The 57,671-nt window shown below is 46.0% G+C and carries 46 protein-coding genes and 1 pseudogene (1 of these 47 running past the window's edge); 29 read left to right on the top strand and 18 right to left on the bottom strand.

What is annotated here, in order from left to right:
* Positions 1–86, bottom strand: the beginning of a protein-coding gene (gene ppiC / locus QME20_RS01695) for a peptidylprolyl isomerase PpiC (protein ID WP_012520075.1). It extends 196 nt beyond the left edge of the window; 86 of the gene's 282 nt are visible here — the first part of the coding sequence; it begins with the start codon at positions 84–86; its stop codon lies off the left edge, out of view.
* A gap of 186 nt (positions 87–272) precedes the next feature.
* Between ppiC and QME20_RS01690 the strand changes: the two genes are divergently transcribed.
* Positions 273–785, top strand: coding sequence for a YgjV family protein (locus tag QME20_RS01690; protein ID WP_071960224.1), 513 nt, complete (start codon positions 273–275; stop codon positions 783–785).
* A 128-nt stretch (positions 786–913) separates the two neighbouring features.
* Here QME20_RS01690 and cyoE read toward each other — a convergent pair whose 3' ends face one another.
* The 6 genes from cyoE to QME20_RS01660 all read right to left on the bottom strand — a co-directional run bounded on the left by cyoE (position 914) and on the right by QME20_RS01660 (position 6,483).
* On the bottom strand, positions 914–1,810 hold the full coding sequence (gene cyoE / locus QME20_RS01685) for a heme o synthase (RefSeq protein ID WP_281715319.1): 897 nt from the start codon (positions 1,808–1,810) through the stop codon (positions 914–916).
* A 197-nt stretch (positions 1,811–2,007) separates the two neighbouring features.
* Positions 2,008–2,379: a cytochrome o ubiquinol oxidase subunit IV gene (gene cyoD / locus QME20_RS01680; RefSeq protein ID WP_014999970.1), complete on the bottom strand. Its 372-nt coding sequence runs from the start codon at positions 2,377–2,379 to the stop codon at positions 2,008–2,010.
* On the bottom strand, positions 2,379–2,996 hold the full coding sequence (cyoC, locus tag QME20_RS01675; RefSeq protein WP_014977735.1) for a cytochrome o ubiquinol oxidase subunit III: 618 nt from the start codon (positions 2,994–2,996) through the stop codon (positions 2,379–2,381). The genes cyoD and cyoC overlap by 1 nt, the downstream gene beginning before the upstream one ends.
* Positions 2,993–4,981: a cytochrome o ubiquinol oxidase subunit I gene (gene cyoB / locus QME20_RS01670; RefSeq protein ID WP_014999972.1), complete on the bottom strand. Its 1,989-nt coding sequence runs from the start codon at positions 4,979–4,981 to the stop codon at positions 2,993–2,995. Before cyoB ends, cyoC begins: the two co-directional genes overlap by 4 nt.
* Before the next feature lie 2 nt (positions 4,982–4,983).
* Entirely contained in the window at positions 4,984–5,925 is a 942-nt protein-coding gene (gene cyoA, locus QME20_RS01665; RefSeq protein ID WP_014951264.1) for a ubiquinol oxidase subunit II, read from the bottom strand.
* Positions 5,926–6,075: 150 nt separating this feature from the next.
* Complete coding sequence (locus QME20_RS01660; protein WP_014951265.1) at positions 6,076–6,483, bottom strand: hypothetical protein; 408 nt, start codon at positions 6,481–6,483, stop codon at positions 6,076–6,078.
* A gap of 517 nt (positions 6,484–7,000) precedes the next feature.
* Between QME20_RS01660 and QME20_RS01655 the strand changes: the two genes are divergently transcribed.
* From QME20_RS01655 to QME20_RS01635, 5 genes are all read left to right on the top strand, one after another.
* The gene (locus tag QME20_RS01655) at positions 7,001–7,744 is read left to right on the top strand and encodes a helix-turn-helix domain-containing protein (protein ID WP_230598821.1); all 744 of its coding nucleotides are present in this window, start codon (positions 7,001–7,003) and stop codon (positions 7,742–7,744) included.
* On the top strand, positions 7,744–9,066 hold the full coding sequence (locus QME20_RS01650) for a pectate lyase C (protein WP_187446348.1): 1,323 nt from the start codon (positions 7,744–7,746) through the stop codon (positions 9,064–9,066). The genes QME20_RS01655 and QME20_RS01650 overlap by 1 nt, the downstream gene beginning before the upstream one ends.
* Positions 9,067–9,213: 147 nt before the next feature.
* Positions 9,214–12,147: a TonB-dependent receptor gene (locus tag QME20_RS01645; RefSeq protein WP_281715318.1), complete on the top strand. Its 2,934-nt coding sequence runs from the start codon at positions 9,214–9,216 to the stop codon at positions 12,145–12,147.
* 98 nt (positions 12,148–12,245) lie between these two features.
* Positions 12,246–18,383, top strand: a complete 6,138-nt coding sequence (locus QME20_RS01640) for a pectinesterase family protein (RefSeq protein WP_281715317.1) — start codon at positions 12,246–12,248, stop codon at positions 18,381–18,383.
* Between the two features lie 143 nt (positions 18,384–18,526).
* A complete protein-coding gene (locus tag QME20_RS01635) occupies positions 18,527–20,350 on the top strand; it encodes a DUF885 domain-containing protein (protein WP_281715316.1) in 1,824 nt (607 codons plus the stop codon).
* A gap of 89 nt (positions 20,351–20,439) precedes the next feature.
* Here QME20_RS01635 and groL read toward each other — a convergent pair whose 3' ends face one another.
* From groL to QME20_RS01620, 3 genes are all read right to left on the bottom strand, one after another.
* Positions 20,440–22,077, bottom strand: coding sequence for a chaperonin GroEL (gene groL / locus QME20_RS01630; RefSeq protein ID WP_014951270.1), 1,638 nt, complete (start codon positions 22,075–22,077; stop codon positions 20,440–20,442).
* A gap of 40 nt (positions 22,078–22,117) precedes the next feature.
* A complete protein-coding gene (locus QME20_RS01625) occupies positions 22,118–22,408 on the bottom strand; it encodes a co-chaperone GroES (protein ID WP_012520088.1) in 291 nt (96 codons plus the stop codon).
* Positions 22,409–22,685: 277 nt separating this feature from the next.
* On the bottom strand, positions 22,686–23,210 hold the full coding sequence (locus QME20_RS01620; RefSeq protein ID WP_049585508.1) for an FxsA family protein: 525 nt from the start codon (positions 23,208–23,210) through the stop codon (positions 22,686–22,688).
* A gap of 214 nt (positions 23,211–23,424) precedes the next feature.
* Here QME20_RS01620 and cutA point away from each other — a divergent pair, with 214 nt between their 5' ends.
* The 8 genes from cutA (at position 23,425) to QME20_RS01580 (ending at position 31,214) form a co-directional block, all read left to right on the top strand.
* On the top strand, positions 23,425–23,739 hold the full coding sequence (cutA, locus tag QME20_RS01615) for a divalent-cation tolerance protein CutA (RefSeq protein ID WP_039228986.1): 315 nt from the start codon (positions 23,425–23,427) through the stop codon (positions 23,737–23,739).
* A gap of 63 nt (positions 23,740–23,802) precedes the next feature.
* A complete protein-coding gene (locus tag QME20_RS01610) occupies positions 23,803–25,689 on the top strand; it encodes a protein-disulfide reductase DsbD (RefSeq protein WP_281715315.1) in 1,887 nt (628 codons plus the stop codon).
* A gap of 106 nt (positions 25,690–25,795) precedes the next feature.
* Entirely contained in the window at positions 25,796–26,605 is an 810-nt protein-coding gene (locus tag QME20_RS01605; RefSeq protein WP_281715314.1) for a M23 family metallopeptidase, read from the top strand.
* 303 nt (positions 26,606–26,908) lie between these two features.
* Complete coding sequence (aroQ, locus tag QME20_RS01600; protein ID WP_014951275.1) at positions 26,909–27,349, top strand: type II 3-dehydroquinate dehydratase; 441 nt, start codon at positions 26,909–26,911, stop codon at positions 27,347–27,349.
* Positions 27,350–27,363: 14 nt separating this feature from the next.
* Positions 27,364–27,828, top strand: a complete 465-nt coding sequence (gene accB, locus QME20_RS01595) for an acetyl-CoA carboxylase biotin carboxyl carrier protein (RefSeq protein WP_014951276.1) — start codon at positions 27,364–27,366, stop codon at positions 27,826–27,828.
* 14 nt (positions 27,829–27,842) lie between these two features.
* The gene (gene accC / locus QME20_RS01590) at positions 27,843–29,186 is read left to right on the top strand and encodes an acetyl-CoA carboxylase biotin carboxylase subunit (protein ID WP_039228980.1); all 1,344 of its coding nucleotides are present in this window, start codon (positions 27,843–27,845) and stop codon (positions 29,184–29,186) included.
* 390 nt (positions 29,187–29,576) lie between these two features.
* Positions 29,577–30,521 carry a hypothetical protein gene (locus tag QME20_RS01585; protein ID WP_281715313.1) on the top strand — a complete coding sequence of 315 codons (945 nt, stop codon included), beginning with the start codon at positions 29,577–29,579 and terminating at the stop codon, positions 30,519–30,521.
* 252 nt (positions 30,522–30,773) lie between these two features.
* Positions 30,774–31,214 carry a hypothetical protein gene (locus QME20_RS01580; protein WP_076011918.1) on the top strand — a complete coding sequence of 147 codons (441 nt, stop codon included), beginning with the start codon at positions 30,774–30,776 and terminating at the stop codon, positions 31,212–31,214.
* 56 nt (positions 31,215–31,270) lie between these two features.
* Here the strand turns inward: QME20_RS01580 and QME20_RS01575 are convergent, their stop codons facing one another.
* The 3 genes from QME20_RS01575 to QME20_RS01565 all read right to left on the bottom strand — a co-directional run bounded on the left by QME20_RS01575 (position 31,271) and on the right by QME20_RS01565 (position 34,181).
* Positions 31,271–31,534 (bottom strand): TIGR03643 family protein, encoded by a 264-nt coding sequence (locus tag QME20_RS01575; RefSeq protein ID WP_015000000.1) that lies wholly within the window; start codon positions 31,532–31,534, stop codon positions 31,271–31,273.
* A gap of 92 nt (positions 31,535–31,626) precedes the next feature.
* Complete coding sequence (locus QME20_RS01570; RefSeq protein WP_281715312.1) at positions 31,627–33,774, bottom strand: exonuclease domain-containing protein; 2,148 nt, start codon at positions 33,772–33,774, stop codon at positions 31,627–31,629.
* Between the two features lie 119 nt (positions 33,775–33,893).
* Positions 33,894–34,181 carry a hypothetical protein gene (locus QME20_RS01565; RefSeq protein ID WP_230598863.1) on the bottom strand — a complete coding sequence of 96 codons (288 nt, stop codon included), beginning with the start codon at positions 34,179–34,181 and terminating at the stop codon, positions 33,894–33,896.
* Between the two features lie 186 nt (positions 34,182–34,367).
* On the opposite strand from QME20_RS01565, the gene QME20_RS01560 reads away from it, so the two are divergent.
* The 3 genes from QME20_RS01560 to QME20_RS01550 all read left to right on the top strand — a co-directional run bounded on the left by QME20_RS01560 (position 34,368) and on the right by QME20_RS01550 (position 35,697).
* Complete coding sequence (locus QME20_RS01560; RefSeq protein WP_014980678.1) at positions 34,368–34,559, top strand: CPXCG motif-containing cysteine-rich protein; 192 nt, start codon at positions 34,368–34,370, stop codon at positions 34,557–34,559.
* A complete protein-coding gene (locus tag QME20_RS01555; protein ID WP_049585497.1) occupies positions 34,552–35,181 on the top strand; it encodes a flavin reductase in 630 nt (209 codons plus the stop codon). The genes QME20_RS01560 and QME20_RS01555 overlap by 8 nt, the downstream gene beginning before the upstream one ends.
* A gap of 222 nt (positions 35,182–35,403) precedes the next feature.
* Complete coding sequence (locus QME20_RS01550; protein WP_014951285.1) at positions 35,404–35,697, top strand: high-potential iron-sulfur protein; 294 nt, start codon at positions 35,404–35,406, stop codon at positions 35,695–35,697.
* Positions 35,698–35,795: 98 nt separating this feature from the next.
* Here the strand turns inward: QME20_RS01550 and QME20_RS01545 are convergent, their stop codons facing one another.
* Both QME20_RS01545 and QME20_RS01540 read right to left on the bottom strand, forming a co-directional pair.
* Positions 35,796–37,415, bottom strand: a complete 1,620-nt coding sequence (locus QME20_RS01545) for an amidase (RefSeq protein ID WP_281715311.1) — start codon at positions 37,413–37,415, stop codon at positions 35,796–35,798.
* Positions 37,416–37,544: 129 nt separating this feature from the next.
* Positions 37,545–38,306, bottom strand: a complete 762-nt coding sequence (locus tag QME20_RS01540; protein ID WP_281715310.1) for a transporter substrate-binding domain-containing protein — start codon at positions 38,304–38,306, stop codon at positions 37,545–37,547.
* A gap of 291 nt (positions 38,307–38,597) precedes the next feature.
* Here QME20_RS01540 and prmA point away from each other — a divergent pair, with 291 nt between their 5' ends.
* The 7 genes from prmA (at position 38,598) to QME20_RS01505 (ending at position 46,508) form a co-directional block, all read left to right on the top strand.
* Positions 38,598–39,476, top strand: coding sequence for a 50S ribosomal protein L11 methyltransferase (gene prmA / locus QME20_RS01535; RefSeq protein WP_281715309.1), 879 nt, complete (start codon positions 38,598–38,600; stop codon positions 39,474–39,476).
* 370 nt (positions 39,477–39,846) lie between these two features.
* Positions 39,847–40,845, top strand: a complete 999-nt coding sequence (gene dusB, locus QME20_RS01530; protein ID WP_014951289.1) for a tRNA dihydrouridine synthase DusB — start codon at positions 39,847–39,849, stop codon at positions 40,843–40,845.
* 30 nt (positions 40,846–40,875) lie between these two features.
* Positions 40,876–41,169, top strand: coding sequence for a DNA-binding transcriptional regulator Fis (fis, locus tag QME20_RS01525; RefSeq protein ID WP_012520109.1), 294 nt, complete (start codon positions 40,876–40,878; stop codon positions 41,167–41,169).
* An 82-nt stretch (positions 41,170–41,251) separates the two neighbouring features.
* A complete protein-coding gene (gene purH, locus QME20_RS01520; protein ID WP_014977764.1) occupies positions 41,252–42,850 on the top strand; it encodes a bifunctional phosphoribosylaminoimidazolecarboxamide formyltransferase/IMP cyclohydrolase in 1,599 nt (532 codons plus the stop codon).
* A gap of 311 nt (positions 42,851–43,161) precedes the next feature.
* On the top strand, positions 43,162–43,977 hold the full coding sequence (locus tag QME20_RS01515; RefSeq protein ID WP_281715308.1) for a methyltransferase: 816 nt from the start codon (positions 43,162–43,164) through the stop codon (positions 43,975–43,977).
* Positions 43,978–44,004: 27 nt separating this feature from the next.
* On the top strand, positions 44,005–45,297 hold the full coding sequence (gene purD, locus QME20_RS01510; RefSeq protein WP_281715307.1) for a phosphoribosylamine--glycine ligase: 1,293 nt from the start codon (positions 44,005–44,007) through the stop codon (positions 45,295–45,297).
* Between the two features lie 458 nt (positions 45,298–45,755).
* On the top strand, positions 45,756–46,508 hold the full coding sequence (locus tag QME20_RS01505; RefSeq protein WP_281715306.1) for a glucosaminidase domain-containing protein: 753 nt from the start codon (positions 45,756–45,758) through the stop codon (positions 46,506–46,508).
* Positions 46,509–46,675: 167 nt separating this feature from the next.
* Here the strand turns inward: QME20_RS01505 and QME20_RS01500 are convergent, their stop codons facing one another.
* Positions 46,676–47,440 carry a sugar-binding protein gene (locus QME20_RS01500; protein ID WP_281715305.1) on the bottom strand — a complete coding sequence of 255 codons (765 nt, stop codon included), beginning with the start codon at positions 47,438–47,440 and terminating at the stop codon, positions 46,676–46,678.
* Between the two features lie 157 nt (positions 47,441–47,597).
* Between QME20_RS01500 and QME20_RS01495 the strand changes: the two genes are divergently transcribed.
* From QME20_RS01495 to envZ, 5 genes and pseudogenes are all read left to right on the top strand, one after another.
* The gene (locus tag QME20_RS01495) at positions 47,598–48,533 is read left to right on the top strand and encodes an ion transporter (protein WP_281715304.1); all 936 of its coding nucleotides are present in this window, start codon (positions 47,598–47,600) and stop codon (positions 48,531–48,533) included.
* A gap of 122 nt (positions 48,534–48,655) precedes the next feature.
* The gene (locus QME20_RS01490) at positions 48,656–49,561 is read left to right on the top strand and encodes a phosphoribulokinase (RefSeq protein WP_014951296.1); all 906 of its coding nucleotides are present in this window, start codon (positions 48,656–48,658) and stop codon (positions 49,559–49,561) included.
* A 154-nt stretch (positions 49,562–49,715) separates the two neighbouring features.
* A pseudogene (locus tag QME20_RS01485) lies at positions 49,716–50,860 on the top strand (DUF2855 family protein).
* A gap of 311 nt (positions 50,861–51,171) precedes the next feature.
* A complete protein-coding gene (gene ompR / locus QME20_RS01480) occupies positions 51,172–51,894 on the top strand; it encodes a two-component system response regulator OmpR (RefSeq protein ID WP_014951298.1) in 723 nt (240 codons plus the stop codon).
* A 135-nt stretch (positions 51,895–52,029) separates the two neighbouring features.
* Positions 52,030–53,349, top strand: coding sequence for a two-component system sensor histidine kinase EnvZ (gene envZ, locus QME20_RS01475; protein ID WP_014951299.1), 1,320 nt, complete (start codon positions 52,030–52,032; stop codon positions 53,347–53,349).
* A gap of 26 nt (positions 53,350–53,375) precedes the next feature.
* On the opposite strand, the gene QME20_RS01470 is transcribed toward envZ, so the two are convergent.
* Together QME20_RS01470 and QME20_RS01465 are read right to left on the bottom strand one after the other, a co-directional pair.
* Positions 53,376–54,548, bottom strand: a complete 1,173-nt coding sequence (locus QME20_RS01470; RefSeq protein WP_239257754.1) for an MFS transporter — start codon at positions 54,546–54,548, stop codon at positions 53,376–53,378.
* A 140-nt stretch (positions 54,549–54,688) separates the two neighbouring features.
* A complete protein-coding gene (locus QME20_RS01465; RefSeq protein ID WP_281715302.1) occupies positions 54,689–57,112 on the bottom strand; it encodes a TIM-barrel domain-containing protein in 2,424 nt (807 codons plus the stop codon).
* Positions 57,113–57,671 lie beyond the last annotated feature (559 nt).

Raw genomic sequence — 57,671 nt, 5'->3', positions numbered from 1 at the left:
TCCTTACCCTTTTTAAGCTGCTCTAAAATAGAAAGCGCTTCTTTCTCTGTTTTAACCAAAATGTGAAGTGCGGATGCCGTTGCCATGGAAAGGACCTAATTTGTATCGGGGGTTTAAGAATAATATCGTGCACGCTAAGTATACCCTAGTGAACAACCCGCCTGCCATTAGTCAATGTGATGTGTTGGGTTAAAAAAGCGATGTAAAGGCTACTCTGCTGTTTAAAAACTGCGTATCGTTAACCTTCATCAATCATTGACGAGCCTTCCCTTTTGTTACCAGAATTCGACTTGGCCCAAGCGATAGGAATGCTGAGTTTTGCGCTTGGCATTTTGTGCTTTTATCAGCGTGATGATCAGCACCTGCGAATAATGATGGTGGTGATGAATTTAAATCACGCACTGCATTTTGCGCTACTTGGTGCCGTAACCGCATGCTTAAGTGCCTTGCTTTCAGTGGTAAGAACAGGCATTTCAATTAAAACCCGCTCCCGTAGTGTCGCCTACCTGTTTATATTAATATCGCTAGCAGCCGGGCTGTATTTGGCCGAAGTTTGGTACGACTTATTCCCTATTTTGGGCACGTGTATAGGCACTTATGCCTTGTTTTGTTTGTCGGGAATACGCATGCGTTTAGCGTTTTTGTGCGGCGCTATATGTTGGCTAACCAACAATATTATTGTCGGTTCTATTGGCGGCACCTTGCTTGAAGCTACGTTACTGGCAGTTAATAGCTTCACCATTATTCGCTTGTACAGAGGGCAAAAAGCACTCGGTCAGGCCTGATTGCTAATTTATGCCAGACTATGCTCCCAATCTACACGCCTTGATTGCCCAAAGTGAATGAATTGCTATACGCACACTGTATTGGAAGCTTTCAAGCAAATATTACCGAATGACTAGAAACGCCTTATTCAAAACGAAAGTGCAAACAGACTCGTTACTGACGTGTGATAGTCCAGTGACATAGCGATAGATAACAGCGTTATATTCACAATGGAAAAACCAAATACTCGCTTTGCCCAGCCTTCCACATTGATGTCGGGTCTGTATCCGCGCAGTGCCATCAACAACCACCAAAGGCTTGTTGCAAAAGCTACTGTTAAAAAGCCAATACCTGTATAACCGCTAAGTGGAAGCAGCATTACTACTAAAGCAAATAACGCAATATGAAGGACGATATGACGTTTTGCTTTCGCAATACCTTGCGATACAGGTAATACGGGAATGCCAGCCGCCTTATAGTCGTTATATCTGAAGATAGCGATGGCATAAGAATGGGGCATTTGCCAAATGCTGAACATACCCAGCAAAATAGCCGCAGCCATATCAAACTGACCGCTCGCCGCGCAATAACCGACTACGGGCGGAACGGCCCCCGACAAACTGCCAACGAAGGTGCCATACACCGAATTTCGCTTCATATACAGGCTGTAAACCCCCACATAAATGACGTAGCCAAAAGCGGCAAAAAATACCGAGGTAAGGTTGGTGTAAGCTACTAACAAGCCGAACCCCGAAATGCCTAGCACAGCACCATGCAACATCGCAGTAAGTAATGGCAACTCGCCTGTTACCGTAACCCGGCTAGCCGTGCGCTGCATTTTGCCGTCGATATCTCGGTCAATGCAGTTATTAATGACACAACCTGAAGCCACCACCAGCGATAAACCGATGAGCGTTGCGAGCAATAGCCAGTAATCTATATGGCCACGGGACGCGAGCAAGAAACCGCCCGTTACCGAAATAGCATTGCCCATAATAATGCCGGGCTTGGTGACTGACAGGTAACGTTTATAAGTAGAGGTCATGGGTAAAATCCAAATTTAAAACGCGCCCATTTAGACGCGTATCAAGGTGTACTGAGAAGCCCCAATGTTGCCCCCCAAATAGGTTGCCCCAATAGAAGGGCAATACATGAGGGCTTATCGTACTGACCGCGATGAAGTAAACACATTGAAAAGCCTGACATGATCGTCAGGCTAGACCACGCATGTACAGAGACTTGCTAATACATCATCATGGCGTTTGATTCGTAGATGATCCAAACGGATAACCCAACCACCATGAAAATAATAAGCGCACTGAATAAGAATGAAAACGTATTGGCTCTGCCTTCTTCGGTAACAAAGTTAAGGTGCAAAAAGTATTTAAGGTGCACCCAAATTTGAACCAAGCCCAAAGTTACCACGCTCCAAATTGTGGTAACTTTAGATAGGTCGCCATTCATCACTAGAGTGAACGGAATAGCGGTGAGCACCACAGATAGAATGAAACCAATAACATAAGACTTCACATCGCCATGTACGTCATCACTATTGTGGGTCGATGAAGCGTGACCGTCCGTATTTGAAGCTAATTTTGCATCGTGTAACGCCATTACATTGCCCCCATTAAGTACACTACGGTAAATACACATATCCATACGATATCGAGGAAGTGCCAAAACAAGCTTAAGCAGCTAAGTCGGGTAACGGTTTGCTCACCTAGACCTCGGCGGGTTACTTCGATAAACATGATCGTCATCCAAATAAGACCCGCTGTAACGTGCAGGCCGTGCAGCCCTACTAGCGAGAAAAACGCCGTTAAAAACGCACTTTGCTGCGGCCCGTTACCATGCTCAATAAGGTGGTGGAATTCGTACACTTCCATACCAATAAAACACGCTCCCAGTGCCCATGTCACCGCCAGCCAAGCAAGGGCGCCAGACTTATTTTGTCGGTGAGCGCATATCATGGCAAAGCCAAAGGTAATGCTGCTTAAAAGCAGAGCGGCGGTTTCAACTGCAACAAAGTTGAGCTCGAAAATGTCTTTGCCAGACACACCGCCTGCCGTATTCATAAACAGCACGGCATAGGTGGCAAAGAAAGAAGCAAACAACAAACAGTCGGTCATTAAATACAACCAGAAACCAAACACGGTGTTGTTTTCATGATGTTCTTCGTGTGCGTGTTCATGCGGCATTGATGCGGCGCTTGATGTTGCAATAGTACTCATGAGCGACCTCCCACTGTATTGGCACTTAAGTGCGTAGCTTCAACTCGTTCAACCTCATCTACCTGCACGTAGTAATCAACATCCGAGGTATAGCAACGCTTAATAAATACTCCTATTCCTGCCACTAAACCGACAACAGCAAGCCACCAAATATGCCAGATAAGGGCAAAGCCCATTAGAGTAAAGCTCATGCTCATGAAAACTCCGGCTGAAGTATTTTTTGGCATATGAATAGGCGCGTAATTTTCAGGGCGTTGATACGACTCGCCGCGTTCCTTCATATCCGTCCATGCATCAATGTCTTTGATGTGAGGAATCTTGGCAAAATTGTAAAATTGAGGCGGTGACGCCGTTGACCACTCTAGCGTGTGACCATTCCACGGGTCGCCCGTTGTATCGTTAAGCTTCTCTTTGTTTTTGAAGCTTACAAACAGCTGAAGTAGCTGGAAGAAAATACCAATTGCTATAACAAACGCACCAAATGCAGCAATGTACAACCAGATATTCCAGTCAGGGTTGTCGGTGTGATTTAAGCGGCGTGTCATACCCAAAAAGCCAAGCACATATAGGGGCATGAACGCCAAAAGGAAACCAATTTGCCAGCACCAAAAGGCTGCTTTTCCGGTTTTTTCGTCAAGCTTAAAGCCCATGGCTTTCGGGAACCAAAAAGCAAAGCCAGCCAGATAGCCAAATACCGCACCACCAATAATGGTGTTGTGAAAGTGCGCAATGAGAAACAAGCTATTATGAAGTACGTAGTCAGCACCAGGAATAGCAAGTAACACCCCTGTCATGCCGCCGATGGTGAAGGTCACCATAAAGCCTAACGTCCACAGTACAGGCACACTCAATATTAAGCGACCGCGATACATGGTGAATAGCCAGTTAAACAGTTTCACGCCCGTGGGTACGGCAATAACCATGGTCATAATGCCGAAGAAGGCATTCACATTGGCGCTCGACCCCATGGTAAAGAAGTGGTGCAGCCAAACAATAAAACCAAGAATGGCAATGGCACCCGACGCATACACCATCGACTTGTAGCCAAACAGGCGCTTAGCGGTAAACGTAGATATAACTTCTGAAAAAATACCGAATGCAGGCAGTACCAGAATATAAACCTCAGGGTGTCCCCACGCCCAGAACAGGTTGATATACATCATTGAGTTACCGCCGGCTTCATTCGTGAAGAAGTGGAAGTCCATGTAGCGGTCTAGGGTTAGCATGGCTAGCACAGCCGTAAGAATAGGGAACGAAGCAGCAATCAGAATGTTTGCCCACGTACAGGTCCATGTGAAAATAGGCATTTGCATTAACTTCATGCCGGGCGCACGCATTTTAAACACGGTAACTAAGAAGTTTACGGCGGTTAGCAGCGTACCGAGCCCGGATATCTGCAGGGCCCATATGTAATAGTCGACGCCAACCCCGGGACTAAACTCCAACCCGGCTAGCGGCGGATAAGCAACCCACCCTGTTTTTGCGAATTCACCTAACCCCAAAGACACATTTACTAGAATTGCGCCACCTGCGGTCAGCCAAAAACTTAAGTTATTTAAAAATGGAAACGCCACATCGCGAGCACCAATTTGTAGTGGCAAAATGATATTCATCAACCCAATCATAAACGGCATCGCCATGAAGATAATCATGATAACGCCATGGGCTGTGAAGATTTGGTCGTAGTGCTCTGGCGGTAGATACCCGGGCGCACCATTGGTTGCCATTGCAAGCTGAGTACGCATCATAATAGCGTCGGCGAAGCCACGCAGCAGCATGATCATAGCCAACACAATGTACATAATACCAAGACGTTTGTGGTCGACAGACGTTATCCAATCAAACCATAGGGTTCCCCACTGTTTGTGCTTGGTGATAAGCATGGCTATGACCACACCCACCACTGCCACAACAGCAAGTGTCACCATAATAATCGGCTCGTGATAGGGCACGGCCTCAATAGATAATTTACCTAATAAAGACATGGTTATTGTGCATCCTCTTGGTGATGGCTGTGTTGCATTTCAGGCATGGCGTGATGTTCGCCCATTGCGGCATTTTCCGGCTTGTTGTAGAAATCCATAGAGCCGTGATCTTTCATGTATTTCATAACAATGTTATGAAATAAACCGTCATCGACTTTACTGAAATAGGTCACCGGATTGTTTTCGCTTGGCTCAGCAAGCTGCTCGTAGGCACCTGACGTTAACGATGTTTGCGACTGCTTAACGCTGGCAACCCACGCCTCGAAGTCATCCTCGGTAGGTGTGGCAATAGCGTTAAACTTCATGCCAGTGAATCCCGCACCGCTGTAATTTGAAGAAATGCCTTTGTACGTACCTGGCTCGTCGGCAATAAGATGAAGCTTGGTTTCCATTCCCGCCATGGAATAAATCTGGCTTCCTAGCTGAGGAATAAAAAACGAATTCATGGTGCTTTCAGAAGTAATCTTAAACGCAACGGGTTTATTGGCTGGAAACACCAATTCATTGACCGTTGCGATACCTTGTTCAGGATAAATAAACAGCCACTTCCAGTTGAGCGAGACTACTTCGACAGTAAGATGCTCTCCTTGACCTTCTAGCGGTGCATAAGGGTCGAGTGCGTGAGTAGAGCGCCAGGTGATCACACTCAACGACACGACAATGAGAATTGGAATGGACCACACCACCGCTTCTATTTTGGTCGAATGTGCCCATTTAGGGGTATAAATTTCGAAATCGCGACTAGCGCGATACTTCCACGCAAAGTAAAGCGTAAGAAAAATAACGGGAACAACAACAATCAGCATTAGGATGGTGCAAAGAATAATCAGATTCTTTTCATCCATACCCACTTGCCCTTTAGGGTCAAGCACGCCACCGCTGCAACCGGCCAACGTCAGCCCTGCACCAGCAACAATTAAAGTAAAAAGGTTACGAATAGACAAAACAAGTTCCTATAACCCACAAGTTAAACGGCGATGACTGGGCCGCTTAATAGAGAATGGCAGCGTTACAGCATCGAAAAACACACCGGTAAAGCTTTGTCACACATACTGCGCAACGCTTTCGGCGTTAGATAATCAAATCGGAGACGTTTAACTAAAAAGTGGGGGCGCTCTACTGCCAACCGTCTGAACAAAAGGCTGGGGGAATGTAGGGCAAAGGTAAGGAATAGGTCGGCGCTGTTTTGTTATTTGCGCCTTTGCTATAGCCGTGGCTTTAACCAAGAGACCAACTAACACTAATGCAATAGTGGGAACAATAAATTGCGAAAGCGTGTGATTGGCCAGTGCAATGAAAAAAGGCTCTACAACCAAACTTTCATTAAACGCACTGACAAATTCTGCCGAGTCAGCCAAGGTACCACTGATAACTAGCGCAATGTTCAGCAGTAACACCAGATTAGCCAACCACAGCATAGCGCCTACACCACTGGTGTAGTTTATTGCGGGTCTAATCGAAGAATTCAGTTCGTCTAAAAAAACGAAAGAACGTGGTGCCATATAGAATGTAATGCCTTACAAGAACAATGCTCTAAGTTTAACGCTGCTTCAAATGAGAATTGAGAAAGCAGGCGTGGCAGAGTAATCTCAAATAAGGACAAGTACAAGCCACCTATCGACGGGCTAAAAAGACCTAGTAATTAAAGCACCAGACACAAATGACTATTTTATTAACATTCAGAAGGTAAGACTCTGCTTCCACAGATTTATCGTCGCCCTTAGTACAGATGTCACGCATTTATTCACTTTTTCGCTCGCTGAGTCTTCGACTTGCACCTCGGCAGCACCTACACATGTTAATTTTTTGTTTCAAATATACAAAATTAAACCGCTTACCGGACGCGGTTGATAAAGCGTTAACCTTCTTATAGATGCGATGAGTTGCACGACAGTTTTCTCTCTTTTCTCAATGTAATTGATTTAAAAATCATCAATAATTTAAAATGCCACCGGTAGCATTTTGTTTAATTCGTGTTAATATCGAGCAGTATTATCTTGATTTCGGGACCGCAAAAAGATGGAAAGGTATGTTATTCCCAGTGTTATGCAGGCGCTGCAGCTATGTCAAGCCATCGCCGAGTCTCGCTCGGGGTTAAGCGCCTCTGAAATTGAGTCAGCGCTTAAACTTCCCCGCACATCAGTATTTAGGTTACTTAGAACATTAACCAGCGAACGGGTAGTTGAAAAGCGTGGTACAAAATACTTCTATGGCACACGCATTTACGAAATTAGCGCCGCTAACTCGCGCAGCAGATACGTTCAGAGAATCACTGCACCTGCGCTTTCGAAACTTATAGCTACAACCAACGCTAGCGCAATTATCTGTACATTAGGCGACTACTGCGCGTTTGTTATTGACGTTTTAGATGCCAGAGAAAAGCAAATAACAACAATAAGGCCAGGGACAAAACTGCCCTTATTTGAATCTGCTGCGGGTCATGTCATGTTGGCCTACCATCCCAAGTATCAAAACATGAACGACAGCTCACACCCCGCAAACTTTGATGAACAACAAGCCGCGAAATTACGAGCAACAACGTGTACCAGAGGCTATGCCGTCAGCCACTTCGCACCGCGCAACGTAACGCTTGTTGCCGTGCCAGTCTTCATGCGAGATGGAGAGCTTGTATCAATTTTAGCAATAGAGTTAGAAGGTATGATCCACGACGTTAAGGTACTCCAAGCATGGAGCGCTAAACTCAAAGACATCGCCCGCCAACCAACCACCGGTGCCCACCCTTACGAGCAGGACATGCAGTAATGAAATATATTCCAATTCAACTGATTGTCGCTTTCGTCGCGTTTCTCGCCTTGTCTAACTGTCACGCACAATCATTGGCGTTTGAAGGTGCGCTGGGGTTCGGAAAATACACACAAGGTGGAAACCAAGGAAAAGTGTTAGTTGTTAGCTCTTTGTCTGATAATGCTAAAAGCCCACAAGAGGGAACATTGCGATGGGCTATTGCGCAAGACTATCCCAGACTGATTGTCTTTAATGTGTCTGGCGTGATCGCGCTAGAAAAGGAGTTAGAAATAAAACATGGCAACGTCACCATTGCAGGACAGACATCTCCCCACGGAATTGTAATTTCTGGCGCATCAACAAGCGTTGAAGCTAACCAGGTTATTATTCGTCACATGCGTTTTAGGCCGGGGAAAGACAGTGAAGAAGGCGATGCAGTAACCGTTAGAAATACCACTGATGTCATTATCGATCATTGTTCGCTAAGTTGGTCAAAAGACGAAGTAGGCTCTTTCTACAATAACCAACGCTTTACACTGCAATACAGCATACTATCAGAGAGTTTAAACAACGCGGGTCATCACAAAGGTAGCCATGGCTATGGCGGCATTTGGGGTGGCAGTAATGCTAGCTTTTTGCGCAATATATTGGCCAATCATACCAGTAGAAACCCGCGCATTAACGGATGGCGACTGAACCCGCCTTACCCACAGCAGCAAGAATTCGTTGATATCAAAAATAACGTTATTGCCAACTGGCAAAAAAACTCAGCTTATGGCGGCGAAAACGGCACCGCAAATCTGGTTGGGAATATTTATGCCCCAGGCCCCGCTACGAAAAAGCTATGGTTTTTCCAATTATGGGACGATAAGGAATCACTCACTCGACTTTATGTTGCTGAAAACGTGATGAAGGGCTATAGCGACATGTCTGAGGACAACAGTAAAGGCATAGATGTTAAGAGCGCCAAAACCGGTTCAAAGAAAGAAAAAGACGTAATCACTCGTTCTCTTTCAACGTCGCCTTTTCATCAGAATGAAATAGATAAATTAGGCGATGCGCAACTTACTGCGCAGCAAACATGGACAAGCTTGATTGAAAACCAAGACGTAGGTGCTAATCTCACCCGCACAGGTAAAGATCTAGACCCTGTAGACTCGCGCATACTTAAGCAAATACAAAGCAATCAGTACACAAGCAAATATGGGATAATTGATAGTGAATTAGATGTGGTTGACTGGTCAATTTACAGCAGCTACTTTACTGCCAACCCCGCGCCCTCTTTTACTTTTCATGAAGAAAACTCATGGCGGGTACTCGCAGGAATCCCAACACTGTGATCACTAAATATTCATATATTAATAATTTGTGAAATAAACGTTAAATGTTAGTGCATTCCTATCTGACAAGATCAATACTGCCACCGGTGGCATAGCAAAATACAAATACTACAGCTATGTCGATTTTGGAATTTAGGAGTTCAAAACATGAAAGTGTTTCAATGGACAGCCCTCGCTCTAGCCGTGTCCACGGCGTTTTCCAGCATGGCGCAAACAGCACCCGCTCAGGAAAATACCGAGCAAACTGAAACAAATGAGACCCCTAGCGAAATTGAAGTAGTTGAAGTAAAGGGTGTTAAACAGGCAGACCTTAAAGCGCGTGACTTAGAACGCATGAAAAGCGGCTTTAGCTCTGTTATTTCTACCGATGATTTAGGCAATTTTGTTGATCAGAACGTGGCGGAGTCCCTTCGACGACTGCCAGGTGTTACGCTACAGCGCTCTGAAGGCGAAGGTAAGTTTGTCACTGTACGGGGCTTAGGACCCGGCTTCGTATCCATAAATATGAACGGCGCACAAATGTCTGGTGCAGGCGAAGAACGGAAAGTGGGATTAGACGCACTTCCTGCTGACCTTCTCGGTACCATTGAAGTGCTGAAAACACTCACCCCAGACCAAAACCTAAATTCCATTGGCGGTACAGTCAACGTTAAAGCAATTTCAGCTTTCGATCGCGGCAAAAACACATTAAAAATGCGTGTTCAAGACGCATATTCAGAAGCGCGCGAAAAGCACTCTCCGAAATTTAGCTTAGACGGCACCCAGTTTTTCCTCGACAACACCTTTGGTATTGGCTTTGCCATCTCTCACGAAGACCGCAAAACCCAGATAGACGAAACGCGCCACCACAGCACCAACGAAATGAAGTTTTACACCGCCGACTTGGGTAAAACAGAAGAAGAAATTGCCCAGGGTGACGAAATTCTTGCGCCTTCTCAGTTAGAAGTTCGTCGCGAAATTGCAGGAAGAACTCGTCAAGCTGCAGCACTAAACCTTGAATACAAGCCCTCTGCAGACGCTTACTATTATGCCAAAGGCACGTTCACTCAGTTTGAAGATGATGATCGCGCACAGCGAGAATTTTACGATTTTCAAGATGCAGGCTCTGTCGGAAACGATGAAATTGTATACGTAAACGGCGCTACGAAAGAGTTTATTCTTAGCGATATAGACGTATTCCACCAGCATTTCCTACAAGAAAGTAAGAACAAAACCATCACGTTCAGCTTAGGGGGAGAAAACCGTATTGCTGAACGCTTCGTGTTTGACTACGAATACGCTCAATCTCGCTCTGAAGAAGACTCCACTGGTGACCGCCGCGTTCAATTCCGTGAACGAGACCTGATTGTTTATGGTCAAGGCGGTCGCGACAACATTAACGCCCGCATTTTAAGCCCACAGGAAGCTGCTGAAATCGCAGGTCTAACCTACGACCCGGAAAACAGTATTTTTGGAACGTCGGGTAGTGGCGATGGTTCTGACCTTTCAAATTATCAATTCGATAACCTGTTTTTAGAAGGCGGAACGCGAATTGATGAAATTAAGACAGTGAACCTTAACTTGCGAACCGACATTTTTAATGACTGGTTAAACACCATTAAATTTGGTGTGCAGGTGAGCGAGCGCGATCACGTGCGTGACAAGGACCGGTGGAGTTTCGCCCCTTCTGCCGGCGACTGTAGCGACGATGCATGTATTGCCGCAGTGAATTCTACCCTTGCCGACTATGACACCCAAATACCTTCAAATAGCGCATTCCAGCTGCCGTTTGAAAGCCGCGCAGTTGTCGACCAAATTGTTGATGCCACTCGTCAAACGGTTGAGCCTGCCACAAATGGCGAAGTGTCGATCGAAAGCACTAAGGGCGACTACAGCATTACCGAAGATACGCAGGCTGTATACGCAATGGCAGAGTTGCCACTAGGCGCAGATGCCACACTAACAACCGGCGTTCGCTGGACACAAACCGAGTTCTCTTCTACCGGCTTTTTGTCTTTAGAAAACGATGACTTTGAGTTTAATGGCGCAGGGGCTGGTGCATTGGATATTGCTATCCCTCTTCCAGAAGCGTCTATTAAATACAGTGAGTTTTTCCCTAGTGCACACATTAAATGGGAGCCGAGTGAAAACTTCCTAGTGCGTGCCGCAGCATGGACGAGTTTTACTCGCCCGTCGTTTAAACAAGCCCGTGCATTTGCTGTGTTTGACAGCGATATTGAGCTTTGTCCTCCGGGTTCTGACGATTGTGATGACAGTCAAGGTGGCGCATCGCTTCAACAGTTAAGCCAGTATGTGTTGGGTTCTGATAATGCACTAGATGTGGGTAACCCTAACCTCGTTGCAATGACATCTATTAACTACGATGCGTCAATTGGCTGGTATCCAAGCGAAAACCTCTTTATGGAAGCGGCAGTTTTCTATAAAGACATCGACAACTTTATCGTAGATGTAAACGGAATTGGCATGGCGCTTAATGACCTGCCGCTAACGCTTCCGGTAAACCAGGTGACTGAGTTTGTTATTCCGCAAGACTTATACCTTAACGAGATAAACATTACCGTTAACGGCAACAAAGCCTCGGTTATCGGGTTAGAGCTTAGCTACAACCAGTACTTTGAAAATGGTCTATTCATTCAAAGTAACGCCACCATCCTAGATAGTGAAGCCACGCTGGATAGCAGTATTCGTCAAGGCAAAGTGGCGCTGCCCGACCAAGCTGATACCACCTTCAATCTTGTATTTGGTTGGGAGAGCGAAACGTTCTCAGCTCGCTTAATTGGTAACGTGCGTTCTGAAGTTCTTGAACAAATTGGCTCATGCCCAATTACTGCCGATCTTAACGACCCGAAAGGCTGCAAGATTTGGGGCGACCAATATCAAGATTCGGTTAAAAGCTTAGACTTTAAACTTCAGTACGACATTACTGAGTACGCACAATTGTACTTTGACGCCATCAACCTTACCGAGGAGTCTGACCTTCGCTACTTCCAAGGTAACGCGTTAAGCGGCGGTAATATTCTGTACCAGAAAGAAGAGTACGGCCGCAGCTATCAGCTGGGTGTAAACATTAAGTTCTACTAATTGTCTGCGCCGGGGAAACCCGGCCTTTTCCACATAATAAAGCTGGAGCGGACATGTAGTGCGGTAGTACGCCCAGTAAAATATGGAGATTGAGTACCATGAAACTCACGAAAATTGCTGCCCTGATGGGTGGTGTTATTCTCGTTACTGCCTGCGGCGAGAAAAGCTCTACCAACGTAACCCTCCCCCCCGACCCAGCACTTACTGGCGTATTTGTTGATAGCCCCGTTGAAGGAATCAATTATTCCTCTGCTTCTGTGGAAAACGGTACCACTAATGCGCAGGGTGAATACTCTTACTTCAGAGGCGAACAGCTCGCTTTCAGCATTGGTCAGCTGACGTTTCCAGAAACACCAGCATCGAGCGTTATCTCTCCTCTTGACCTGTTCGCAACTGACAACCCTTTTAACCAGTCGGTCGTAAACACGCTTCGACTTTTACAATCTCTTGATACCGATGGCGACCCAAGTAACGGTATATCGCTAAGCGCCAGTGCTGGCGATGTGGCGGTAGCTACGCTAGACGAAGGGCAAACCATTGAAGACTTCTTTAATCAATCTGATGCAGATTTTGCAGCCGATGTAGAGGTGTGGCTTGGTTCTGCTGGCGGAGCCAGTGCTACGCTTGTGGATAAAGCACAGGCTATCAGCCATTTCGTAAATTACCTTGAAGCCGAATTAGGTACGCTGTTCCCTAACACCTTTGATGTAACCCGCTTCACAGGCGACATTTACGCACCAACACTGGAAGGCAGAAGTGTATCTCAAGCCACTTACACCTTTACGCCAGACGACGAAACGAACTTGTCAGGTACATTCGTAAGAGTGCACGGTGAGGAAAGCACAACGGGTAGCTATGAATTCTCTTTTGGACGAAAAGTCATAGCCCTTAGCTACGGTGAGCAAACTGAGTATCTTATTTCCCGTGCTTTCAACACGGTTAACGAAGTATACAGCCTGTGCGTGATATCCCCAGATAACGCTCAGTCTATGCCGTTAGTGCTGCATGTTGAAAGCTGTCTTGCCAACGAAGACCCGCAAAACTACCTGTTTGCTTTTACCCAGGAACAAGCAGATGTTGAACTGGCAAAGTTAGAGGAAGCAGCGAACTCTATCCAGGCAGCGCTTGAAGAGAATTTTGATACCGACACCGATACGTTTTTCTCATCGTCGTACAAGCGTTTAAGTGAAGAGCCAGATGCTGGCGCGCTTTATTATGTAACAGGTGGCAGCCCACTAGTCGATGCCACCACAGGTCAACTTACCCTTGAAGGCGATCGATTCAGCATAGGTAATGCTGCAGCCAACCCAGGTGCCAATACGTCGGCATCAGATACGGTAGGCATGGGTATTTATAACCTTAGTGAAGGTTTTACCATTAGCTTCGACGTTATTTCTCATAATGGCGGCGGTACATTCAGCCTTTATGTAGATAACAACACCACAGGGCAAGATAACTCTGTACACGGTGCTGCTTCTAAGTTTGTAAGCGAAGGATTAGCGGACGGCACAATGGTACCCGGCACACGCTTTACCTACACCTATGAGCCGGGTGACGATATTGGTGGCGGCGATCCTAGTGCACCTGACGCGAAAATTCTCGATAGCTCGGTAACTAATAGTTTCTTCCAATTGCGCACAGATTCGAGTGCCACTATCACTATCGATAACTTAAAAATTGAGACGGTAGCTGACGCAGTTGACCCAGTGCCTCCGGTTGAGCCTGAGCCTACCGAGCCTGAAGAACCCGAAGTCATTCCAAGCGTACCGCTGCCGCTTTCCTATACCTTTGCAGGCGAAAGCGAGGATATTTTCTCGACAAATTTTGCCGCGATTGAAAATGCAGCGGGTGAGCAAGTCGCCATGTTTACCATTACCGGTGGCTCGGTAACGCAAATTGACACTGGTATTCAGCTTGACGGCGGACGCTTTACCCTTGGTAATACTGAACCTGATACCCAAAGCTCGTCTGACGATACATCATCAACCGGTGCACTGGATTTGAGCCGTCCTTACAATGTTATCTTTGATGTCATTTCTGCTGAAGATTCCGAAGGCGACAACAAATTCCAGATTTACGTGGATAACAATACTTCTGGCAGCGCCAACTCACACCTAGGTTCAGATTCTCGTTTCTTTAATGAGCCTGTGCTCGATTTAGTACCGGGAACCACCATGACAGTAGAAGGACAGATAGCAACGCCTAACTCGTACCTTCAATTTAGAACGGAAAGTGGCTCTATTGTGGTCATCGACAATATTCGCATTGAATATATTGATGAAAACACCCTGTTAGAGGAGACGTTTGAAACAGACGCTGACACCTTCTTCAGCCCTGAATACAAGTCGACCGATGGTGGTGCGACACCGTTTTATAGCGTAACGGGCGGCGGCTCAGGTTTAGTGATTTCCGAAGGCCAACTAGCCATCGACAGTGCACGCTTTACCATGGGCAACAGTACCCCTGATACAGACACAACCGCTGATGACACTGTAACCACAGGTATATTAGATTTAAGCCGTGAATATACCATTAGTATGGATATCATTGCCGTTGAAGACAGTGAAGGCGACAATAACTTCCAGATATATGTAGATAACAACACCAGCAGTAGCAGCAAATCGATACATGGTGGCGACTCTAAATTCTACAGCGAGCTGGTTAATAACCTTGTGCCAGGACAACGCCTAACTATCGATGGATTTATTGGTACACCCACCTCGTTCCTACAGCTTCGTACTGAAAGTGGCGGCAAAGTGGTTATCGATAACTTTGTTATATCGTATGTGGGTGAAGCGCCAGATGACAGCAAGTTTAGCTGTGAAAATGAACCACAGCTTTACTTCTGTGACGACTTTGCATCGGGCTCTTTAGATAACTTCACGCTTATTTCAGACGACGCAGGCTCAAACGGCCCACAAGGCACGTTTGATGTTGTAGAAGATGACGGCAACAAAGTGATGCGCTACACCGCTGGCGGTGAAGGTGGCGAAATTTTCTTGGTTAAAGAGTCGGCGCTAAGCAACCTTCCAGAAAATGGAAATTACTTTGTTGAAGCGCGCATTCGTCCAAGACAAAACAGCACCACGCGAAACAAACAGATCTTCCTTCTAGGTCGTTATGATAGCGCTGGAAACTGGTACGGCGGTGGTTTGAATGTACAAAACTCATCAAGCAGTACACAAGTGGAAGTAGCGGTAAGTACCGAAGGTAGTATTTCTCGCCCTGTCCAAGCTAAGTCACCTATTGTACTGGGTGAAAAAGACGGTACAGACGGCACGTGGTATCGCGTACGTTTTGAAATGGAAAACGAGAAACTCACCGTTTATTTAGACGGCGAGAACATGGGTACTGCAGAAGATACAACCTATAGCGCAGCGGGACTGATTGGCCTCTTCACTAATAACCGTTCGTTCGAGCTGGACGATTTAAAAGTAGGTGACCCCGCTGTTAAACCAGTTCAACTTACTCTGGATTTCAAAGAAACAGAGTGGGAGACCACCACCAGTAGCGATCCGTTATTCGTTTACGTTACCGCAGTACAAAACGACGGTATAACTGAAGACACGTTTACCGTAACCAGCAGTGATGCGAGTGTGGTCAGCGTAGAGCAGCAAGGTCCACAAGTTACCATTACCCCTCGCGCTGCCGGCAGCGCAATGGTAACTTTTACTTCTGGCTCTGACCCTACGTTAAGCAAACACATTGCCGTTAATGTTGGCGAAGGCTTCACAATGCCTACCGCCACCTATGGCGACTTATTCCCGGATACCACACCGTATTCGGGCAATAACAATGCGTATCCCGATACCCTACTCTCGTTAACCTTCGACAGCGAACCCACCTTAGGAAGTAGCGGTGAAGTACGCATTTACAATGCGACAGACGACACCCTGGTAGACGTTATCAATATTGCAGCTGATGAAGACTTTATTGGCTTTGAAGGCCAAGACAGACAGCGCAAAGTGGCTTACCGCCCAGCATCAGTTGTAGGCAACAAATTAGTGATTAAGCCTCATACAAATGCCCTTCAATATGGTCAGTCGTATTACGTAGCCATTAGCGATGGTACGGTAACCGGCGCAACGCTAAATGGTGAAAGCTTTAGTGGTATTGGCAAGAGTGCGAACTGGCGCTTTGCAACAAGAGCCGCTGCACCTTCTGGCGCGAATGTTACCGTAGATGATGACGGCGAAGCGGATTTCCGCACGGTGCAAGGTGCGCTTAATTACGTGATGCAAAACGTAAGTAGCGATACGCCATCTCGCATTACGATTCGTGACGGCGAGTATCAGGAAATGCTGTTCCTTCGCGGTAACAACAATGTCACGCTTCAAGGCGAGAGCCGAGACAATACCGTGGTGTACTACGATAACTTTGAAAGCTTTAACAGCGGTAGTGGCAAGAGCGAAGCACCTGCGGCGGGCACGCCATCAGGCGGAAGAAGCGTATTTTTAGTGGAAGGCGTAGATAACCTGACGCTAACGAACTTCACTTTGAAAAACTCACACATCAGAAGCAACGACTACTCTAACCAAGCTGAGACGATTTACTTTAACAGTGATTCAGGTCGTCTAACTGCCGTTGATATGAACTTTGTGAGTGAACAAGATACGCTGCTGTTAAAAGGCTTTAGTTGGTTCTACAACTCATTGATTGCCGGCAACGTTGATTTCATTTGGGGTTACGTAAATACCGCACTGTTTGAAAACAGCGAAATTCGCACCATTGGCGACTCTAAAAATGGTAACCCTGACGAAGACACAGCGGGCGGCTACATTCTACAAGCTCGCGTACCTGATATTTCTTATAAAGGGTTTATCTTCTTAAACAGCAGCTTCACCAATGGCCCAGGCCCTATTGGTAACGGTGTACTCGACGACTCTACGTATATTGCAAGAAGTGGCGGCAGCGCGAGCTACTTCGACAATATTACGCTTATTAATAACCGTTTCGACACCCACATTGCCACTATCGGCTGGGCGGGCGAAGGAGTACGCGACCAACCTGCACCAAACCCTAGCCCTGCAACCGCAGCAGCTGGATGGCGTGAATACGGCAGCATGGATATGCAGGGTAACCCGCTTGATCTTTCAAGCCGTCAGTTTGCCCACATTCTTACCGACAGCGAAGTGACTGAACTTACCAGCAGAACGGCAATATTCTCTCACTTTAATAACGGCGAAGGCTGGGTGCCAAGCGAGCCTAACTTACCGAATGTAGCACCTGCTCCAACGCTTGATGCGTACGGTTTTGCGCAATACAACTATGCATTAACCGGCGGTGCTGGCGGTACAGTAGTCACCGTAGATAACGGCGCAGATCTGCAAGCGGCACTAGATAGCGCAGCGAACAGCAACACCCCAGTGACGGTTTATGTAGATGGCACCATTACCGACGCAAACAATGGCGGTACGGGCTCACCGATTGAAATAAAAGACATGAACGATGTGTCAATTATCGGGGTTGCAGACAGGGGCGAATTCGACGGCATTGGCATCTTAATTCGACGTGCAAATAACGTGATTATTCAAAACCTGAAAATCCACCACGTGCTTACTGATGGTAAAGACGCTATCTCTATTGAAGGTGATAACGACGGCTCTACCACCAGCAACATTTGGATTGACCACAATGAGCTTTATAGCACATTGTCTGTGGACAAGGATTTCTACGACGGATTAGTAGATAGTAAACGCGGCGCGAAAAACATCACTATCTCTTACAACTACCTTCATGATCATTGGAAAGCCTCGTTACACGGCCACACTGAGAATGATGTAGACAGTGACAATACCGAGCGTTTAATTACCTTCCACCACAACCGCTTTGAGAATATCGAATCACGTTTACCGTTATTCCGCTACGGTCACGGTCACTTGTATAACAACTATTATAATCAGATATCCTCTACGGCAATCAATTCAAGAATTGGTGCAGAGCTACAGGTAGAAAACAATGTGTTTGAGAACACGCAAAACCCAATTGTTTCCTTCTACTCAGACGTTATTGGATATTGGAACACGTCAGGCAACCTGTTTGGCGAAGGCGTAACTTGGACAACGCCAGCTGATGGTGACGTTGTAGCAGGACCTGATGCCACGCCAACATCCAGCTACGAAGTGCCGTACGACTACGTACTAGATGATGCCGACGTGGTTAAGCAGCGAGTTATCAACTACTCGGGCGTAGGTAAAATTAACCAGAATGCCGATGACATTCCTCCGTTAAACTAACTCCCAAAAGAGTTAGCACAAACAAAAAGGCGCTGCTCTATAAGCAGCGCCTTTCTTTTTAAACCGGGTTCATAATTACCATTTACTTTTATTAAGTTTTTCCGTTAACGTAAACGTTGGATGAAATTCGGACAATAATAACGATGAAACGATTTTTTAAATGGATTGGTACTGGTTTACTGGTAATTGTATTGGCAGGCGGTACTTTTGCTGCGCACGAGTGGTATGCGGATAAACCTTTTTACTTTAATAACCTACTTAACCGAGAAATGGTGAAAGTAGCTTTTGATAGTCCTGAAACCTTAACCTCTCTCGGTTTTTTAGAATCAATGGGCATTAAAGGCCACAACGCCGAGCTTGATGACGTTAGCCAAGAAAAAAATGAAGCCTTGTTTGTAAAAGCCCATGATATACGAGAAAAAGTTTTAGCGTATGACGACGAAGATTTAAACGACGATGAGCAGCTTTCAAAAGAAATCACGCTGTACTTGCTTGATTATCTCATTAGTAACGAGCCGTTTCAGTATCACAGCTACCCAGTAAACCAGCTTTTCGGTGTACAAAACGGGTTTCCAAGCTTTATGGAAGGTCAGCATCAGGTTAATGATGCTACCGACGTAGAGAACTATTTAAGCCGTTTGCGTGCCGTAGACGAGAAATTCGCGCAAGTACTTGAAGGGCTTAAGCTTCGTGAAGAAAAAGGCATTATCCCTCCGCGCTTCGTGATAGACCGCGTACTAGATGAAATGAATGGCTTTATATCTTCGCCAATAGAAGAGAATATTCTTTACAGCTCACTGAAAGAAAAGATGTCTAAGGCTGAAGAAATCTCTGCGGAACAGCAAGACGCATTTTTAGCTGAAGCTCAAACAGTCATAGGTGATGACGTTGACCGCGCCTACCAGCTATTTATAGATTACTTCACCACGCTTCAAGCCAAAGCTGGCAATGACCACGGCTACTGGCATTTACCTGACGGCGACAAAGTGTACGCCAATGCGCTGCGTTTTTTCACTACCACCGATATGACTGCCGATGAAATTCACAACCTAGGCTTAAAAGAGGTAGCAAGAATTCAGGGCGAAATGTTGACTATTCTTGCTGGTGAAGGCTACGACGTAACTCAGGGCTTCTCTAGCGCGATGGACGCGTTAGCCGCCGATCCTTCTCACTATTACGAAGACAGTGATGAAGGCCGCGAGCAAATTCTAAAAGATTACCAAACCATACTCGATGAGATTGATGCAGGTATAAGTGATGTATTTAGAATTCGCCCCGAGGCCGGCATGGAAGTGGTACGTATTCCGGAGTTTAAAGAGAAAACTGCACCTGGCGCCTACTACCAGCAACCCGCTATTGATGGCTCTCGTCCGGGACGATTTTATGCCAACTTATATGATATTAAAGCAACCCCTAAGTACAGTATGCGTACATTGGCCTATCACGAAGGCATTCCGGGCCATCATTTCCAGGTAGCCTTGGCGATGGAACTGGAAGGCATGCCCTTTATTCGCAAAATGTCGCCTTTTACTGCCTACACCGAGGGCTGGGCTTTATATTCAGAATACTTAGCATGGGAGATGGGCTTTCAAGATAAACCTCTAGATAACTTGGGGCGCCTTCAAGCTGAACTATTCAGAGCAGTACGCTTAGTGGTAGATACGGGTATTCACGATAAACGTTGGACCCGTGAAGAGGCAATTGACTATATGGTACGCAACACAGGTATGGCGCTTAGCGACGTTACATCTGAAATTGAGCGCTATATTGTTATGCCGGGTCAGGCCACCTCTTACAAAGTGGGCATGATTAAGATTTTAGGAATTCGTGAGAAAGCGAAACAAGAATTAGGCGATAAGTTCGACTTACGTGATTTCCATGACGTGGTACTTAAAAACGGTGCGGTGCCACTTGCCATTCTTGAAGAATTGGTGGACGAGTATATTGCAGAAAAACAAGGCGCATAGCCTGTTACGCTCTAGGTTTGTCACACAAACAAAAAAAGCGCTGCTCTATGAGCAGCGCCTTTCTTTTAAGCGTTAAGCTTGGGGGATGATTACATCATGCCGCCCATTCCGCCCATGCCGCCCATATCAGGCATTGCTGGTGCGTCTTCTTTAGGTAGTTCAGCTACCATTGCTTCAGTTGTGATCATTAGTGAAGCAATTGAAGATGCGAACTGTAGTGCAGAGCGCGTTACTTTAGTTGGGTCAAGAATACCCATCTCTAGCATGTCGCCGTAAGTATCGTTACCTGCGTTGTAACCGTAGTTACCTTCGCCGTTCTTCACTTCGTTAACTACTACAGATGCTTCTGCACCTGAGTTGATAGAGATTTGACGTAGAGGCGCTTCCATTGCACGTAGTGCAAGCTTAATACCTACTGTTTGGTCGTCGTTGTCGCCAGTAAGGTCAGCAAGTTTAGCTGCTGCGCGAACTAGTGCTACACCACCACCAGGTACCACACCTTCTTCAACCGCTGCGCGAGTTGCGTGTAGTGCATCTTCTACGCGGTCTTTCTTCTCTTTCATTTCAACTTCAGTTGCTGCACCAACTTTAATTACTGCAACACCGCCAGAAAGCTTAGCTAGACGCTCTTGAAGCTTCTCTTTGTCGTAGTCTGACGTAGAGTCTTCAATTTGACCTTTGATTTGAGCACAACGGCCTTCAATCGCTTCTTGGTCGCCGTTACCGTCAACAACTGTTGTGTTGTCTTTGTTGATAACTACGCGCTTAGCAGTCCCTAGGTCTTCAAGCTGAACTTTTTCAAGGTCTAGACCAATTTCTTCAGAGATTACTGTACCGCCAGTTAGGATAGCGATGTCTTGAAGCATTGCTTTACGACGGTCACCGAAACCTGGTGCTTTAACCGCTGCAACTTTAACAATACCGCGCATGTTATTAACTACTAGTGTAGCAAGCGCTTCGCCTTCAACATCTTCAGCGATGATCATTAGCGGCTTACCAGCTTTCGCTACGCCTTCAAGGGTAGGAAGTAGTTCGCGGATGTTAGAAATCTTCTTATCAACCAATAGGATGAACGGGTTGTCTAGTTCAACAGTACCGTTTTCTTGGTTGTTGATGAAGTATGGAGATAGGTAACCGCGGTCGAACTGCATACCTTCAACAACGTCTAGTTCGTTTTGAAGTGCCTGACCTTCTTCTACAGTGATAACACCTTCTTTACCTACTTTTTCCATTGCCTGAGCAATGATGTCGCCAACTTCTGAATCAGAGTTTGCAGAGATAGTACCTACTTGAGCGATAGACTTGCTGTCTGCACAGTCAGTAGACAGAGCTTTAAGCTCTTCAACTGCTGCCGCAACTGCTTTGTCGATACCGCGCTTAAGATCCATTGGGTTCATACCCGCTGCAACGCTCTTAAGACCTTCAGTAACGATTGCTTGAGCAAGTACAGTAGCCGTAGTTGTACCGTCACCTGCTTCGTCATTCGCTTTAGACGCAACTTCTTTTACCATCTGCGCGCCCATGTTCTCGAACTTGTCTTCAAGCTCGATTTCTTTCGCTACAGACACACCATCTTTAGTGATAGTAGGTGCACCGAAAGACTTGTCTAGAACAACGTTACGGCCTTTTGGACCTAGTGTTACTTTAACTGCGTTAGCTAGTGTGTTTACGCCTTTTAGCATTTTGCTGCGAGCGTCATCACCAAAACGTACTTCTTTAGCTGCCATGATTAAATTCCTCTAAAATTCGTTTTAACGTTAGTTGTAATTACTCAACAATCGCTAGAATGTCGCTTTCGCTTAGGATTAGTACTTCTTCACCATCCAGCTTTTCTGTTTTAACGCCGTAACCGTCGTTGAAAATAACGGTGTCGCCTACTTTAACGTCTAGCGCTTTAACTTCGCCGTTCTCAAGAATGCGACCGTTACCTACTGCGATTACTTCGCCGCGTGTAGATTTTTCTGCTGCAGAACCAGTCAGAACGATACCGCCTGCAGATTTGCTTTCTTGCTCTGCGCGCTTAAGGATTACGCGGTCGTGTAAAGGACGAATTGCCATTTTCAAGTCTCCTGAAAATTTCACTATTCAAATGAATGTAATTGTCGACATTCAGACAATCTAAATGCCGTGTGTTTAAGGTTGCTCATTGCTGAGCAGTTAAAATCGTTTCTGCACGGATAGATGGGGTAGTACCCAGATAACTTCAAGGGTTTTTAAGCAAAAAAATGTAAAAAATTTGGTTTTTTCGCTAAATACTTCTTTTTATTGGGCAAGTAAACGCCGTTTATCGCGGTAAACGGCGCTCATAACCTGATGGAGAGGGCGTTGGGGCTCGCTATTTTAAGCGCTTATCTGGGTCGTTAGTGGTGTGATCGGTGTACTCACCTTCAAACACATCACCATCGCTATTATGTGAGCGTGAACGCTGGTCGAAAGGACTTTGCCCAAACGGTGACTGACCCTGTCCGAAGCCTGCAGTTCCCGGCCCCATACCCGGAGCGACAACACGCATTTTCATGTGCTTACTGACCTGAGCAGCAAAGAAGTGACGAGAGCCTGGCATTGCCAATAAGAAGCCGAAAATATCGGTAATAAAGCCTGGCGTCACAAGTAAAACACCCGCAACCACCAGCATCAAGCCTTCAACTAGTTCTTTTCCTGGCACTTCATTTCGCTGCATTTTTTCTTGTGCAGTTTGCAGTGTACTCACGCCTTCGCGTTTAACAAAGTAAGCACCAATAAAGGCAGAAAGAAGTACCAAGCCAACGGTATTCCAACCACCGATCACGCTGCCCACATTTATCAGCAACGCAATCTCTAAAATAGGTAATAGGGCAAACAGTATAAATAAAACCCGCAAAATGCTTCCTCTTTCATGTATTCATAACCTGTTATAGGGTCTTTGTACGTAATAACAAGAAAAGGTGCCCACCCTTTCGCTTAAATAGCCACTTAAAGCGACCGATAACGACCGTGATATACTGTAGCTATGAAAGAATAGTGCGACTTTTCAGGTCAATTACATATCGACCCATTAGCAAAGTAACAAGCGCGAAATAAAGTAGGAAAAGTTCATGACAATTAAGCTTGTATTGTGCACCACGCCCGATGAAAAGACAGCGCAGTTAATTGCCAGCACGCTCGTTGAAGAAAAGCTTGCCGCCTGCGTCAACATAATCAAGGGTATAGAGTCCGTTTATGAGTGGCAGGGGAAGGTGGAAACCGACGTAGAATGCCAACTGCTTATTAAAACGAACACACAACACGTTTTACAGGCCTTCGATAGAGTAAGCGAACTACATCCGTATGATGTCCCTGAATGGTTAGAACTTAATGCTGAGGCTAGCAGCGCTTACGGTCAGTGGTTACAAACCACGCTACAGCGCTAGTTAAAACGTAATTCTAATAAAAATAACGACAACGCAAAATAGATAAAAATGAACTGTAACTTTATGACTTTACCTCCTTTCTCATCAGGCAATGCATCAGCTTCGCTGTTCCAGCGCTTTACTGCTTATGTTCTCTCAGCGTTTTGTTTAATGACGTTATTAAGCACGTTCGCCTCGGCTCAGGTGCCCAATGCCTTTGACGATCCGTTCGTGGATGAACCCCAATTTTTAGATGTAGACCAAGCGTTTGCGTTCGATTTTAACCAAAAAGGCGACGCGCTTACGGTAAGTTTCGATATTGCGGAAGGCTATTATCTGTATCTAAAGCAGTTTAAGTTTGTGGCGAAACAAGCCGAAATTGGCGAGCCTGAGTACCCAAATGGGGTAATGATTCAGGATGAGTTTTTTGGCGAGTCTGAAGTGTTTTATAACGGCGTATCTATTACCTTACCCATTGAGTCAGCACTCAGTGACGGCGTAGTTAAAATTCGCTATCAAGGCTGCGCTGACGCAGGGCTTTGCTACCCGCCCACAGTGAAAGTCGTGTATTTAAATGAAGTGGGAAGCAGTGCAGTTGCTGATACAGATACGACCTCAAATTCAAATGACGCAGCGGCCTCTTCTCAAAGCGAGCAGTTCGATTTAGCGCAAAGGCTAATCGATAAAGATAACCTTACTCTCACTTTAGCTCTGTTTTTTGCGCTAGGTGTCGGCTTAGCTTTTACGCCTTGCGTATTTCCTATGTACCCCATTGTGTCGGGCATTGTGATTGGTCAGGGCAAACCTAAAACCGCATCGCATTCATTCTGGCTGACCTTTGTTTATGTTCAAGGTATGGCGATTACATACTCGTTGCTTGGGTTGGTTGTCGCTGTGGCAGGGGCGCAGTTTCAGGCTGCGCTGCAACACCCTGTGGTGCTGGGCCTATTCATTGTGCTATTTGTGGCGCTTGCCGTTGCCCTGTTTGGTGGCTTTGAAATTCAGCTACCGGCAAAGTATCAAGAAAAGCTCACTCACATGAGTAACAATCAAACGCCCGGCAGTTTCGCAGGGGTGTTTATTATGGGCGTATTGTCTGGCCTTATCGCTTCGCCCTGCACTACTGCCCCGCTAACTGGCATATTGTTATTCATCGCCCAAACTGGCGATATGACGCTAGGTTTTGTTTCGCTTTACTTATTAAGCATTGGTATGGGCGTTCCACTTATTCTGTTCGGCATGACAGGTGGAAAACTCCTACCTAAAGCAGGTAACTGGATGAATGTGGTTAAGGTGACTTTCGGCTTTATGATGCTTGCCGTGGCCATTGTGTTTATTGAGCGTTTATATAATAGCCCAGCCACTGGCTTCCTATGGGGATTGCTTGGCTTCGGTTTATTCGGTTACTACTGGGTACTCAATCGCGCCAGCAAAAACTCACTGATGAAGCTTGTACGTGCTGTTGTGGTGGCAATAGGCATTATGGGAAGTGCTGGCCTTACTTATCAAGCAGGGCTAAACACAGGGCTTTGGGGCGAACATGCTGATGGTGTTCACGCAGGGCATCCAGACTTTGTTGTTGCGCGAGACTTGGCAGACTTACGTAATAAAATAGCGGCGGCTAACGCACAAGGTAAAACCGTAATGGTCGATTTGTACGCCGACTGGTGCGTAGCCTGTAAGGAATTTGAAAAGTACACCTTCCCAGACGAGCAAGTGATATCTGCGCTTAGCAATACAGTATGGATGCAAATGGATCTTACCGATAACACACCAGAACGTCAGGAGATTTTTGACACCTTCACTGTGCTAGGCCTGCCAACCATTTTGTTCTTTGACAAAAACGGCGACGAGCTAACCAAGGCCCGTGTCACCGGGTTTATGAAAGCAGACGCCTTTGCCGGTCACGTAAACGAGTGGCTTAACAATGGGTCTAACACTAATGACGGTCAAAGTGGTCGCTTGGACTAAGGCGCGTCGATTCGAGGACTTTCCTCTTCTCATATGGCGAGCGGTGCGAAGCGCCGCTCTCTTTATCTTGGGTAGAAACGGGTTTCAGAAAAGAAGGGTGGCTTCAATGCTGGCCTTCTTTTTTATTTCGCTCACTTTTTCCCTATCAATAACGGCGAAAACCACGGGGTGCTTTGATAACAAACGCTTTTGTTTTGAGCTTACGCCTTCGTCTTCTTCTCTTTATTTAGTCTCAGTACAGAGAAAAGTAGAATTGCCCGTAGCGCTAACTCTCTATTCCAATGTTATGCGAGACATTCCCACAGGCAATGGGGAGCTTAAATCAAAAGCCCACGTTAACGCATTTTTAGATACCAATGACCAAGTGCCCCTTGGCGTAGTAAAAAATGCCGACGCATTCTGGCCATCTATGCGCGTTAAATGGACGGTGGGGCGCGTAGACGCGATACACGACAACGCCTATACGTATCTGCCACCGCTACAACCAGCTAGCAAATACCGTATTGTGCAAGGCTTTAACGGCAATTTTAGTCATTCTGGTGCGTCAAGGTATGCTCTCGATTTTGCCGCGCCTGTAGGTACACCTATTTTAGCCGCCCGGGAAGGCGTAGTGATCGACACGAAAGATGACGGCACGAAAGGCGGGCCAACGCCGAAGTTTGCAAAATACGCTAACTACGTTGTTATTCTTCATAGCGACGGAACCACCGGCGAATACTACCACCTGAAATATAAAGGTGTAGTAGTAACAAGAGGGCAAACTGTAAAGCGCGGGCAGCTTATCGGTTATACCGGCAATACGGGGTTTTCTTCCTTACCCCACCTTCACTTTGGCATATATGTAGCCAAATTCCATGGTAAGTACGTGAGTGTGCCGTTTTCCCTCGACAGCGCCCTAACTAAGGCCTCGCCTTAGAATTTATAGCAATACATACTGATACTTTTCGTTAAAACTACCATCTCATCCCCCACTAACGCCTTCTGAGAGTGCAGCATGCTGCGGTTTCACAGGCAGCAAATAAGCAAACTTTCCAATAAACTTTGCGCCGAAAACACCTGATTAGACCAGTATTTTGCTGCGAAATCTTTATCTATCACTATAATCAGCATTTAACACAATAAACGAACAAATTAATTGGCTTTTTTTCGTGCAACTGTCACAAAAGTTTGTTGAAATGGCAATAACCGTGACTTTTTCCCGAAGATAGCAGCAAACTAGATGAATATTTTGTTATTGAACGGCCCTAACCTGAATATGTTAGGCCAAAGAGAACCCGACAAATACGGCACACAAACCTTGCAAGACATCGTAGATGATTTGCAGGCGCAGGCTGCGTCAAGCAACGTGACCTTAACGCATTTTCAGTCAAACGCTGAGTTTGAACTGATTGATCGCGTGCACGCTGCTATGGGTACTGTTGATGCCATTATTATTAATCCTGCTGCCTTCACGCACACCAGCGTCGCCCTTCGCGATGCATTATTAAGTGTCAATATCCCGTTTATTGAAGTGCATTTGTCGAACGTTCACGCCCGTGAACCGTTTCGTCATCATTCCTATTTTTCTGATGTTGCAGCTGGCGTCATTGTTGGCCTTGGTGCCATGGGCTACTCGCTCGCGCTAACTGCAGCAATCAACTTACCGAAATCGCATAAATAAAGCAGAGACAGAACATGGATATTAGAAAGATTAAAAAACTCATCGAACTAGTGGAAGAATCTGGCATTGCCGAGCTAGAAATCACTGAAGGCGAAGAGTCTGTACGCATCCACCGTGGCCCAACGGGTGTTCAAGCGCCAATGAACTACAGCTTTGCAGCACCAGCTGCACCGCAAATGGCACCTGCTCCAGCGGCGGCCGCTACCACTGCTTCTGAAGCACCAGCAGAGCCAGCTCAGCCAGAAGGTCACGTTGTTAAGTCTCCAATGGTAGGTACGTTCTACCGTGCATCTTCACCAACGGCAAAAGCATTTGCAGAAGTGGGTCAGCAAGTGAAAGTTGGCGACACGCTTTGTATCGTTGAAGCGATGAAGATGATGAACCAAATTGAAGCAGATAAAGCCGGTGTGGTTAAGGCAATCTTGGTTGAAAACCAAGACCCTGTAGAATTTGACCAGCCAATGTTCATCATTGAATAAGCGAGTGCTTAACTATGCTAGATAAAGTACTTATTGCTAACCGTGGTGAGATTGCCCTGCGTATTTTGAGAGCCTGTAAAGAACTAGGCATCAAAACCGTAGCGGTACACTCTACTGCGGATAAAAACTTGAAGCACGTGTTGCTGGCTGACGAATCGATTTGTATTGGTAAAGCATCGGCAACCGAAAGCTACCTGAACATTCCTCGCATTATTGCTGCTGCAGAAGTCACTAACTCTATTGCAATTCACCCAGGTTACGGTTTCCTAGCGGAAAACGCAGACTTTGCTGAAGCGGTAGAAAAAAGCGGCTTTATTTTCATTGGCCCTAAAGCTGAAACTATCAACCTTATGGGTGACAAAGTTTCTGCTATCAACGCCATGAAAAAAGCAGGCGTACCGTGTGTACCCGGTTCCGACGGCCCGCTAACTGACGACGTAGAGCGCAACAAAGCCATTGCTAAGCGCATTGGTTACCCAATCATCGTTAAAGCTGCGGGCGGCGGCGGTGGTCGTGGTATGCGCGTGGTGCGCAGCGAAGCTGAGTTGATTAAAGCCATTGAAACAACGCAAGCAGAAGCTGGCGCTGCATTTGGTAACTCAACGGTTTACATGGAAAAATTCCTTGAGAACCCACGTCACGTTGAAATTCAGGTATTAGCCGATGGCCAAGGTAACGCCATTCACTTAGGTGAGCGTGACTGTTCAATGCAACGTCGCCACCAAAAAGTGGTTGAAGAAGCGCCTGCACCGGGTATTTCTGAGCAAATGCGCACCAAGATTGGCGATCGCTGCCGCAAAGCCTGTATTGAAATTGGCTACCGCGGAGCAGGTACTTTCGAGTTCCTATATGAAAACGGTGAATTCTATTTCATTGAAATGAATACCCGTATTCAGGTAGAGCACCCTGTATCTGAAATGATCACAGGCGTTGACCTTATTAAAGAGCAGCTTCGCATTGCAGCCGGTCAGCCACTATCAATTGATCAGTCGCAAATTCAAATTCGTGGCCACGCTATTGAATGTCGAATTAACGCAGAAGATCCACAAACCTTTATTCCTAGCCCTGGTCCTATTGATATGTTCCATGCGCCAGGTGGTTTAGGTATTCGTTGGGAGTCGCATATTTACGCGGGCTACCACGTGCCCCCTTATTACGACTCAATGATTGGTAAGCTTATCACTTATGGTGAAAGCCGCGACGAAGCGATTGCTCGTATGCGCCACGCCCTTGAAGAGATTGTGGTTGAAGGAATTAAAACGAATATCCCTCTTCAGCGCGCCATTATGGCCGATGAAAACTTCTTCGCGGGTGGAACCAACATCCACTACCTAGAGAAGAAGCTAGGCTTAGCCTAATCCCCCCCTTTGGGCTACACGCTGTTTTTTGTGTAGCCCAATTTTCTTTATTCGCTATTCGCTATTCGCTATTCGCTATTCGCTATTCGCTATTCGCTATTCAGCACATTCTAATTTTCCGATTACTACAATCAATTTTTAACGATTTTCCTATTTAAAAACTGGTTCTATACTGCATACAAGTTTTAAGACATCTCCCTGAGTTTTAATGCTTTTGTGTGTTTTACCCTCATTGGAGTCCCACTCCACTTATTGCCGGCATCCCTGCCGGCTTTTTTTTGTATTTTTTTCCTTAAACCGCTATTCGTTGCGCTAATTACGTTATTCGTTGCGCTAATTAATTAGATTTAATGTATAAACTACTTAATCATGTTGTTTAGGGTTAAACAGGTGCGAAATTCTTTTTTGTTTATTTTACCGCTGATAGCCATTGCAGGAACTAACGCGCAGGCAGAACAAATAGCGCCCACCTTCTCACAGAAGCTAGATATTCAGGTTCGTTACGATAATCGTTCCAACCGCCCAAGCCGCGAACAATATCGACTGCGTTACTATCCCTCTCTTGCCATTACTTCTGCGTGGTCAGTAAACAGCTTTGTGGTGACTGGCGATGACTTTTCATCAAGCCACAATACATTCGGCAGCGACAACACTGATTATCTCTACGCAAGGCGACTATACTTAAGGCATGAAACCGATTCGGGGAAAACTGAGTTAGGCGTTATTCCAACTTACAAAGGGCGTGTTTCTTCCACCGGCTTGTCGAAAGATGGTTGGATAACGGGGGTACGTCACGTGAGGCAATTGCAAAACGACACCGCCATTGAAATAGTCGTTGGTCAACTTGCAAATGCTGAAGCATCTGAAGCCTTTAGTATTGGCGGAGAGGATGAGTATTTCGAAATTGAATATTCGGCCAAGATGGGACAACGACATAGCTACGAAGCCAGTTTTGAAAGAATGCTGAACGGTACGTTTGCCCGGGCAGAATATCGATTACGTATTAATGAACAAGATACCGCGTTCATTGAATTAGTGCAGCGTACTGATGAAAGTGCTGCGAAAGTTGTAGTGGGCACCAGCGGCGAATTCGCTGCAAGCGCTTTTAACACATCATATCCTATCGAATATTTTGCTTACTATTCCTATATAGACAGTAGTTTTGGTGAGCGCGCTGAATTAATTGAAGACTTCCTAGGGACAGGTCACGGCGGCTCTCTGGAATTTAGTGGCGTGCTATCTAAGAAGCATGATGTTGAATGGTTTATAAGAGCTGATGTGGTAGATAGTGTCAGTCGATTACTGGCAGGAGTAAAACTCTCCTTCGATAGTTGAATGAAACAAAGCGCCTACACCACATAAAAAAGGCCCATCAAACGATGGGCCAAACAGCAAGAACGCGTACACACTTTAACAGTGCATAATAAGTTACGGCTTGTCGCCATTGTGAGTTCAGTTACCGCAGATTACGTATTTTTAATCTTAACAACTTTCAACGATATTTAGGTTTTATTACAATTTGGCGGTGTTGATAGGAATTATCTTCATTTTATTTCAAGGTTTTACCCGTTAAGAAAAGGTGTTTTTGTGCCAAGCCGCTACGCTCAGTTCAAAGAAAAACTTCCCATTTCTCGACTCTCAGATGAAGCGCTTCTAGCGTTTCGTGTCCTCTTTGATGATCCCCTAGATATAGTAGACTTAGCTCAGGATATATCTGACTTAACGCTCTACCCTGAACGCCTGAAAGACAGTTACAGGAAAGAATGGGAAGCGTACGTGATCAAGGCGCTGGCCTTTGAAATAAGGCAGCATAATGACCTTTCACCAGCAGAATTCATTGAATTAATGATGAAAAAAGTGGAAGCCGTTCAGCAAAGTGATGAAACCTATCAGAATTTACTGCGCCAAGTCCATCACGCAAAAAGCATTACCCAATCTAGTAATACCATCATATTCCCTACGCCGTTACGTCAGCAGCTAACCGCATTCCTCTTACCGATAACAACAATGACGCATCCTAAGAAGTAATGTAGTGCAGCCTTCGCTAAAGGGGCTCTACAGACCCCACGCGCTGATTGGGTACACTACTTATTGGCACTTTTGTATTTATACTGTGAAGGACAATACCCTCTGTCTACACCTTCAGGTCGCAAGCTAGCGTGCTTTGTTTTTCTGCCCGATACACGCTCTCGCCAGTTTTTGAAAGTTTTCTGTTTGAGGTTTTTGCGCATAAGCTTTATTACGTCTTTTTCTGGCAGCCCGTATAAACGCTCAATGGCTTCAAACGGCGTGCGGTCTTCCCACGCCATTTCAATTATTCGTGATTCTTGTTCTTCAGTTAATGCCATCTCTTACTTCTCAATATGCATTTTTAACCCTTTAGATACTAAGCTAACGCGCATTTTGTTCAGTACACCAGTCTAAAATAACACGAGGACAATTACGTATTTGACGAAATACCCACCAGCTCATCGTCTTTTTCAAACGCTAGCTTTAACAACTCGGCAGCGGCTTTGGCATCGCTCAGCGCACGGTGATGCTGCTCCATATCGATGTGAAAGTGCCGGGTCAGGTTTGCCAAGGAGTAGGATGGTAGCCCCGGATAAGTGCGGCGCATTTCGCGCACGGTGCACATTTTCGGTCGCCTAAAAGTTTGCTCTAATCTTGCGAACTCTTGCTTAATGAACCCATAGTCGAAATTCACGTTATGCGCGACAAACACAGCATCTTCGGTGAAGCTGGCCACGTGCTCCGCTACTTCAGCAAAAAGCGGAGCATCTGCCACCATGTCATCCGAAATTCCAGTAAGGCGGGTAATGTTGCTAGGAATTCGGCGCTGCGGATTTAACAGGGTTTGAAACCTGTCCACCTCTTTCCCACCAACAAGTTTTACCATACCTATTTCGGTAATCCGGTTGTAGCTGCTGTTTCCCCCAGTGGTCTCTATATCTACCACAACATAAGGCTGTGCTGGGTCGCGTATCCATTTCACTGTTGTTACCGCAACGTCAAATCCAGCTTGCTGCAAACGTTGAATTGAAACCAGCTGATTTCGGCGAAGCTGATCGCCAGGCGCTTTGATTTCTTCAAAGCGAAGTGCGCCGTCAAATACCATGATATCGGGGAAGCCATCTCGGAGGCTCTCAAAGTCTTTGCACATCATGCGAAGTAAAGCATAAATAGAATCTAGCGAACCATGCTCAATTAGCGCTTCTATAGGCGTAAGCAAATGACTAGACCACATAAACAGGCTATTAACTTTGCCATAGTGCATCGTGGCCATTTTGTGAATGTGAAAACGCAGTTTTTCTTTGCTATCAAGCGCCTGTAACAACGCTTCAATACTGTGTTCAAACTTGGCGTAAAAGTTATTCTGTTTAAGCGATAACGGTCTGCGATCAAACTCAGTAACCAGCGTGTCTTCTTCGTAAAGTTGCTTCCAAAAGGTAAGGCCGAACAAAGTGCGCCATAATCGGTTTTCCGTGCGCCAGCCTTCAATGCCGTGCCTTGCATAATGCGCCAGCACACCACGCTCAACCTGTTGGTTTTGGCTTACGTCGATTTCCAAAGTTCGACTCGCATTACGAAGCATATCGGTAACCGTACTGGTGCGCTTTTTATGGTATTTGCGGGCGTAAAAATCTTCTGCAAAAGCTAACAGTGTATCCGATGGCGGATTATCAATTATTTCTTCAAGTGCTTGCTTAACGCCATCTTCATCTCCGTCTTTGTAGCTCTCTCTTAGCCACTTCTCTTTTGCCTTATCGCTTTGCGCCGCTTTCAATACTTCTAGCCCTTTCGCTCTATCAAACATCAGCACTTTTAGACCTAGTGCATAGAGAAACTGGTCGCGATAAAAACAGGCCGACACACCTTCTGTAATGGGCAGTTCACCTTCGGCAATGGCAAGCAACATATCATCGTTATAAAAAGCTAACTGGCTGTAATGGTTAGCGTAAAACCATGACGCTTGGGCGTCGCTTTTAGTTTCAAAACGCGCCGTATCCGTTACGGAATCAGAACGGGTTCTCATTACGCCTAAATCGCGCATAGAAAACTGATTTAGACGGCTTTTGGTGTTACCAAAATAGATAAACAGCAAATAGCGAAGTGCATCGTCGAACAAGCACACTAAGTAGTTATCTAGCGAAAAGCGCTCTGGCCAGCCTCTAGCTTCGATATGTTCATTAAGCAACGTCACGAGTTTAGGCTTGGTGAGAGATGCGAGCCCCTGAATACTGCCGTATTCAGCAAGTAGCTCAAGCAGAGCATCTTTGGTCAAGACACCAGCGATGTCATTAAGCGAAGCGTGGGTAAGGTCACCAAACCAGCCGTTGTCGGTAAGCCAATCTATTTGCTCTTGTGGCACAGCGATTTCGCTATAATTGAACTGCGTCCTGTCAATCACTGCATACTTGCGATTTGCAGCGCGCACAACAATACACTGTTTGTCATCGTCTAACGCTTTAAAACGCCTAACAAAGTCAGTGGCTTCGTCACTTAGAAGCGCCCTGCTAGCACCCTCAAAGAACCCAAGGAACTCGTGAAAGTGTGTAAGGTAATAACGTGGCGGTAAATCTTTTCGCATGAGGTATCTTTGGCTATGAAAACACCAATAGTGTATATTTATACAGCCACGCGAATCAAATTAAATCCTCCGCGATTGGGTATCACATCTGCTCTGCTAATAGTGCACAGCGTGTACTTTTACACGCGTACGCGCTGTTTAGACACCCAATGAAAGAACGAAGAAAGCTGCGCATCTGCCAATAAACGCTGCAAATTGAAGTAGTGTTTGGCCAACGTCATCTCATCATAAAATCGATGTATACCGCTGTGACATTGTCTGCAAATGTAAATGCCGTCCTGAAGCTCCGCTTTGCTAAAGTGCTTTTTAAAATAGGTACGCCTGTGCATTTTTCGCGGTATAAGATGATGGTAAGTAAGGCGAGTTTCTCTATTACAGCACGGGCATTGACCGACTTTATTTGCCACAAGGTCACCTTTTTCGTCTATCACATCTATTATTTGTGCACCCAGTTTTCTGATTACTCTTAAGCGTCAAATGGCAGTCTTGTCCTTTTCTCTTAAAATCAGATACAAGGGGCGTGTCTAAAAGAAAATCCACTCGTCTTTGCATTACGTAACAAATAGTATTAGTGATTACAAAGGCATTTAAATATGAGTTTAACTCGTTCCATGGGCTTTTCCTGTCCTTACTGTATGGCCCCAAATGATGTTGAAATAGATGAAATTAACGATGTTGGCCAAGTACAGGTGCTCGACTGCCAAGTGTGTTGTCAGCCCATTGAGCTTACTGCTTATCAGCACGGTGATGACATTCAGATAGAGGCAGAAAGAGAGAATGACTAAGCAGTTTACCCGCGGTGATATAGACGCCCTTGCACAGCGCTACCGCGCAAACCTAATCAATAGTTTGTCTGGTTTTAAATCGGCGACTTTGGTGGGTACAACAAACGGCGTTACAAACAATTTGGCTATAGTGAGCTCTATTGTTCATGTCGGTGCAAACCCGCCTCTCATTGGCATGATCATGCGTCCACATACCGTCACGCGAGATACGTTGAGCAATATAAAACAGCAGGGCTTTTATACGCTAAATCACGTGGCTGTTGACTGGGTCGACAAAGCCCACCAAACATCAGCCCGCTATGCGCCAGATGAAAGTGAATTTGAAGCCGTTGGGTTAACCGCGCAGATCAGTGAGTCCTTCAGTGCGCCGTATGTCAAAGAAAGTGAAATTAAAATGGGCTTAAAAGTAGCACAGCATTTTACTTTGCTTAATGAAACCGAAATGGTTATCGGCGAGATCCAAGAGCTCTACGTTCCTGAGCAAATAATAGATTCAGACGGCTATGCTGATATAGAGCAAGCGCAAACGGCCTGTATCTCAGGCCTAGACAGCTACCACAGCACACAACGAATTGCGCAATTTGCGTATGCAAAGCCCGTTGTAAAGTTAACCGTGAAGTGAACTAATAAACTGTCCAGCGGTCTTACATTCAATACTTAAGGTTGTAACTCTGAAGTTTATTTAATCTGGATCAAGCGAAAATGCGACATTTCGTTCGATCTTTTTTCAAAAAGAGATAGTATTTAAAAATGAAACAAAACCTGCCTCTTTGGGCAGGTTTTTGCGTTTAAGGCACTGAATAAAAAAGAATCATTATCGTTTCTATCTCTTAAGGAGAATGTTATGAAATCTGTAAATCGCCGTGACTTTTTAAAGCTTTCTGGCTCGACAGTTATCGGTCTTACATTAGGTGGTGTAGCGTTACGTGCTCAGGCTCAAGAACAATTGAGTGCTGATGACCCTACTGCAAAAGCACTGAACTACACACCGTCGTCAACTGTTGAAGGTGCAAAATGCGCAAACTGCATGTACGTGCAGGGCGCCGATGGCGAACAACACCGCCCTTGTAACATTTTCCCTAATAAGCTTGTTAACGCTGATGGCTGGTGTAGCGCTTGGGTGAAAAAGCCTGGCTAACCAATCGAAAGAAAAGACGTTCAAAAGCCCTTGAGTTAAACCAAGGGCTTTTTTCGTTTCTGTTGAGGCGAAATACGATTATGTATCCTCATTTCCCGCTAGCGAACTACGTCAATTCCGTCTTCGATACCTTTTAGCGCTGGGTTGTCAAAACGTGTAGGCAGAAGGCCAGGCTTAATGAAGAAGCCGTGTTTTGCTTCAAAGACTCTACCTATTTTCAACACGCTTTCGTCTTGCCACTTTCCACCAATAAAGCTAATTCCCACAGGAAGATCTTTCACCTGTCCAGCGGGCACTGTGAGATGCGGATATCCTGCAATTGCGGCCAAATACCCGATACCGATAAAACCGACAGGCGAATGGTCACCATATACGCCGTCTATTAAAAAAGAAGGGCTGTTTGAGGGCGCAACTAGTACATCAACATTGTGCTTTACTAACAACGTATCAATACCATTTTTGCCCGCCGTGTCTTGAATAAGGCGCAGTGCATTTTGATACTTTTCGCTGTCAATGGCTGCCGACGCGAGCGATTTTTCGAAAATGTCTTGATTGAATAACGCTAACTCGCGCTCTGTTTTGTTATTGAAATCGATAAGCTCAGACAAGTTCCTTGCAGGGAGCTCTGCCGGCGACCCCGACAAGTATTCGTTAATACTATGATGGAACTCGCTCAGCAGAACATTATAAGAGTCAGCCCAAAATGAATCTGGCTGAGAGAAGTCACTGATGTCCACCAACGTAGCGCCCGATGCTTTTAGCTGATTCAACGCCTTTTCATATACGGCGAGTACATGAGGATTATCGCCTTGGCGGTACCTAACCACACCAATTCGCTTACCTTTTAAATCGGTAGCAAGCATGGACGATGCGGGCATAGCTGGACGATGAGAGTCTGCATCTAGCGTAGCGTTATCGCTTGCATCTGTGCCTGCCATAATTGACGTCATCAGCCAGGCATCTTGAACGTTAGATGTCATTGGACCCGCGGTGTCTTGACTGAAAGATATAGGCACTATGTGAGTTCTTGAAAGTAAACCCACTGTTGGTTTAAAGCCTACTACACCGTTTATAGACGCGGGACATATAATAGAACCATTGGTTTCAGTGCCCACAGCAAGAGACGCCAAACGAAGCGACATTGCCGCCCCTGAGCCTGATGACGAGCCACACGCACTTCTTGATAGTATATGTGGGTTTCGGGTAAGCCCACCCACAGCGCTCCAGCCACTCACCGAAGACTCTGAACGAAAGTTAGCCCACTCAGACAAATTGGTTTTACCCAAAATAATTGCCCCTGCCGCTTTCAGTTTTTCTACGATAGGCGCATCGCGACCAGTGTCATTAGTAATAAGCGCCATTGAGCCGGCTGTGGTGGGCATCTCTTTACTTTCGATATTATCTTTTAGCAGCACGGGAATACCTGCCAGAGGGCCCAGCGTCTCGCCATTCGCTAGTTGTTTATCGATGGCCTTCGCTTCGGTCAGCGCGTTAGGGTTCAACGCTAAGACGCTATTTACCTTTTCATCTAGCCGTTCGATTCGCGCAAGATAACCGCTAACGAGCTCAGCAGATGTCGTGTCGCCACTCGCAATAGCTTGCGCCTGAACGTGAGCAGGCTTATCTAACCATTGCTCAATCTTATCTGTATGATTTGCTTGAGACACGCATGCAGTGCATAGCACGACTACGGCCAGCAAAAAACCCTGTTTCAACATAAACCTTTCCTTAACGTATGATCCTAGCGCCTGTTACTCCTTCTTATTATGCAGCTTTTGACGGCAATAGAAGGTAACGTAATGTTAGTTTCTTATACGTTGAATCAGAAATAGTTCACTGTCTAAGAATTATTTTGCCGTTTCCGCTACGGAAAGCTTATGAAGGAGGTTATCGAGCTTATATTCATCAAGCAGTAACTGATACCGCCCATCTTCAATAAATAGCCGAAGGGTGGCGTTGAACTTGGCTCTTAGCGCAGGGTCGGGGATTGCAGCACTGTAAGGCGATATAGGAAAAAGCTCATGAAAGACGGTTGCGTCTTCGGCATAAGCACTGTTTGCAGATTTGAAGTAGTTGAAAATATTTCTATCGAGAATGGCAACATCGACACTGCCGCGCATCAGCATGTCCACTTGACGATCTTGTCGTGCCATTTCTATATAGGTAGTTTGCGATGCGAGAGTTCGCCCAAAGTCCTCACCTAGTACCGATTGAGCGGTTTGAAAAGCAATGACGCTTTTACCTTTCAAATCGTCGATACTGTCTATCGTCAGTTCTCTGTCTGCCCGTGTTACCACGACGTTCTGATAGATAATATATGGCTCAGATAAAATGCTTTGATCGACCGTGTGTGCAGGATTAAGGGTAAGTCCAATGTCAACGGCGTCATCTTTTAATAACCTTGCCGTACGCCCGAAAGGAACATAAATAGGCGACAATCCATATCCCATTTCAGCAAGGATCGCCCGCACCAAGTCAACTTCAAAGCCGGTGTGCTCTTGTGAAATAACGTATGGAGGCTTGTTCCAGCCTACAACCACATCTAGCTCTTTCGCGCTAAGCGGTATGATAAAACACAGTAAACAAACAGCAGATAAAAGTGCGCGCATACAACAGATGAACCAGACTATAAATTAAACGATACCCTTCTCATAATATAAACTTATATTAGAATTTCACCAGTCGACAAAAGGTTAGTTTTTCTCGAGGCTTACGTAATCAATTGAGCAGCCAAGTTTTATTGGGTACTTGAGAGCCTGTTGAGAACCAAAGTGGTTAGATTTGATCATGCCTCTGTAAGCATCGCGTTTTCATTTACTGAAAGCTTTTCGCTTGCCTGCATTTTGTTTACTGCCAAGCAAAGGTACAATAATGCGCAAAGGTCTCAATGAACGATAACTATGGCTTGGCTACAACTTCGAATTAATACCTCCTCTGAACATGCAGAATCAATAGGCGACATGCTGACGGCCAACGGCTCACAAGCAGTGACCTATGTGGATGCGAAAGACACCCCTATGTACGAGCCCAAGCCGGGTGAAGTGTTACTGTGGCCCGATACACAAGTCGTCGGCTTATTTGAAGCTGATGCCGATATGAAAGGCATTCTTCAGCGCTTGGGTAAAGCCAAAGTCTTGGGCCCTGATTTTAAATATAAGCTTGAGCCACTTGAAGACAAAGACTGGGAGCGAGAGTGGATGGATAACTTCCATCCCATGCAATTTGGCGAGCGATTGTGGATATGCCCAAGCTGGCGCGATGTTCCCGATCCAAACGCCGTTAACGTAATGTTAGACCCAGGTCTTGCCTTTGGTACTGGCACGCACCCTACCACTGCGCTTTGCTTGCGCTGGCTTGACGGCATAGAGATGACGGATAAAACCGTCGTCGATTTTGGCTGTGGCTCTGGAATATTAGCGTTAGCTGCGCTGAAGTTAGGCGCTAAGCGCGTCATCGGCATTGATATCGACCCACAAGCGCTACAAGCAACAAAAGAAAATGCACGACGCAACGGCGTTGAAGACCGTTTGGATGTATACCTTCCTGAAGACCAGCCTGAGCTTGAAGCCGATGTCGTGATGGCGAACATCTTGTCAGGTCCATTACTAGAACTTCAAAGCGTTATTACAAATTACTGCAAGCTAGGCGGTTTGTTAGTTCTTTCTGGCATTTTGGCGGAGCAAGTTACGCGCATAGAAGAAGCGTACGCTAACGATATTACTCTTGAACCCAGTGCCATTGATGGTGAATGGGCGAGAGTGTCGGGCAAAAAACACTAAGTTTGAGCGATAAACCGACCAGTCGGTGAAAATTACGCCCAGTTAGAATAGTGTGTTTTCGGTAAACCACCTCAAAATTGCGACGAAAATTTGTACGACAAAGCACGTTGCCGCCTAATTAATTGTTAATTTTTTTCACATTACAGCCCTTTCAAATCGGGGGCTGTAAGACTTTCGTACAATATTTAAACTAAAAATCGACGTTAGCTTACTAATGTGACAGATTTTTTTCACTGTCAAGACCACGGAGTGAAATTTTGTGCGATTTTTAGCCTTTTCAAGCCTTGCGAAAACACGTACACTTAGCGCCCCGTTTTAGCCGGGTGTATATTTTCTGTGCAGTTTTAGATGGCGAGCTATACATTTTACAATGCGAATTGGACCTTACGAGTTAGAAAACAATTTGATGTTGGCCCCCATGGCTGGCGTAACAGACAGACCGTTTCGCCAACTTTGTAAGCGCTTAGGTGCAGGGCTTGTTGTTTCAGAAATGCTTTCGAGTAACCCGAAAGTTTGGAACACAGCTAAATCACAAGCGCGTATGAATCATGAGGGTGAAGAAGGCATTCGCTCTGTACAGATAGCTGGGGCTGATCCTGAGCTTATGGCTCAAGCAGCACAATTTAATGTTGAGAACGGTGCGCAAATCATCGATATCAACATGGGTTGTCCTGCTAAAAAGGTTAATAAGAAGCTAGCAGGTTCTGCATTGCTTCAATACCCAGACACAGTGGAAGCGATTATTAAAGCAGTAGTTAATGCTGTTGATGTACCCGTGACACTAAAAATTCGTACCGGCTGGAACCCAGAAAATCGCAATGGGGTAGAGATTGCCCGCATTGCAGAGCAAAACGGCATACAGTCGCTTGCTGTTCACGGCAGAACACGAGCTTGTATGTATAAAGGAGAAGCTGAATACAGCACCATACGTCAAATAAAGGCGGCAATTTCAATTCCTGTTATTGCAAATGGTGATATTACTTCTCCAGAGAAAGCACAAGAGGTGCTGAATTACACCGGTGCAGATGGCGTAATGATAGGTCGCGGCGCGCAAGGTAAACCTTGGATATTTAAGCAAATCCAACATTATCTTGAAACGGGCGAGAACCTACCAGCACCGCCGCTGTCAGAGTTATATGAACTCTTGCATGAGCACGTAGCCAATGTGCAGGACTTTTATGGCGACATAGCCGGTGTGAGAATTGCCCGTAAGCACGTGGGCTGGTATCTCGCGGAGCACGATACGGATCGTCAGTTTCGTAAAACGTTTAACGCTATCGATGATGCGAATGAGCAACTCGATGCACTAAATGCATATTTTCAAGCGCTGCAGACACGAGAAACCCGACAGATTTCTCCCGCAGCATAGTGATGACTAACTTAAGAGCAACACAGTATTATGTTCGATCAAAACGTGACTTCACCTTTTACTACTACAGTAACTACGCCTTCACAAACGCAAGCTCAAAAGCCACTGCGTGACTCTGTAAAGCAAGCGGTTAATAAGTACCTTAAGCAATTGGATAACGCAAACATCGATAACCTGTACGAAATGGTACTGGCTGAAGTTGAAGCGCCGCTGCTAGAAGAAGTCATGACTTACACACGCGGCAATCAAACCCGCGCTGCCATCATGATGGGCATCAACCGTGGCACACTTCGCAAGAAGCTTAAGCAATACGGCATGAACTAAGATTCCAAGGGCTTTGCCCACCAAAGAGCACCAATCGGTGCTCTTTTTGTTTCAACACTACAACATTAGAAACTTAAAATTTATGCAAACACCAAAACCAATTAAACGTGCTCTCCTTAGTGTCTCTGATAAAACCGGTATCCTCGATTTCGCGACAGCGCTGCATAACGCTGGCGTAGAACTTCTGTCGACGGGCGGTACTGCTAAACTTCTCGCTGACGCTGGCTTACCTGTTAAAGAAGTGTCTGATCACACAGGTCACCCAGAAATTATGGCTGGCCGCGTTAAAACCCTTCACCCGAAAATTCATGGCGGTATCCTTGGTCGTCGCGGTACCGATGAAGCAGTGATGGAAGAACACAGCATTGCGCCGATCGACCTTGTGGTGGTTAACCTTTACCCGTTTGCTGCTACCGTGGCAAACGAAGACTGTACGCTAGAAGATGCGATTGAAAATATTGATATCGGTGGGCCAACGATGGTTCGCGCTGCAGCGAAAAACCATAAAGATGTCACTATTGTTGTTAATGCGGCGGACTACTCTCGCGTGCTTGCAGAGATGAACGACAACAATGGCTCGTTAACGTACAACACCCGTTTTGACCTTGCGATTAAAGCGTTTGAACATACGGCCGAATACGACGGCATGATTGCAAACTACTTTGGTGCTCGTTTAGACAGCACAGGTTGTGAAGCAGACTGTGACCACCAGCACAGTGAATTCCCACGTACCTACAACATGCAGCTTACTAAGAAGCAAGACCTTCGCTATGGCGAAAATAGCCACCAAGAAGCGGCATTCTATGTTGAAAACAATGTTCAAGAAGCGTCTGTGGCTACCGCTACTCAGCTTCAGGGTAAGGAACTGTCATTCAACAACATTGCTGACACGGATGCGGCGCTTGAGTGCGTAAAAGAATTCGAAGAGCCAGCATGTGTAATCGTTAAGCACGCTAACCCATGTGGTGTGGCCATTGGCGATGATATTTTAAGTGCCTACGACCGTGCGTTTAAAACTGACCCAACATCAGCATTTGGCGGAATTATCGCGTTTAACCGCGAGCTTGATGCGAAAACGGCGCAAGCGATTGTTGACCGTCAATTTGTGGAAGTCATTATTGCGCCGACAGTAAGCGATGAAGCGAAAGAAGTAGTAAGTGCGAAGAAAAACGTACGTCTTCTAGCATGTGGTGACTGGGCTGGTCAGCTAACTGAAGGTTATGACTTTAAGCGCGTAAACGGCGGTTTATTAGTACAAGAGCGCGACTTCGGCATGGTTGAAATGGAAGACCTAGAAGTTGTGACTAAGCGTAAGCCAAGCGAAGATGAACTACGCGACCTTATGTTCTGCTGGAAGGTAGCAAAATACGTGAAGTCTAACGCGATTGTTTACTGCAAAGACGGTATGACGGTAGGCGTGGGCGCAGGCCAAATGAGCCGTGTTTACTCTGCAAAAATTGCAGGTATTAAAGCAGCTGATGAGAACCTTGAAGTTGCAGGCTCTGTAATGGCGTCTGATGCATTCTTCCCATTCCGCGACGGTATCGACGCTGCAGCTGAAGCAGGTATTAAAGCAGTCATTCAGCCAGGCGGCTCTATGCGCGACCAAGAAGTCATTGATGCCGCTGACGAGCACGGCATTGCGATGGTGTTCACGGGTATGCGCCACTTCCGTCACTAATAAGTATTTACGCAATACCTTTTAGTGCAGGCTTAGTGAGGGACACCAACACCTAAGTTAAACACGCAGTAAAGTGGCATTTAGTGGCTTTACTGTGTGTTTGTTATTTTTCCTTAACCCTTTTAAATACGCAGACTCGAGGTCATTTGCTTGGTTGTAGTGAAATCTCATCGAAGCGACAGAGTTGCGAATTATTCTGCTAAGGCGTAAGTGCAAATAGGGGTTAGCTGATAGGCTTGATCTGACCCGTGGTAATTTGTAGTAATAGTGTTATGTTATTCGCCTACCCTCGACAGAAAAAGGAAATAAGAATGAAAAAGTTAGCCCAATATGTGTTAGCCGCAACCCTAGGTGTAAGTGCTACTTATGCCAGCGCAGATGCGATTTCTGATGCCGCAATGAGCGATATCCGCTCTGCTAGTGCAAAAGTACGCGATGAGTACCGTAATCCTCAGCAAACACTGCGCTTTTTTGGCCTTACCCCAGACATGACTGTGGTAGAAATCTCTCCCGGTGGTGGTTGGTACGCCGACATCCTTTATTCTGTTGTAAAAGATAACGGTAAGTATGTAGCTGCTCACTTTTACGTTGATGATGAAACCAGCGGTTACTTTAAAAAATCGGTAGAAGACTTCAAAGAAAAAATGAAGCCGGGCATGAAGTACGAAGGTGCTGAGCTTACTGCATTCGACCCAATCAAAGCGTTAGATATTAGCGACGCAGGTAGTGCCGATATGGTGCTGACGTTTCGCAACGTACACAACTGGTATATGCGTCACGGTGACGAGGGTATCGACAATGCATTTGGCGCATTTTTCAAAGCGCTTAAGCCAGGTGGCGTACTGGGCGTAGTGGAACATGAGCTTCCTGAAAGCGCAGATGATGAAGCAATGAAGAAAAGTGGCTACATGAAGCGTTCTTACGTTGTGGCTGCCGCCGAAAAAGCAGGCTTTGTGCTTGAAGCAAGCAGCGATGTCAACGCTAACCCAATGGATACTGCCGACCACCCGAAAGGTGTGTGGACGCTACCTCCACGTTTGGCGCTAGATGATCAAGATCGCGAAAAATACATGGCGATTGGCGAGAGCAATCGCATGACGCTAAAATTCACCAAACCAAAATCATAAAATTAAACACTCAAAACGGAACAGTTAATGAACGTACTTGTAATTGGCGGCGGTGGCCGCGAACACGCGCTAGCGTTTAAAGCAGCGCAGTCTTCTGATGTTTCAACAGTATTTGTAGCACCTGGCAATGCCGGCACAGCTACAGAACCTAAGCTTGAGAACGTAGCTATCGATGTAAATGATATTGCTGGCTTGGTTTCTTTTGCTCAGGGCAACGATGTTGAGCTTACTATTGTAGGCCCAGAAGCGCCGCTAGTTGCAGGTGTTGTAGATGCGTTCACAAACGCTGGTTTAATGATTTTTGGCCCCACTCAAGCTGCCGCGCAGCTTGAGGGCTCTAAAGCTTTTACCAAAGACTTTTTGGCTCGCCACAACATTCCAACGGCCGAGTATCAAAACTTCACAGAAATTGACCCAGCTATTGCCTATGTGCGAGAGAAAGGCGCGCCGATTGTAGTAAAGGCTGACGGTCTTGCTGCGGGTAAAGGTGTTATTGTTGCGATGACCCTTGAAGAAGCGGAAGACGCTATCCGCGACATGCTGGCAGGTAACGCGTTTGGCGAAGCCGGCAGCCGCGTAGTTATTGAAGAATTCCTAGACGGTGAAGAAGCGTCGTTCATTGTCATGGTAGACGGCAAAAACGTACTTCCTTTTGCCACCAGCCAAGACCACAAGCGTGCTGCTGACGGTGACAAAGGGCCGAACACAGGCGGAATGGGTGCTTATTCTCCGGCTCCGGTTGTAACGCAGGACATTCACGACCGTATTATGCAAGAAGTGATTATGCCAACAGTTAACGGCATGGCTGCTGAAGGCAACGACTACGTTGGCTTTTTATATGCTGGCCTTATGATTATGGCTGATAGCACTCCAAAGGTAATCGAATACAACTGTCGCTTTGGCGATCCGGAAACCCAGCCAATCATGCTGCGCTTAAAGTCTGACTTGGTTCCACTTTGCCAAGCAGCGTGCAAAGGCGAACTTGCTGGTAAAACGATTGAGTTTGATGAGCGCGCGTCGGTAGGTGTTGTGCTTGCCGCTGGCGGCTATCCAGGCAGCTATGATAAAGGCGACGTGATTACTGGTTTCGAAGAAGCCGCTAAGTTAGACGGAAAGGTTTTCCATGCAGGCACCGCCCTGCAAGATGGCGAAGTGGTAACCGCAGGTGGCCGCGTACTTTGCGCTACAGCTTTGGGTAACAACGTTACCGAAGCGCAGCAAAAAGCCTACGAGCTACTAAAAGCCATTCAGTTTAAAGATGTGTACTACCGCACTGATATCGCGCACCGTGCGATTGCGCGTGAAGCTGAAGCCAAGTAGCCGAAAGCCTCATAGAAAGTGCTAAATGAACGCAGCGTAATGCTGCGTTCTTACATAATTACGAAAAGCCAGGGTGTGAATTCTACGCCCCCCACTTTTACTCTTACCACTTACTCACCATGCTAACGTGCAGCAAAAGCAGAAATCGTAGTTTCCCAGCTACATATCACTGCTTAACCTGATACTAACGCTCAACACAAAAGAAAACTCGCGCTCAGTACATAGGCAATAAGGTATTGAATTTCACATTGAGTCTGATTTGGTACTTGCCGATAGTACTGTATACATTATAAATCTTTAATTTACTGACCTTCTCCATATGTTGCAGCGCATACAAGAACCTGTATGGTATTGGTATCAATCCGCATAGATGATTAACCACTTAGCGAGATTTAATAAGCTCAGGTAGTCCGCTTAAAAAGCGTATTATTTCATTCTAATAAAAGAGGTATCACCTGATGTCGAACACTAAACTTATAGCTGTGTTGCTTGTAGCAGTAGTGGCGAGTACCGCAGCGTGGTTCGCCTTTTTTGCCAAAGAATCTGCTCCAGACTTTACTGCTTATGCCGCCGGCCCCGACCGAAAAGCGGCATTTTTTGAGTATTTCACTCCTATTGTAGTCGAGGTGAACAAAGAGCTAGCCACCGACAGGGAGCAAATTCAAAGTTCATGCAACGCGGATGAAGCAGGCAATCTAGACCAGTTCCTGACAAAGTTTCGTGTTGACGATGCTGACCTTGAACAGGAGTCAGCCTGCGAGGTTTTGTTAAGGCGTGCCGACATTGTTCCTGCGTCGTTAGCAATTGCACAAGCAGCGAATGAAAGTGCATGGGGTACCTCTCGTTTTGCAAAATTAGGGAACAACTTTTTTGGTCAGTGGTGCTTCTCTAAGGGCTGCGGTATCGTTCCAAAATCGCGTGACACTAACAAAAATCATGAAGTTGCTGATTTCCGTTCGCCTGCCGACTCAGTAGAAAGCTACATGCTAAATTTAAACACCCACGATGCTTACAAACCATTGCGTAACATTCGCCAATCCTTACGTGAAGACGACAAGGCTGTCACCGGGGTCGCGCTTAGCTATGGCTTAGGGAAGTATTCTGAGCGTGGCGATGAATATGGAAAAGAAATACGTGAGATGATCAGTTTTAATAAACTTGCAGTGCTGGACAAGTTAGATCTGAATAAGCAGGAAGGCGAAGACAATTAACTCAACCAGCTAGATCGTGACGAGCTCTGTTGCGCATTTTTTTTATCGCCAAATGGCATGGCTTTTAGTCAAGGTGAGTGAATGCAGTTTAAAAGGAGTGGCATTTCTGCGACTCCTTCCAATTACGCGCAGCAAGTCAATCAATTAAAGTAGCGACAAGTTATGGTTCACTGCTTTATCAGCTTCACCTTTCCAAACACCGACGCATCTTTATACCCCAAGTTTTTATCGCCGTTTACTGGGGTGATCTCATGAGAGCCTAAAAAGTGCTCTCTGTCGCCACCATCTGCATCGCAATAGGCAAGCATAAAGCCCAGTGTCATACCTCCTTTTAAGGTGACAGGCGAATTGTCTTTTCCGTGTTGATAGCTATCATCAAATACACGTACCGCTGCTTCCCAATGAATCTTATGCGGCGCCGATATATCTCGCTGCCATTTGTTCTCTACGTGATCGTTGTAGAGTTGTGGTACAGCCTCTCCTGCTTCATTTGGACCTATATCAACAACCTGATTATCTAACGCTAAGTGATAGGCAAACGCATTGTAGTTATTAAGGTGATCGCCACCAGAGGCATCAGCATCAATGAAAATTTCTAAACAATCATCATCCCAATAACGTTCAAGGGGATTGGCATAGGTATCTGAGAGGTGATCGTCTTGTATTTCTGCCAACAGATACAGCGCATCCTTGTTCCATCGCAGTTTATATCGACCAGAAAAATCACCGGACTCAGGAGCCGAGCCCCACATAAGCGACGTCATTTCATGCCAATCGCCCCCTTTCCATGCAGCGTCATTGGCTACACCATCTATAACAGGTGGCGTTGATGAAAAAAGTACGCTGTCAGATTTAGCTTGTGCCGTGGGCACAGACATAGCCACAAGCAGTGCCGAGGTTAGTACTGCCCCTAAATGTTTTGCACTTTTCAATTGGATACGCTCTTTGTTTGCTTATTTGTATTTTAAACTACCATGTTTTGACCCCATCCGCGCTTGAAAATAGCGCCGAACACCTCCTTCTTTTTTAGAAGCATTACCAATTTGCAACGGTAATTGGTATAAAAAGGACATTCGTTCCCTCACTACCATGGCTATGTCATTTCAAAACGCGTGCTATCACATCCTTGCGCCTGCCAGCGAGGCTCACGAGTACAAAAAGCTCAGCAAAATATTTGATGTATTTCTTATCGCGTTAATTATCGTAAATGTTGTCGCTATGATGCTGGAAACAGTGCCGGGTATCCCTGCCATTTGGCAGTACGAACTTCATATAATCGAAGTGGTTTCAGTACTGATATTTACCGTTGAGTACTTTTTTCGTTTATACGGCAGCGCATCGGCCCCAAACCGCCCTAATCACGAACGTACAACGACATGGCAAAAGCGCTGGACCTATTTGAAAAGTCCCATGGCGCTCGTCGACCTAATGGCAATTCTGCCTTTTTACTTAAGCGTTTTCGTGGCGTTCGATTTACGTATTTTGCGAATCTTCCGGGTAATGCGAATTCTAAAAATTGGGCGCTATTCGCGCTCTATGCAAACTCTCGTTACCGTATTGCGCAACGAGTCTCACAGCCTTATTGCGGCGTTAAGCGTACTTTTGTTGTTCACGATTATCGCCGCCACCTGTATTTACTACATTGAACATGCTGCTCAGCCCGATGTTTTTAGCAGTATTCCCGCTTCATTGTGGTGGGCACTCGTCACGCTGACCACGGTGGGCTATGGTGACGCCGTTCCTATAACTGCATTGGGTAAAATATTTGGCGGCCTCATAACTATAATGGGTATTTGTTTTTACGCCCTACCAGCGGGTATTTTATCTTCTAGCTACACGTCGCAGATGCAGCTAAAACGCGATAGGTTTAAAGACACAGTAAGAAGCGTTTTGGACGACGGAAAGTTGAGTGAGCACGATGTGCACCACCTAGAACATGTTCGCGCACTTCTGGATTTAGATGAAGAAGAGGCAAAGCTAATTGTGCGCCTATTGCAGCACCATCACAAACGGCTAGATGAGTGATTATACGCAGGCTGGAGCGAAAGCAACTCCCAAGAATCGAGTGGTAAGCGCTTATACCTCCCCTTGATTCTTAGCTCACATCAGCTTATAACTAGTACCCGTCATTTCCAAAAAGAATTCCTATGTCTGTCAAACACCCTATTATTGCTATAACAGGTTCTTCTGGCGCGGGTACTACTACCACGACCAACGCTATACGTCATATTTTCAGGAACTTAAGTGTTAATGCTGCGGTTGTAGGAGGCGATAGTTTTCACCGTTTTACCCGCCCGGAAATGGAAGTGGAAATTCGCAAAGCCCAAGAACAAGGCAGACATATCAGCTACTTTGGCCCTAAAGCCAACGACTTTGAGCTACTGGAATCCCTGTTTAGGGAATACGGCAGCTCGGGTACAGGACAGTTTAGACAATACCTTCACACGTTCGATGAAGCCGTGCCTTTTAACCAAATGCCCGGCACCTTTACACCTTGGCAAGATTTACCCAAAAACACTGATTTGCTGTTCTATGAAGGTTTACATGGCGGTGTAAAAACGGAAGAAAATGACGTAGCAAAACATGTAGATTTACTGGTCGGCATGGTGCCGATTGTAAACTTAGAGTGGATCCAAAAGATTGTACGCGACACCACTGACCGAGGACATTCTCGTGAAGCGGTAATGAGCAGCATAGTGCGAGGACTGGACGACTATTTCCACTACATCACGCCACAATTTTCACGCACCCACGTTAACTTCCAGCGCGTACCAACCGTTGATACCTCCAACCCCTTCAGTGCACGGGAAATTCCAACCCAAGATGAAAGCTTTGTGGTTGTGCGCTTTAGACGGGAAATGAAGACTGTGGACTACCCCTACCTCCTTCAAATGATCGACGGCGCGTTTATGTCTCGCATCAACACCTTGGTTGTACCCGGCGGAAAGATGGGCTTAGCCATGGAGCTCATTTTAACTCCGCTCCTTGAAGACATCTTAAATAAAAAGCGTAGAGCTGGTCATCAGATGGATTGGTTGAGCAGCGACGAGTAAGCCCAATATACATCGCTTCTATAGGCATATATTTAAAACAGTAAGTCGTAATGGCTCATGCCCTGCGTCAATCTAGGTTCTATTCGGAAACTTTCCTGGTTTAGCTTCTTGATTTAGTTTCTCGACCTAGTTTTTGACACAGCAGGCTCCTATTATGACCACAATTAAAAGCCAACAAATTTGGGTAGACCAGCAAAACCTTGCCAACACTAACGTTGTTACCCGCGATATAAACATCAGCGACTTACAGCAAGACGAAGTATTGCTTGAGACAGACAGCTTTGGCTTTTCTGCCAACAACATCACCTATGCTGCACTGGGTTTTAAAATGGGCTATTGGGGCTTTTTCCCTGCAAAGAGTGAGAATGACGTTGATGAAGCACATGGCTTCGGTATTGTGCCCGTTTGGGGCTTTGCTACCGTTAAGGCGTCTTGTCATAGCGATATCAAAGTAGGTGAAAAGGTGTTCGGCTACCTGCCTATGGCTAGCCATTGGGTGATAAAAGCTGGAAAAGTTGCCCCTCACGGTTTTTCAGACATCCACGAAAAACGGAAGAGCATTAGCCCTGTTTACGATCAATATCTTCGCTGTGCCGCCGACCCCGGCTACGACAAAAACCGCGAAGCATGGCAGCTTAATTTTAGACCCCTTTATATGACTTCGTTTGTGCTCGATGACTATGTGGCAGAGAAAGCAAACAATGAAACCTTACTGTTGTCGAGCGCTTCGAGTAAAACCGCACTGGGTACAGCGCAACTACTTAAAGACCAAAAAGCCTCTCGAAACGCAAGCTATAAGGTGGTTGGGCTAACCTCGAAACAAAACGTGGATATGGTAAAAGCGTCCGGTTGCTACGATGAAGTGTATAGCTATGACGAACTCTCAGCCCTAAGTAGCGAAGGCAATAGCAGTAAAAGCAGCGATGCGCGCTACTGGCTGCTTGATTTCGCTGCCAACGGTACGTTGATTAATGACCTTACCAAGCAGCTTGGCGACAGCCTGAGCGACGTTACACTCATTGGTGCGACAGATTGGAAAGCCCAAGAGAAGCCCAACCCCAAATTGCTCAATGCAGAGATATTTTTCGCGCCAGCTCGCGTGAAACTGCGCCAACATGAATGGGGGCACGAGGCCTTTTTGGCAAAATACGCAGCGCATGGAAACGCTTCGCAGAGAAAGTGAGCGATCAGTTTTATGAGCAATCGCACCGCGGAGCTGATGCTATAACGCAGTTATATTTAGAAACGCTTAATGGAACGGCGCAAACAAAAGCCCTTAACGTCGTCACTTTTGATTAGCGCCCCTTAAGGATTACAACTTGAACTGCTGATGTGTTGTTGCAGTGCCTACGTTTTGTACAGCTTGTAATCAACGGCAGTTCTCAATAAGTTTAGGGAGGAGAAATGCTTAACTGCCTCCTTTTCTCTAAAGCTTGCTGGGCCTTTGCTGGGTCTTTACTGGGTCATTGCCGGATTTTGCTGTACATAAAAGAGCAACAGGCCCTAGACACTATTTGTAACAAACATCCCCTGCCTTTTACGCTTTTCTCGCTTTTGTATTTCACATCTTGTGGTTATAGTGAAACAAAAGTAAAACGAAAGGTATGAGTATGGGTCAGGAAACCTCTAAAATTCTCGTTGTTGATGATGACATGCGTCTGCGCAGCCTATTAGAGCGCTATTTGCTTGAGCAGGGCTATCAAGTTCGCAGTGCGGCTAACGCAGAACAAATGGACAGACTGCTTGAGCGCGAGAATTTTCACTTAATGGTTTTGGACCTTATGCTACCTGGCGAAGACGGCTTGTCTATATGCCGCAGATTGCGCCAGCAAGAAAACGACATGCCCATTATTATGCTTACTGCAAAAGGCGATGAAGTTGACCGTATTATCGGCCTTGAAATGGGCGCAGACGATTATTTGCCTAAACCATTTAACCCACGCGAGCTACTAGCACGCGCTAAAGCGGTATTGCGCAGACGCAGCAGCGAAGCGCCGGGCGCGCCGTCTAAAGATGTGCAAATTGTGGAATTTGGCAATTACAAACTGAACCTTGCCACCCGAGAAATGACAGCAGGCGATACACCTTTAACCCTGACAAGCGGTGAGTTTGCGGTATTGAAATCTCTGGTTACTCACCCACGTGAGCCTTTGTCACGAGACAAACTGATGAACCTAGCGCGTGGTCGCGACTACAGCGCATTAGAGCGCAGTATTGACGTTCAGGTTTCACGCTTACGAAGAATGCTTGAAGAAGACCCTGCCAACCCTCGTTATATACAAACTGTATGGGGATTGGGCTACGTATTCGTGCCTGATGGCGAACAAGTTTAGCACCTATGACTGATACGGCGGGCTCTACCGTCTTGGCCTGTGCGCAAGTGAAGTATGTTTACTCATGACCCCTAATTATGCGTTTACCTACTGCCATTCCAAACTCTGGCTTATGATTCAAAGCGACGGCATGTTATGCGTTTAATTCCCAAAAGTGCATTTGGCCAAACCGTCATGCTTATTGGCGTGCTGTTGCTTATTAATCAGATTGTGTCCTACATCTCTGTTACCTATTACTTTATTCAGCCCAGCTACCAACAAATTAACAGCTTATTGGCCACCCAAGTAAAATCTGTGCTCGCCAACGACTTGTTGGTGACTAACCAAGAAACCCGCGACCGCTATTTTCAAAAAACCCAGGTACAGGTCTTTGACGAAAGCGTTGCCAAACAGAATGGATTAGAGAGCGCCGTATACTATAGCTATATTTCTTCTCAGGTTAGCGAGCAGCTCCGGCAGCTTGCAGATGTGCGCATTAGCACCACCACGCAGGCCAGTGACGAAAATGCGCCATACATTGTTTGGATATCTCTGAACCGCTACCCAGATACGTGGATCTCTATTCCTATTTCAGGACTTAACGAAGCAAATATATCCCCTCTGACTATGTACTTGATGGTAATTGGCATATTGAGTGTGGCCGGGGGCTGGTTGTTTGTAAGACGCATGACTCGCCCGTTGTCAGCCCTGCAAAAAGCAGCAATAGCGGTGGGTAAAGGCGAGCACCCGGCGCCGCTTCGCGAACAAGGCAGCACCGAAATGATTCAGGTTACTCGGGCGTTTAACCGTATGAATCAGGGTATTAAGCAGCTTGAGAATGACCGAAATATTATGACAGCAGGTATTTCTCACGACTTGCGCACACCGCTTACCCGTATTCGCCTAGCCTCAGAAATGCTACCGGAAGATCAAGATTGGATAAAAGACGGTATTGTAAATGACATAGAAGACATGAACGCCATCATCGATCAGTTCATTGACTATGCGCGCTACGACACCGAAGAAGTCACTCAAGAAACTGATTTAAACGCGATTATTGCAGAGCTGGTACAAGCCAGACATTTAGACGACAAGCACCACATCGAACTCAAACTCAACGCCATTCCTCCGCTGTCACTTCGGCGAATTGCAATGAAACGCGTGATCGACAACCTCATCGAAAATGCTTTCAAGTACGGCTCGGACGATATTGCAATTAGCAGCTTTTACAATCGTCACGAAAAGCGCGTGTATTGCAAAGTACGCGACTTTGGCCCGGGAATACCGGAAGCGGAGCTCGACGGTGTATTCATGCCGTTTGCACAAGGCGACAAAGCCCGCAATTCGTCAGGTTCAGGCCTTGGCCTTGCCATAATAAGGCGAATTGTAGAAGCTCACGATGGTGAGGTGACGTTGCGAAATCATCCTCAGCAGGGCTTGGTCGCAGAGTTTTATTTACCCTATCAAACCCATTAAGCCCAAAAACACTACACGGATTGGTATTAACTTCTGTGGTACTTAATTTTTCGGCTGTATCCATAAGACGCCAACCACAGCACGCAGCCGCCAAGTGGGATCACCCAAAACGCCGTAGTAAGTGGCGCGAAGTTCGCCCATAGTCCGGTAGAAAACGATGCCACTTGCACGCCAGTAGAGTTACCGATAATAGAAATACCAGAAAGTACTGGGCCGTTGTCACTGTCGATATTCATTGCCGCAGAAAGTGCTAACGGGAAGAGCCCACCTAGCCCTAAGCCAAGCAGTAAGTTACCAGCGCCAATCCCATAAAATGAAGGCATTAGTTTCAGTGCAAATACACCCGCTAGCGAGGCTGTTGCCATGATTACAATCATGCGGTGCACCGATACAAATCGCAGTAAAAACGGGAAGGTAAGGCGGCTTATCACCATACCAGCGGTAAAGAACGCCAGTAAGTTTCTCGACTGCTCGCCAGTAAAGCCTAAGCCGTTTTGCGCATAGCTTACAAACCAGTTCGCGTTACCGAACTCTACGGCACCATAGCCAAAGGTAAGCAAAGTTAGAAATATGAAAACAGGCTGCTTAATAATGACCCCAAACGCCAAGGTCTTTTTAGGCGCTTTAGGCTGACCTTTAAGTACTTTTGCCTGAGAGCGCGCCGCAATAAATGCGTAGCACGAAAGCACAATCATAACGCCTGCCAACACCTGAATAGGTAAACGCCAGTTGTGCTCAACAAGGTATAACAGCGTTACAAAGAACGACGCCGCAAAAGTTCCTAAACTGAACATAAAATCCATTAAGCCCATCATAGTAAAGCGCTTTTCTGCGTACATTCGTGCAATAAGCGTGTGGCCAATAGTAAATATTGTTGAGCTCACCACACCGATTAATACCGCTAACACCAAAAACCACTGCCAAGCGGTAAGTACTGACACAAGCAGCAACAGCGCCGTATTCATACTGAATAACGTGGCTAATAGCGGCATATACTCAAAGCGACTGGCATACTTGCCACCAATCACAGCGCCTAACATCATGCCTACAGAGAAGAGCGAAAAAAGTGCGCCACTGACTACTTCAGACATTTGCAGATCGGCTGCAATATCTGGCAGTAATATTCCCCACAAGAGAAACAATTTACCAATTAGAAAAAAACCAGCGAAAATAACGATGGTGGCAGGAAGTCGGCTCATTTAGGCTCCATGGCTGATATCAGTAGAAAGACATCCGATTTAGGCGTGAGGGCACAGTGTAGTTATGCCCTTGACCACAAAGTGAACCTTTTGAGGGCGCTGACCTTTACTGTGCAAGAAAGAACAGCAGCCCTTAATTATCACATAATCACTACCTTTACAGATTGCTGATAATCGCAAGAAATTGCAAGTGAAAGCGTTTTCCCTTTTTCATCCCACATTACAGGCACGCTCCTGCCATCAAGTGAAACACTCTGTGGTTTTTCGCTTAAACCGTGCACGACGTAAGTGATGTCTCGCTGCTTAGGCATACCTATATAGCTGCCTTCGCTATCAAGCGTCAGGGTTAATGCGGCCTTTTCGTCTAATGACGCACTGAGCAGTAGTTTGGTGTACAAGCCTTTTTTGACAGACGCTGGATTTTTGCCGTCATCCTCGTAATAAGTATATGAAGATGAATTCACTGAATTGTCATGCCAGTAATGCATTTCTATTTTACGGGCATCAAACTGCTCTGTGCGGCTAAGCCCGTCTGCCATTGGCATAAAGCTTCCCGCTTTTACCCACACTGGGTAATTATCTTGGCTTAGCGGGTAGTTAACGGTTTGACCACCTTGGTATTTCGTATCAGAGAAAAAATCAAACCATACGCCTTCGGGTAACTTGGTCGGCCACACCGTTTGGTTAGCGCTCGTCACAGGCGAAACTAACAGACCATCGCCCCACAGATAACTGTCTGCATTTTCAAACCAATCGCTTTCACCGTACGCCATAGCTAACGGACGCATTAATGGCGTACCGTAAAGCGCATTTTCAAAGGCCAATGAATAGTTATAAGGCAGCATGTCATAGCGAAGTTGGATAAACTTGCGCGCAATAGACTTTACGGGGTCGGCGTGGAAAATTGGCTCCGGCGCAATATTATCTTGAGCGTGGGGCCTAAATACCGGTGAAAAGGTACCGAACTGAAGCCATCTTGTATAAAGCTCGGGATCAAAGGTTTCGCCTCCAGCAAACCCACCTAAGTCGGAATGGGTATACGCCATTCCAAAAACACTCATTTGAAGTGCCAACTCTACCTGAGGTTTAAGTCCGCCCCAGCTTCGACTCACATCGCCTGTCCACGGCACCATTCCGTACCGTTGACTGCCCAAAAATCCTGAACGCATCAGCACAAAGGGGCGCGTATCAGGCTGAAGCTCTGTTAAGTTGTTATACACGGTTTTCGCCCACTGATGACCGTAGGCATTGTGCACTTCTGCGCCGCTTACTTTTGTAGACTGCCACATGTGCTGAATATCATCAGGATGCACTTCTGGCTCACCCAGGTCGCCCCACCAGCCTGCAACACCCTGTGCAGCAAGCTTTTCATAGTATTGCCAAAACCAATTTTGACCCGCTTCACTGAACACATCGACAAGGCCGGTATTGCCAAAATAAAAATCGAAGGTATACGGCGCACCGTTATCGTTTTGAGCAAGGGCATTATTGGCAACGGCGCTTTCCCATTGTTTTGACGTCGTGAGAATAAAAGGCTCGGTTATAAGCACGGTTTTCACGTCTTGAGCGCGTAGCTCACTAATCATTTTCTCGGGTTCAGGGAAAGTGGCGGCGTCCCAACTTAAGTTCCCCATGTGCCCCTTAATGTCTTTGCCAAACCAATATAAATCTAGCACTACGGCGTCAACGGGAATATCTTGCGTATTAAAGGCATCGACAACATCCATCACCTCATTTTGAGATTTATAGCCAAATCGAGATGCAAAGTTACCCAGCAGCCAACGCGGCGGAACCGGCTGTTTTCCCGTAACTGCTACGGTATTCGTAACCGTGTCTTCTAAATTTTCACCCAACACCATGATGTAGCTAGCACGGCCGCCTTGTGCCTTAAATAGCAACTCGTCGCTGTTCGTTTTGCCAATATCTAGCTCACCAGAAGCGGTGTTATCGAACAATACGCTGTAATTTTTTGACGACATCACAGCCGACAAACCAAAGTACATCTGATTTGAAGACGTGGTGTAGCCATAGTGTGCTTTGTTATATAGCGGCATGCTATGACCACGACGATCCATACCTAAAACGCGCTGGCCGCCACCGTAGAGTTTTTCGTTTTTATCTAACGCAAACGACAGGCTGACGCCGTTATCAGAAATGTTTAGCCCATCTTGTTCTTTTGCTACTACTTTGCCGTTTACCGAGTAACTGATAACGTGCGTTGATTTATCGACATGTGCAGAAATATTATTGAATTTCAAGGTAAGCGTTGTTGCGGTTTCTTCTAGCTCAACATCGCCTGCGATATCTTTTGTAACTGCACTCGTGGCTTCCTCAGGAAGTGCCATAGAAGGTAGGTTTGCGTAGGGCGCACCTTTGCCATCGGTAAGGTAGGTTACCTGAAAACTGTTGTTACGCAGCGCCTTTATCTTAAAATCATTAGTATCCGTATCAATGGTAAGCGTTGCGTTTTCAAGTGTTGCTGTTTGAACTTCCGCTAGCGCATTTGCCGAAAAGAGTGCAAAACCCGCACATGCCAGTGATACACGCAGTTGCCTGTCTATCATACTTAAAACCTTTTTTATGCTTCGATGCGAAGCGCGCTTAATTAAAGCCTACTTGTGTAAGGTGAATGATAGCCAGTGCATTGCTCAACTTAAATAAACATACGTATTCATAATGTTAAATTTGTTAACAACAATTGCTTTATTAATGATTATCTCTTTGGCTCACTTACTGATATAAAAAGATGTATAAACAGGGAGTCTATTAATCATTGGAGAATACTTCGTTATGCCTTATGCGCCGATGCCAACCTTTCCTAATAAAGTTAATCTAAAGCGAAATGAATGATGCGATGGATGTTGTTTGGTGTCATTACATCTTTATTTGGGTTTTATTGCTTTGTCAGATTATTTCAGCCTAGCGCATTTATTCATGTTGGAGATAATACCGTCGCTTTAGCGACAGTATTTATTGACTCCAGTTGGGACATCCAACAATCGGGATTTGATCGCGAAGAGTTATTTGAGGTTGTCAGTAAACATAATGACGTGGTCAACCAAAATTGACCAACCCAGTTAAGCTACTTTTTTCAATTTCTTCATGTCCGCCTCATATTGATTT

This window comes from Alteromonas sp. CyTr2, assembly GCF_947311905.1.
In the GTDB taxonomy this organism is placed as follows: Bacteria; Pseudomonadota; Gammaproteobacteria; order Enterobacterales; family Alteromonadaceae; genus Alteromonas; species Alteromonas macleodii.
This window is presented reverse-complemented; position numbering and strand designations above follow the sequence as displayed.

Coding starts and splice junctions, on each gene's coding strand:
- cyoE (WP_281715319.1), bottom strand. CDS start 1,810: ATGACCTCTACTTATAAACGTTACCTGTCAGTCACCAAGCCCGGCATT.
- cutA (WP_039228986.1), top strand. CDS start 23,425: ATGACAATTAAGCTTGTATTGTGCACCACGCCCGATGAAAAGACAGCG.
- QME20_RS01610 (WP_281715315.1), top strand. CDS start 23,803: ATGACTTTACCTCCTTTCTCATCAGGCAATGCATCAGCTTCGCTGTTC.
- QME20_RS01640 (WP_281715317.1), top strand. CDS start 12,246: ATGAAACTCACGAAAATTGCTGCCCTGATGGGTGGTGTTATTCTCGTT.
- fis (WP_012520109.1), top strand. CDS start 40,876: ATGTTCGATCAAAACGTGACTTCACCTTTTACTACTACAGTAACTACG.
- QME20_RS01515 (WP_281715308.1), top strand. CDS start 43,162: ATGAAAAAGTTAGCCCAATATGTGTTAGCCGCAACCCTAGGTGTAAGT.
- QME20_RS01625 (WP_012520088.1), bottom strand. CDS start 22,408: ATGGCAATTCGTCCTTTACACGACCGCGTAATCCTTAAGCGCGCAGAG.
- QME20_RS01655 (WP_230598821.1), top strand. CDS start 7,001: ATGGAAAGGTATGTTATTCCCAGTGTTATGCAGGCGCTGCAGCTATGT.
- QME20_RS01570 (WP_281715312.1), bottom strand. CDS start 33,774: ATGCGAAAAGATTTACCGCCACGTTATTACCTTACACACTTTCACGAG.
- accC (WP_039228980.1), top strand. CDS start 27,843: ATGCTAGATAAAGTACTTATTGCTAACCGTGGTGAGATTGCCCTGCGT.
- QME20_RS01635 (WP_281715316.1), top strand. CDS start 18,527: ATGAAACGATTTTTTAAATGGATTGGTACTGGTTTACTGGTAATTGTA.
- QME20_RS01490 (WP_014951296.1), top strand. CDS start 48,656: ATGTCTGTCAAACACCCTATTATTGCTATAACAGGTTCTTCTGGCGCG.
- QME20_RS01505 (WP_281715306.1), top strand. CDS start 45,756: ATGTCGAACACTAAACTTATAGCTGTGTTGCTTGTAGCAGTAGTGGCG.
- groL (WP_014951270.1), bottom strand. CDS start 22,077: ATGGCAGCTAAAGAAGTACGTTTTGGTGATGACGCTCGCAGCAAAATG.
- QME20_RS01555 (WP_049585497.1), top strand. CDS start 34,552: ATGACTAAGCAGTTTACCCGCGGTGATATAGACGCCCTTGCACAGCGC.
- cyoB (WP_014999972.1), bottom strand. CDS start 4,981: ATGTCTTTATTAGGTAAATTATCTATTGAGGCCGTGCCCTATCACGAG.
- ompR (WP_014951298.1), top strand. CDS start 51,172: ATGGGTCAGGAAACCTCTAAAATTCTCGTTGTTGATGATGACATGCGT.
- QME20_RS01660 (WP_014951265.1), bottom strand. CDS start 6,483: ATGGCACCACGTTCTTTCGTTTTTTTAGACGAACTGAATTCTTCGATT.
- cyoC (WP_014977735.1), bottom strand. CDS start 2,996: ATGAGTACTATTGCAACATCAAGCGCCGCATCAATGCCGCATGAACAC.
- QME20_RS01560 (WP_014980678.1), top strand. CDS start 34,368: ATGAGTTTAACTCGTTCCATGGGCTTTTCCTGTCCTTACTGTATGGCC.
- envZ (WP_014951299.1), top strand. CDS start 52,030: ATGCGTTTAATTCCCAAAAGTGCATTTGGCCAAACCGTCATGCTTATT.
- dusB (WP_014951289.1), top strand. CDS start 39,847: ATGCGAATTGGACCTTACGAGTTAGAAAACAATTTGATGTTGGCCCCC.
- QME20_RS01650 (WP_187446348.1), top strand. CDS start 7,744: ATGAAATATATTCCAATTCAACTGATTGTCGCTTTCGTCGCGTTTCTC.
- QME20_RS01550 (WP_014951285.1), top strand. CDS start 35,404: ATGAAATCTGTAAATCGCCGTGACTTTTTAAAGCTTTCTGGCTCGACA.
- QME20_RS01545 (WP_281715311.1), bottom strand. CDS start 37,415: ATGTTGAAACAGGGTTTTTTGCTGGCCGTAGTCGTGCTATGCACTGCA.
- QME20_RS01540 (WP_281715310.1), bottom strand. CDS start 38,306: ATGCGCGCACTTTTATCTGCTGTTTGTTTACTGTGTTTTATCATACCG.
- purH (WP_014977764.1), top strand. CDS start 41,252: ATGCAAACACCAAAACCAATTAAACGTGCTCTCCTTAGTGTCTCTGAT.
- accB (WP_014951276.1), top strand. CDS start 27,364: ATGGATATTAGAAAGATTAAAAAACTCATCGAACTAGTGGAAGAATCT.
- QME20_RS01645 (WP_281715318.1), top strand. CDS start 9,214: ATGAAAGTGTTTCAATGGACAGCCCTCGCTCTAGCCGTGTCCACGGCG.
- cyoD (WP_014999970.1), bottom strand. CDS start 2,379: ATGGCGTTACACGATGCAAAATTAGCTTCAAATACGGACGGTCACGCT.
- aroQ (WP_014951275.1), top strand. CDS start 26,909: ATGAATATTTTGTTATTGAACGGCCCTAACCTGAATATGTTAGGCCAA.
- QME20_RS01465 (WP_281715302.1), bottom strand. CDS start 57,112: ATGATAGACAGGCAACTGCGTGTATCACTGGCATGTGCGGGTTTTGCA.
- prmA (WP_281715309.1), top strand. CDS start 38,598: ATGGCTTGGCTACAACTTCGAATTAATACCTCCTCTGAACATGCAGAA.
- QME20_RS01605 (WP_281715314.1), top strand. CDS start 25,796: ATGCTGGCCTTCTTTTTTATTTCGCTCACTTTTTCCCTATCAATAACG.
- QME20_RS01575 (WP_015000000.1), bottom strand. CDS start 31,534: ATGGCATTAACTGAAGAACAAGAATCACGAATAATTGAAATGGCGTGG.
- purD (WP_281715307.1), top strand. CDS start 44,005: ATGAACGTACTTGTAATTGGCGGCGGTGGCCGCGAACACGCGCTAGCG.
- QME20_RS01470 (WP_239257754.1), bottom strand. CDS start 54,548: ATGAGCCGACTTCCTGCCACCATCGTTATTTTCGCTGGTTTTTTTCTA.
- QME20_RS01495 (WP_281715304.1), top strand. CDS start 47,598: ATGGCTATGTCATTTCAAAACGCGTGCTATCACATCCTTGCGCCTGCC.